Source organism: Mycobacterium sp. DHQP2018-32-09 (assembly GCF_058148405.1).
In genome coordinates, this window is sequence record NZ_JBYVYK010000002.1 from 113,105 (window position 1) to 169,911 (window position 56,807).

Annotated in this window: 53 protein-coding genes, 2 tRNA genes and 3 pseudogenes (2 of these 58 running past the window's edge); 19 read left to right on the forward strand and 39 right to left on the reverse strand. The window is 68.3% G+C overall.

Translation table 11 applies throughout. The features are described from left to right. From rne to AC30CM_RS02080, 6 genes are all read right to left on the reverse strand, one after another. A protein-coding gene (rne, locus tag AC30CM_RS02055) for a ribonuclease E (protein WP_490115158.1) crosses the window boundary here: on the reverse strand, nt 1-1,947 show its 5' portion. It extends 1,002 nt beyond the left edge of the window; 1,947 of the gene's 2,949 nt are visible here — the first part of the coding sequence; its start codon is at nt 1,945-1,947; its stop codon lies off the left edge, out of view. Between the two features lie 295 nt (nt 1,948-2,242). Beyond that, entirely contained in the window at nt 2,243-2,653 is a 411-nt protein-coding gene (gene ndk / locus AC30CM_RS02060; protein WP_490115159.1) for a nucleoside-diphosphate kinase, read from the reverse strand. Between the two features lie 17 nt (nt 2,654-2,670). Then, complete coding sequence (locus AC30CM_RS02065) at nt 2,671-3,090, reverse strand: DUF4233 domain-containing protein (RefSeq protein ID WP_490115160.1); 420 nt, start codon at nt 3,088-3,090, stop codon at nt 2,671-2,673. Next, complete coding sequence (gene folC, locus AC30CM_RS02070) at nt 3,087-4,541, reverse strand: bifunctional tetrahydrofolate synthase/dihydrofolate synthase (RefSeq protein WP_490115161.1); 1,455 nt, start codon at nt 4,539-4,541, stop codon at nt 3,087-3,089. Before folC ends, AC30CM_RS02065 begins: the two co-directional genes overlap by 4 nt. 1 nt (nt 4,542) lies before the next feature. Then, nucleotides 4,543-7,218, reverse strand: a complete 2,676-nt coding sequence (locus AC30CM_RS02075) for a valine--tRNA ligase (RefSeq protein WP_490115162.1) — start codon at nt 7,216-7,218, stop codon at nt 4,543-4,545. A 65-nt stretch (nt 7,219-7,283) separates the two neighbouring features. Then, entirely contained in the window at nt 7,284-8,540 is a 1,257-nt protein-coding gene (locus AC30CM_RS02080; RefSeq protein ID WP_490115163.1) for a saccharopine dehydrogenase family protein, read from the reverse strand. A 93-nt stretch (nt 8,541-8,633) separates the two neighbouring features. On the opposite strand from AC30CM_RS02080, the gene AC30CM_RS02085 reads away from it, so the two are divergent. Further along, nucleotides 8,634-9,818 carry an FAD-dependent oxidoreductase gene (locus AC30CM_RS02085; RefSeq protein WP_490115164.1) on the forward strand — a complete coding sequence of 395 codons (1,185 nt, stop codon included), beginning with the start codon at nt 8,634-8,636 and terminating at the stop codon, nt 9,816-9,818. Nucleotides 9,819-9,913: 95 nt separating this feature from the next. On the opposite strand, the gene AC30CM_RS02090 is transcribed toward AC30CM_RS02085, so the two are convergent. The 9 genes and pseudogenes from AC30CM_RS02090 to AC30CM_RS02130 form a co-directional block, all read right to left on the reverse strand. Beyond that, complete coding sequence (locus tag AC30CM_RS02090) at nt 9,914-10,411, reverse strand: transglycosylase family protein (RefSeq protein ID WP_490115165.1); 498 nt, start codon at nt 10,409-10,411, stop codon at nt 9,914-9,916. Nucleotides 10,412-10,630: 219 nt separating this feature from the next. Further along, nucleotides 10,631-10,864: pseudogene (locus AC30CM_RS02095) on the reverse strand (transglycosylase family protein); the annotation flags it as partial. A gap of 508 nt (nt 10,865-11,372) precedes the next feature. Then, nucleotides 11,373-11,531 (reverse strand): hypothetical protein, encoded by a 159-nt coding sequence (locus AC30CM_RS02100; RefSeq protein ID WP_490115166.1) that lies wholly within the window; start codon nt 11,529-11,531, stop codon nt 11,373-11,375. A gap of 463 nt (nt 11,532-11,994) precedes the next feature. Continuing rightward, nucleotides 11,995-12,579: a molybdenum cofactor guanylyltransferase gene (gene mobA / locus AC30CM_RS02105; protein ID WP_490115167.1), complete on the reverse strand. Its 585-nt coding sequence runs from the start codon at nt 12,577-12,579 to the stop codon at nt 11,995-11,997. Nucleotides 12,580-12,619: 40 nt separating this feature from the next. After that, a complete protein-coding gene (locus AC30CM_RS02110) occupies nt 12,620-13,246 on the reverse strand; it encodes a class I SAM-dependent methyltransferase (protein ID WP_490115168.1) in 627 nt (208 codons plus the stop codon). 14 nt (nt 13,247-13,260) lie between these two features. Next, nucleotides 13,261-14,361 carry a 2-oxoacid:ferredoxin oxidoreductase subunit beta gene (locus AC30CM_RS02115; protein ID WP_490115169.1) on the reverse strand — a complete coding sequence of 367 codons (1,101 nt, stop codon included), beginning with the start codon at nt 14,359-14,361 and terminating at the stop codon, nt 13,261-13,263. Further along, entirely contained in the window at nt 14,358-16,301 is a 1,944-nt protein-coding gene (locus AC30CM_RS02120) for a 2-oxoacid:acceptor oxidoreductase subunit alpha (RefSeq protein WP_490115170.1), read from the reverse strand. The genes AC30CM_RS02115 and AC30CM_RS02120 overlap by 4 nt, the downstream gene beginning before the upstream one ends. A 329-nt stretch (nt 16,302-16,630) precedes the next feature. After that, nucleotides 16,631-17,467, reverse strand: a complete 837-nt coding sequence (locus AC30CM_RS02125; RefSeq protein WP_490115240.1) for a PfkB family carbohydrate kinase — start codon at nt 17,465-17,467, stop codon at nt 16,631-16,633. A gap of 134 nt (nt 17,468-17,601) precedes the next feature. Next, nucleotides 17,602-18,606, reverse strand: a complete 1,005-nt coding sequence (locus tag AC30CM_RS02130; RefSeq protein WP_490115171.1) for a LacI family DNA-binding transcriptional regulator — start codon at nt 18,604-18,606, stop codon at nt 17,602-17,604. A gap of 157 nt (nt 18,607-18,763) precedes the next feature. On the opposite strand from AC30CM_RS02130, the gene AC30CM_RS02135 reads away from it, so the two are divergent. From AC30CM_RS02135 to AC30CM_RS02150, 4 genes are read left to right on the forward strand one after another with little or no spacing between them, the layout of a single operon-like run. Further along, nucleotides 18,764-19,921 carry a phytanoyl-CoA dioxygenase family protein gene (locus AC30CM_RS02135; protein ID WP_490115172.1) on the forward strand — a complete coding sequence of 386 codons (1,158 nt, stop codon included), beginning with the start codon at nt 18,764-18,766 and terminating at the stop codon, nt 19,919-19,921. Then, on the forward strand, nt 19,918-20,925 hold the full coding sequence (locus AC30CM_RS02140; RefSeq protein ID WP_490115173.1) for a Gfo/Idh/MocA family protein: 1,008 nt from the start codon (nt 19,918-19,920) through the stop codon (nt 20,923-20,925). Before AC30CM_RS02135 ends, AC30CM_RS02140 begins: the two co-directional genes overlap by 4 nt. 8 nt (nt 20,926-20,933) lie before the next feature. Continuing rightward, entirely contained in the window at nt 20,934-21,794 is an 861-nt protein-coding gene (locus AC30CM_RS02145; RefSeq protein WP_490115241.1) for a sugar phosphate isomerase/epimerase family protein, read from the forward strand. Continuing rightward, nucleotides 21,791-22,801 (forward strand): Gfo/Idh/MocA family protein, encoded by a 1,011-nt coding sequence (locus tag AC30CM_RS02150; protein ID WP_490115174.1) that lies wholly within the window; start codon nt 21,791-21,793, stop codon nt 22,799-22,801. The genes AC30CM_RS02145 and AC30CM_RS02150 overlap by 4 nt, the downstream gene beginning before the upstream one ends. Here the strand turns inward: AC30CM_RS02150 and AC30CM_RS02155 are convergent. The 5 genes from AC30CM_RS02155 to AC30CM_RS02175 form a co-directional block, all read right to left on the reverse strand. After that, the gene (locus AC30CM_RS02155) at nt 22,798-23,271 is read right to left on the reverse strand and encodes an SRPBCC family protein (protein WP_490115175.1); all 474 of its coding nucleotides are present in this window, start codon (nt 23,269-23,271) and stop codon (nt 22,798-22,800) included. The genes AC30CM_RS02150 and AC30CM_RS02155 overlap by 4 nt on opposite strands. Nucleotides 23,272-23,367: 96 nt before the next feature. Beyond that, nucleotides 23,368-24,192, reverse strand: a complete 825-nt coding sequence (locus AC30CM_RS02160) for an ATP-binding cassette domain-containing protein (protein ID WP_490115176.1) — start codon at nt 24,190-24,192, stop codon at nt 23,368-23,370. Nucleotides 24,193-24,196: 4 nt separating this feature from the next. After that, nucleotides 24,197-25,255: an ABC transporter permease gene (locus tag AC30CM_RS02165; RefSeq protein ID WP_490115177.1), complete on the reverse strand. Its 1,059-nt coding sequence runs from the start codon at nt 25,253-25,255 to the stop codon at nt 24,197-24,199. Between the two features lie 17 nt (nt 25,256-25,272). After that, nucleotides 25,273-26,292 carry a substrate-binding domain-containing protein gene (locus tag AC30CM_RS02170; protein WP_490115178.1) on the reverse strand — a complete coding sequence of 340 codons (1,020 nt, stop codon included), beginning with the start codon at nt 26,290-26,292 and terminating at the stop codon, nt 25,273-25,275. Nucleotides 26,293-26,548: 256 nt separating this feature from the next. Then, a complete protein-coding gene (locus AC30CM_RS02175; protein ID WP_490115179.1) occupies nt 26,549-27,292 on the reverse strand; it encodes a GntR family transcriptional regulator in 744 nt (247 codons plus the stop codon). Nucleotides 27,293-27,466: 174 nt separating this feature from the next. Here AC30CM_RS02175 and iolC point away from each other — a divergent pair, with 174 nt between their 5' ends. The 9 genes and pseudogenes from iolC to AC30CM_RS02220 all read left to right on the forward strand — a co-directional run bounded on the left by iolC (nt 27,467) and on the right by AC30CM_RS02220 (nt 37,351). Next, nucleotides 27,467-28,492 carry a 5-dehydro-2-deoxygluconokinase gene (gene iolC / locus AC30CM_RS02180; protein ID WP_490115180.1) on the forward strand — a complete coding sequence of 342 codons (1,026 nt, stop codon included), beginning with the start codon at nt 27,467-27,469 and terminating at the stop codon, nt 28,490-28,492. Further along, the gene (locus AC30CM_RS02185; RefSeq protein ID WP_490115181.1) at nt 28,485-29,360 is read left to right on the forward strand and encodes a Cgl0159 family (beta/alpha)8-fold protein; all 876 of its coding nucleotides are present in this window, start codon (nt 28,485-28,487) and stop codon (nt 29,358-29,360) included. The genes iolC and AC30CM_RS02185 overlap by 8 nt, the downstream gene beginning before the upstream one ends. A gap of 2 nt (nt 29,361-29,362) precedes the next feature. Beyond that, the gene (iolB, locus tag AC30CM_RS02190; protein WP_490115182.1) at nt 29,363-30,232 is read left to right on the forward strand and encodes a 5-deoxy-glucuronate isomerase; all 870 of its coding nucleotides are present in this window, start codon (nt 29,363-29,365) and stop codon (nt 30,230-30,232) included. Nucleotides 30,233-30,236: 4 nt separating this feature from the next. Next, nucleotides 30,237-32,198, forward strand: a complete 1,962-nt coding sequence (iolD, locus tag AC30CM_RS02195; protein ID WP_490115183.1) for a 3D-(3,5/4)-trihydroxycyclohexane-1,2-dione acylhydrolase (decyclizing) — start codon at nt 30,237-30,239, stop codon at nt 32,196-32,198. 2 nt (nt 32,199-32,200) lie between these two features. Continuing rightward, nucleotides 32,201-32,308 (forward strand): annotated as a pseudogene (locus tag AC30CM_RS02200) (2-keto-myo-inositol dehydratase); the annotation flags it as partial. Between the two features lie 28 nt (nt 32,309-32,336). After that, nucleotides 32,337-33,368 (forward strand): Gfo/Idh/MocA family protein, encoded by a 1,032-nt coding sequence (locus tag AC30CM_RS02205; RefSeq protein WP_490115184.1) that lies wholly within the window; start codon nt 32,337-32,339, stop codon nt 33,366-33,368. A 150-nt stretch (nt 33,369-33,518) separates the two neighbouring features. Beyond that, nucleotides 33,519-34,592, forward strand: coding sequence for a YncE family protein (locus tag AC30CM_RS02210; protein ID WP_490115185.1), 1,074 nt, complete (start codon nt 33,519-33,521; stop codon nt 34,590-34,592). A gap of 23 nt (nt 34,593-34,615) precedes the next feature. Continuing rightward, nucleotides 34,616-35,440 (forward strand): formate dehydrogenase accessory sulfurtransferase FdhD, encoded by an 825-nt coding sequence (gene fdhD, locus AC30CM_RS02215; RefSeq protein ID WP_490115186.1) that lies wholly within the window; start codon nt 34,616-34,618, stop codon nt 35,438-35,440. Nucleotides 35,441-35,479: 39 nt separating this feature from the next. Next, nucleotides 35,480-37,351: an FUSC family protein gene (locus AC30CM_RS02220; RefSeq protein ID WP_490115187.1), complete on the forward strand. Its 1,872-nt coding sequence runs from the start codon at nt 35,480-35,482 to the stop codon at nt 37,349-37,351. 18 nt (nt 37,352-37,369) lie between these two features. Here the strand turns inward: AC30CM_RS02220 and clpX are convergent, their stop codons facing one another. The 5 genes from clpX to AC30CM_RS02245 form a co-directional block, all read right to left on the reverse strand. Then, the gene (clpX, locus tag AC30CM_RS02225; protein WP_490115188.1) at nt 37,370-38,650 is read right to left on the reverse strand and encodes an ATP-dependent Clp protease ATP-binding subunit ClpX; all 1,281 of its coding nucleotides are present in this window, start codon (nt 38,648-38,650) and stop codon (nt 37,370-37,372) included. 322 nt (nt 38,651-38,972) lie between these two features. Beyond that, on the reverse strand, nt 38,973-39,632 hold the full coding sequence (gene clpP2, locus AC30CM_RS02230) for an ATP-dependent CLP protease proteolytic subunit ClpP2 (RefSeq protein ID WP_490115189.1): 660 nt from the start codon (nt 39,630-39,632) through the stop codon (nt 38,973-38,975). Then, complete coding sequence (locus AC30CM_RS02235) at nt 39,629-40,261, reverse strand: ATP-dependent Clp protease proteolytic subunit (RefSeq protein WP_490115190.1); 633 nt, start codon at nt 40,259-40,261, stop codon at nt 39,629-39,631. Before AC30CM_RS02235 ends, clpP2 begins: the two co-directional genes overlap by 4 nt. An 83-nt stretch (nt 40,262-40,344) precedes the next feature. Then, nucleotides 40,345-41,778 (reverse strand): trigger factor, encoded by a 1,434-nt coding sequence (tig, locus tag AC30CM_RS02240; protein WP_490115191.1) that lies wholly within the window; start codon nt 41,776-41,778, stop codon nt 40,345-40,347. A 54-nt stretch (nt 41,779-41,832) separates the two neighbouring features. Then, nucleotides 41,833-41,906 (reverse strand) — tRNA-Pro (locus AC30CM_RS02245). Nucleotides 41,907-42,002: 96 nt separating this feature from the next. On the opposite strand from AC30CM_RS02245, the gene AC30CM_RS02250 reads away from it, so the two are divergent. Together AC30CM_RS02250 and AC30CM_RS02255 are read left to right on the forward strand one after the other, a co-directional pair. Then, a tRNA-Gly gene (locus tag AC30CM_RS02250) sits at nt 42,003-42,076 on the forward strand. A gap of 334 nt (nt 42,077-42,410) precedes the next feature. Beyond that, complete coding sequence (locus AC30CM_RS02255) at nt 42,411-43,307, forward strand: DUF8370 family protein (protein ID WP_490115192.1); 897 nt, start codon at nt 42,411-42,413, stop codon at nt 43,305-43,307. Here AC30CM_RS02255 and AC30CM_RS02260 read toward each other — a convergent pair. From AC30CM_RS02260 to AC30CM_RS02315, 12 genes are all read right to left on the reverse strand, one after another. Next, nucleotides 43,304-44,734 carry a tyrosine-type recombinase/integrase gene (locus AC30CM_RS02260; protein WP_490115193.1) on the reverse strand — a complete coding sequence of 477 codons (1,431 nt, stop codon included), beginning with the start codon at nt 44,732-44,734 and terminating at the stop codon, nt 43,304-43,306. The two genes, AC30CM_RS02255 and AC30CM_RS02260, sit on opposite strands and share 4 nt — an antisense overlap. A gap of 3 nt (nt 44,735-44,737) precedes the next feature. Then, the gene (locus AC30CM_RS02265) at nt 44,738-45,052 is read right to left on the reverse strand and encodes a hypothetical protein (protein ID WP_490115194.1); all 315 of its coding nucleotides are present in this window, start codon (nt 45,050-45,052) and stop codon (nt 44,738-44,740) included. Nucleotide 45,053: 1 nt separating this feature from the next. Further along, nucleotides 45,054-45,371 carry a hypothetical protein gene (locus AC30CM_RS02270; RefSeq protein WP_490115195.1) on the reverse strand — a complete coding sequence of 106 codons (318 nt, stop codon included), beginning with the start codon at nt 45,369-45,371 and terminating at the stop codon, nt 45,054-45,056. Beyond that, entirely contained in the window at nt 45,368-45,709 is a 342-nt protein-coding gene (locus AC30CM_RS02275; RefSeq protein WP_490115196.1) for a GIY-YIG nuclease family protein, read from the reverse strand. The genes AC30CM_RS02270 and AC30CM_RS02275 overlap by 4 nt, the downstream gene beginning before the upstream one ends. Then, nucleotides 45,706-46,416, reverse strand: coding sequence for a recombinase family protein (locus tag AC30CM_RS02280; RefSeq protein ID WP_490115197.1), 711 nt, complete (start codon nt 46,414-46,416; stop codon nt 45,706-45,708). The genes AC30CM_RS02275 and AC30CM_RS02280 overlap by 4 nt, the downstream gene beginning before the upstream one ends. A gap of 128 nt (nt 46,417-46,544) precedes the next feature. Continuing rightward, nucleotides 46,545-47,195 (reverse strand): hypothetical protein, encoded by a 651-nt coding sequence (locus AC30CM_RS02285; protein ID WP_490115198.1) that lies wholly within the window; start codon nt 47,193-47,195, stop codon nt 46,545-46,547. Nucleotides 47,196-47,444: 249 nt separating this feature from the next. Continuing rightward, nucleotides 47,445-48,632 carry an AAA family ATPase gene (locus AC30CM_RS02290; protein ID WP_490115199.1) on the reverse strand — a complete coding sequence of 396 codons (1,188 nt, stop codon included), beginning with the start codon at nt 48,630-48,632 and terminating at the stop codon, nt 47,445-47,447. A 4-nt stretch (nt 48,633-48,636) separates the two neighbouring features. Then, on the reverse strand, nt 48,637-49,836 hold the full coding sequence (locus tag AC30CM_RS02295) for a bifunctional DNA primase/polymerase (protein WP_490115200.1): 1,200 nt from the start codon (nt 49,834-49,836) through the stop codon (nt 48,637-48,639). 64 nt (nt 49,837-49,900) lie between these two features. Then, on the reverse strand, nt 49,901-50,203 hold the full coding sequence (locus tag AC30CM_RS02300) for a hypothetical protein (RefSeq protein WP_490115201.1): 303 nt from the start codon (nt 50,201-50,203) through the stop codon (nt 49,901-49,903). A 448-nt stretch (nt 50,204-50,651) separates the two neighbouring features. Further along, complete coding sequence (locus AC30CM_RS02305) at nt 50,652-50,939, reverse strand: hypothetical protein (RefSeq protein WP_490115202.1); 288 nt, start codon at nt 50,937-50,939, stop codon at nt 50,652-50,654. 422 nt (nt 50,940-51,361) lie between these two features. Continuing rightward, nucleotides 51,362-51,889 (reverse strand): hypothetical protein, encoded by a 528-nt coding sequence (locus AC30CM_RS02310; RefSeq protein WP_490115203.1) that lies wholly within the window; start codon nt 51,887-51,889, stop codon nt 51,362-51,364. Next, nucleotides 51,886-52,098 carry a hypothetical protein gene (locus tag AC30CM_RS02315; protein WP_490115204.1) on the reverse strand — a complete coding sequence of 71 codons (213 nt, stop codon included), beginning with the start codon at nt 52,096-52,098 and terminating at the stop codon, nt 51,886-51,888. Before AC30CM_RS02315 ends, AC30CM_RS02310 begins: the two co-directional genes overlap by 4 nt. 251 nt (nt 52,099-52,349) lie before the next feature. On the opposite strand from AC30CM_RS02315, the gene AC30CM_RS02320 reads away from it, so the two are divergent. Beyond that, complete coding sequence (locus AC30CM_RS02320) at nt 52,350-53,525, forward strand: hypothetical protein (RefSeq protein WP_490115205.1); 1,176 nt, start codon at nt 52,350-52,352, stop codon at nt 53,523-53,525. Nucleotides 53,526-53,718: 193 nt separating this feature from the next. Here the strand turns inward: AC30CM_RS02320 and AC30CM_RS02325 are convergent, their stop codons facing one another. Continuing rightward, entirely contained in the window at nt 53,719-54,021 is a 303-nt protein-coding gene (locus AC30CM_RS02325) for a hypothetical protein (RefSeq protein WP_490115206.1), read from the reverse strand. Between the two features lie 845 nt (nt 54,022-54,866). On the opposite strand from AC30CM_RS02325, the pseudogene AC30CM_RS02330 reads away from it, so the two are divergent. Next, nucleotides 54,867-55,493 (forward strand): annotated as a pseudogene (locus AC30CM_RS02330) (cutinase family protein); the annotation flags it as partial. A 239-nt stretch (nt 55,494-55,732) separates the two neighbouring features. Then, nucleotides 55,733-56,602 carry a DUF1542 domain-containing protein gene (locus tag AC30CM_RS02335; protein ID WP_490115207.1) on the forward strand — a complete coding sequence of 290 codons (870 nt, stop codon included), beginning with the start codon at nt 55,733-55,735 and terminating at the stop codon, nt 56,600-56,602. Between the two features lie 19 nt (nt 56,603-56,621). Here AC30CM_RS02335 and AC30CM_RS02340 read toward each other — a convergent pair whose 3' ends face one another. Further along, a protein-coding gene (locus AC30CM_RS02340) for a cation:proton antiporter (RefSeq protein ID WP_490115208.1) crosses the window boundary here: on the reverse strand, nt 56,622-56,807 show its final stretch. It continues 1,503 nt past the right edge of the window; the window shows 186 of its 1,689 coding nt (coding positions 1,504-1,689); the start codon falls outside the window, past its right edge; it ends in the stop codon at nt 56,622-56,624.

Sequence of the window (56,807 nt, forward strand, 5' to 3'; positions counted from 1 at the left end):
CATGGCCTCGGTGCGATCGATGACGAGCGTGCCACCCGACGGCAACCACACCTTGCGGTCCAGCGCCTTGGTGAGCTGCTCGTCGATGCGGTGCACCGCGAACACGTCGGGGCGAGAGCCGCCCCCCTCGGTGGTGGTCTCGTACTTCGTCATACGCGGGAGCAGCTCGGGCGCAACGGCGTTGACGTAGTCGTCGATGGTCTTCCACGCGTCGTCACCGGAGACGATGAGGCGCGAGAAGTCCTCGTTGAACAGGTCGCGGATCACCTTGACCAGCACGTCGGGCTCTTCGTAGAGGGCGACGGCGGCGCCGGCCTTCTTGCCCGTGATCTCGGCAGCCTTGGCCTCGATCTGGTTCCACCGCTCCTGCAGCCGGTTGACGTCGGTGCGGATGTCGTCTTCCTTGACGCCCTCGGAGGCCGTCCGGATGATGACGCCCGCGTCGGAGGGCACCACCTCGCGCAGGATCTCCTTGAGCCGCTGCCGTTCGGTGTCGGGCAGCTTGCGGCTGATGCCGGTGGACGACGCGCCCGGCACGTACACCAGGTAGCGGCCGGCCAGTGAGACCTGGGTGGTCAGCCGGGCACCCTTGTGGCCGACGGGATCCTTGCTGACCTGGACCACGACGTAGTCGCCAGGCTTGAGCGCCTGTTCGATCTTGCGTTGTGCGCCGCCGAGGCCTGCGGCCTCCCAGTTGACCTCGCCGGCGTAGAGGACGCCGTTGCGGCCGCGGCCGATGTCGACGAACGCGGCCTCCATCGACGGCAGCACGTTCTGCACGATGCCCAGGTAGATGTTGCCCACCAGCGACGCCGACGCCGCCGACGTCACGAAGTGCTCGACGACGACGCCGTCTTCCAGCACGGCGATCTGGGTGTAGCGGGAACCCTCGTGCGGCGGTTCGGTGCGCACCTTGTCGCGCACCACCATGACGCGTTCGACGGCCTCGCGGCGTGCGAGGAACTCCGCCTCGGACAGGATCGGGGGCCTGCGGCGCCCCGCGTCGCGACCGTCCCGGCGGCGCTGCCGCTTGGCCTCGAGCCGTGTCGACCCGCTGATGCCCTGGATCTCGTCGGACTTGTCCGGCTTCTCGGCGCGCTCCCGCGGCGCCCGCTCGTGCACGACGGTGTTCGGCGGGTCGTCGGGTGAGGCGACGTCGTCGGAGTCGTTGGTGCCGGACTTGCGCCGACGACGGCGGCGGCGCCGGCGGCTGCCGCCCTCGCCACCGGCGGAGTCGTCGTCCCCGCCGTCATCGTCGGCGTCGTCGTCGGCCTCGGCGGTCTCGCCGGTGTCGTCGTCGCTGTCTCCGTCGCCGGCCTCGTCGGCGCTCTGCTCCCCACGACCGCGGCCACGGCCACGGCGGCCACGGCGGCGGCGCCGGTTGCTCGGCCGGTCAGAGGAGTCGTCGTCACCGTCGGACGAGGCATCCTCGTCGTCGGTGTCGTCGGTGTCGTCGTCGGTGTCGTCGTCCTCGTCGTCCTCGTCGTCGGGCCGGTAGGTGACGGGTTGGGGCGCAACGAACAGCGGCAGGTAGGCAGCGGCAGGCGCGGGTGCCGGTTCCGGGGTCTCGAGCATGAGCCGCGACTCCGGCTCGTCGCCCTCGACGAACTCGGCCCTGACGAACTCGGCGGACACCTCGAGTACGTCCACGACAGTGTCGAACTCGACGACCGCCTCGTCCGAGGTGTCGGACCCGGCCACCGCGTCGGCGTCGAACTCGGTGTCGTCACCGGGTTCGACCACGGCGATCGCATCCTCGGGCGCGTCGGTAGGCGCATCCTCGGCGTCGGCCACGGGTGCGGCGGGCGCCTCGTCGACCGTGTCGGCGGCGGCGCCGCCGACCTCCTGGCTCTCCCCCGTCAGCTGCTGGGCAGACTGATCAGGGTCGAGCTGGATGCCTTCCGGCTGGTCTTCTGACGTGTTGTCGTAGGGCGCATCCTGGGCCACGAATTCTCCTCGAGCCCCCGGGCGCGTCGTGTCGACGCGGCCACGCGAGGGCTTCCGCTATGGGCTCGAGGTGGACCCCCGAGCTTGTATGGTCTCGCTCCGACCGGCCGGTGAAGGCCCTCGGTGCCTGGCTGAATGATGGCTGGACGGTCGGCGCCGCACCGGTCTGGTGGTCGCGCACGTCTAAGTCTTCATCCGGGCGTCCGGTTCTGGTATGAATCCGGTCACCCGCGCCCAGTATCCCATACCCGCGGGGGAAATCCGACGAGGTGCCGTCGGAGGGGGGCTCGGGCAGCTAACCCTCGGGGAACCAGAGGGCGATTTCGCGGGCCGCCGACTCGGGCGAATCGGAGCCGTGCACCAGGTTGTCCTGCGTGACGAGGGCCAGGTCACCGCGGATGGTTCCGGGGACGGCCTTCTCCACCGGATCGGTGCCGCCGGCGATCTGACGGAAGGCGGCGATGGCGCGCGGGCCCTCGACGACGGCGGCCACGACGGGGCCCGAGGTGATGAACTCCAGCAGCGACCCGAAGAAGGGCTTGTCCGCATGCTCGGCGTAGTGCGCGCTGGCCAGCTCCTGGCTGACGTTCTTGAGTTCGAGGGCCGCGATGGTCAGCCCCTTGCGCTCGATTCTGCCGAGGATCTCGCCGACGAGCTGGCGCTTCACGCCGTCGGGCTTCACCAATACCAGGGTCCGTTCAGTCACGGCGGACAGCGTACCGGTCAGTCCTGAACGTCTTGCTGCCCCGGCAGCAATCCCCGCTCCTGCCGGCGCTTGACCTCGGCGCGCAGGTAGGCGATCAGCAACCACACCGCCCCGAAGATCAGGCCGATGAACCCCACGCCGAGGTTGATGACGGCGCCCGCGATCACCACGAGCTGCAACGCGAGGTTGGCCTTCAGCGCCCAGGGCCTGCCCTGTACGCCGGCCATCAGGACGAACACGACGGCCAACCCGACCAGGTAGCCGCCGGACCACACCGTGAGCCCGCCGGAGGCGAAGGACACCACCGGCAGCGCCAACAGCACCACGATGGCCTCCAGGATGAGCGTGCCCGCCATGACGCCGCGGAAGCTCTTCCACGGGTCGGGCGGCGCCTGGGGCGGCTCGTCGTCCCTGGCGGAGTTCATGGCGGCGTTCATCGAGGATCCCGTCCGAAGAGCGTGCGTGCGGCGCCCGCGGTGACGACGGAGCCGGTGATGACGATGCCCGAGCCGGAGAACCCCACCTCGTCGTCGTTGGCGCCCTCGGCCTCCGCGATCGCCGTGGCGGTCTCGATCGCGTCCGCGAGCGTCGCCGCGGTGACCACCCGGTCGCTGCCGAACCGCTCCTCGGCCCGCAGCGCCAGCGCCTCGACCTCGAGGGCACGGGGCGACCCGTTGTGCGTCACCACCAGCACGTCGAACGCCGGCTCCAGCGCGGCCAGGATGCCGTCGACGTCCTTGTCCGCCATCACCGACACCACGCCGACGAGGTGGCGGAAGTCGAACTCCGCGGCCAGCGTCGCGGCCAGCGCCTCGGCGCCCGCCGGGTTGTGCGCCGCGTCGATGAAGACGGTGGGTGCACTGCGCATCCGTTCGAACCGCCCCGGGTTGACCACCGACGCGAACCCCGCGCGGACGGCATCCACGTCGAGTTGGCGGGACGCACCGGCTCCGAAGAACGCCTCCACGGCCGCCAGGGCCACCGCGGCGTTGTGGGCCTGGTGCTCGCCGTGTAGCGGCAGGAAGACGTCGGGGTACACCCCGCCGAGACCCTGCAGCCGGAGCACCTGCCCGCCGATGGCGACGGTCCGCTCGAGCACTGCGAACTCGGAGTCCTCGCGGGCGACGGCGGCGTCGGCGCGCACCGTTTGCGCCAACAGCACCTCCATGGCTTCCGGCGCCTGCTTGCCGATGACGGCGACGGTGTCGACGGGAACCAGCGCATCGGGGGCGCGTTTGATGATTCCCGCCTTCTCCGAGGCGATTTCGGCGATGGTGTCACCCAGATAGTCGGTATGGTCCATGCCGATGGGGGTGATGACCGCAACCGGGGCGTCGACGACGTTGGTGGCGTCCCAGCGGCCCCCCATGCCCACCTCGACCACCGCCACGTCGACGGGGGCGTCGGCGAACGCGGCGAACGCCATGGCGGTCACCACCTCGAACTTGCTCATCTTGGGCCCGCCGGCGGCCTCGGACTGTGCGTCGACGAGTTCGACGAAAGGCTCGATCTCGCGGTAGGTCTCGACGTAGGTGGCCGGGCTCACGGGCTTGCCGTCGATCGCGATGCGCTCGACGGCCGACTGCAGGTGTGGGCTCGTGGTGCGGCCGGTGCGGCGGTGCAACGCGATCAACAACGCCTCGATCAGCCGTGTCACCGACGTCTTGCCGTTGGTACCCGCCACGTGAATGGTCGGATAGCTGCGCTGCGGTGAGCCCAGCAGTTCCATGAGGGCGCTGATGCGGGTGGTGCTGGGCTCGAGTTTCGTTTCCGGCCAACGCTGGTCGAGCAGGTGCTCGACTTGGAGCAGCGCGGCGATCTCGTCCGGCGTGGGCTGGGACGGCGTGGGCTCAGACGGTGTGGACGGAGACGGTGTGAGTTCGGACATGTCAGCCGTCGGACGGGAGTGCCGCGAGCCGGCTCGAGATGCGCTCCACCTCTTCGGCGGCCACCTGTTTGCGCACCCGGACCTTCTCGACGGCAGCCTCGGCCGCCTTGGCGAGGAAGGCCTCGTTCTCCAGCTTGGCCGTGGACTGCGCGAGTTCCTTCTGTGCTGCGGCGAGCCCCTTTTCCAGTCGACGCCGTTCGGCGGCGACGTCGATACTTCCCATGGTGTCGATCTCGACGAGTACGGTGCCGCGGGACAGCCGCACCTCCACCGAGGCCGAGGGCGTGAACTCCGCGGCGGGTTCGGTGAGCCACGCCAGGGCGGTGACCGCCGGAATCTGCGTGGCGATGTCGGCTTCGGCGACGCCTACCAGCCGTGCGGGCACTTTCTGTCGGTCGTTCAACCCTTGATCGCTGCGGAACCGGCGCACCTCGGTGACCAAGTTCTGCATGTCGGTGACGCGTTGGGCGGCAACGGGATCCAGGGTCACCCCAGAGGCGGCCGGCCACTGCGCGATCACCAGCGACTCGCCGCCGGTGAGGTTCTTCCACAACGTCTCGGTGACGAACGGCATGACCGGGTGCAGCAGCTTGAGCAGTGCGTCGAGCACGGTCGCCAGGACGGCGTTGGTGGGCCCGTCCGGCTGCTCGGCGAGTTGCACCTTGGCCAATTCCAGGTACCAGTCGCAGAACTCGTCCCAGGCGAAGTGGTAGAGCGCCTCGCACGCGCGATTGAACTCATAGGCGTCGAACGAGGAATCGACCTCGGCGCGCACCTCCTCGAGCCTGCCGAGGATCCAACGGTCGGCGTCGGTGAGGGCGGCCACGTCGGGCAGGGGCGCCGGCGCCGCACCGTTCATCAGTGCGAAGCGCGTGGCGTTGAACAGCTTCGTCGCGAAGTTGCGCGCCGCGCGGGCGTGGTCCTCGCCGATGGACAGGTCGCCTCCGGGGCTGGCACCCCTGGCCAGCGTGAACCGCAGCGCGTCGGCGCCGAACTGCTCGACCCAGTCGAGTGGGTCGATGCCGTTGCCCTTGGACTTGCTCATCTTGCGACCGAACTCGTCGCGGATCAGGCCGTGCAGGAACACGTTCTCGAACGGCACCTGCGGACCGCGGGCGCCACCGAGGGTGATCGCGTCGTCGTCGGCGACGAAGGTGCCGAACATCACCATTCGGGCCACCCAGAAGAAGATGATGTCGTACCCGGTGACGAGAACCGAAGTGGGATAGAACTTCTCGAGATCGGGCGTGCGTTCGGGCCACCCCATGGTGGAGAACGGCCACAGCGCCGACGAGAACCACGTGTCGAGCACGTCGGGGTCCTGCACCCAGCCCTCGGGTGGCGTCTCGTCGGGTCCGACGCACACCTTCTGGCCGTCGGGACCGTGCCAGATGGGGATGCGGTGACCCCACCACAGCTGCCGCGAGATGCACCAGTCGTGCATGTCGTCGACCCAGGCGAACCAGCGCGGTTCCAGGCTCTTCGGGTGGATGACGATGTCTCCGTTGCGGACCGCGTCGCCGGCGGCCTTGGCGAGCGTCTCCACCCGCACCCACCACTGCAGCGAGAGCATGGGCTCGATGGGCTCGCCGCTGCGCTCGGAGTGCCCGACACTGTGCAGGTACGGCCGCTTCTCCGCGACGATGCGGCCCTCGGCGGCCAGCGCCTCGCGCACCGCCAGCCTCGCGTCGAACCGGTCCATGCCGTCGAAGCGGGTGCCGGTGTTGGCGACGCGCCCCTTGGTGTCGAGCATCGACGGCATGGGCAGGCCGTGCCGCATGCCGATCTCGAAGTCGTTGGGATCGTGCGCGGGCGTCACCTTGACCGCGCCGGTGCCGAACTCGGGATCCACGTGCGCATCGGCGACGATCACGACGTCGCGGTCCAGGAAGGGGTGCGGCAGCGTGGTGCCGACCAGGGCGCGGTACCGCTCGTCGTCGGGGTGCACCGCGATGGCGGTGTCACCGAGCATGGTCTCCAGCCGCGTCGTGGCCACCACGATGTGCGGCTCGGCGTCGTCCATCGACCCGTAGCGGAACGAGACCAGCTCGCCTTCGACGTCGTCGTACTTGACCTCGAGGTCGGAGATCGCGGTCTCGAGCACCGGCGACCAGTTGACCAGTCGCTCGGCCTGATAGATCAGCCCGGCATCGTAGAGCCGCTTGAAGATGGTGCGGACGGCGCGGGACAGGCCGTCGTCCATCGTGAAACGGTCGCGGCTCCAGTCGACGCCGTCGCCGAGGCGGCGCATCTGGCCACCGATGGTGCCGCCGGACTCGCGCTTCCAATCCCACACCTTCTCGACGAACGCGTCCCGGCCAAAGTCCTCCTTGGACGCGCCGTCGGCCGCCAACTGCTTCTCGACCACCGACTGCGTGGCGATTCCGGCGTGGTCCATGCCGGGCAGCCACAGCACCTCGTAGCCCTGCATGCGCTTGCGACGCGTCAGGACGTCCATCAGCGTGTGATCGAGCGCGTGTCCCATGTGCAGACTGCCGGTCACGTTGGGGGGTGGCAGCACGATGGAGTAGGGGGGCTTGCCGCTGGTGGGATCGGCGGTGAAGTAGCCCGCGTCGACCCAACCCTGATACAGCTCGCCTTCTACCTCGCTGGGGTCCCACGACTTCGGCAGGGCGAGCGCCCCGGTGTTCTCGGCGGGTGTGGAGGTAGCAGTCACCACCACATTCTAGGAAGACGCCGCAGACCCCGTTCCAAGCGGTCGCCGCGGCCATCCCGGGCACGTCAAGACAGGCGGACGGTCTCCAGCGTGACCCCGGCGGCCGGGAACCGGGCCAGCAGCGCGTCGCCCATCGCCGCAGCCGGGGTGAGCACGCCCCGGAGGTCGGACAGCGCGTCCCGATCGAACGCGAGCGCCAGCCCACACTCGCCGAGCAGCACCGACGTGGCCTTGTAGCCGGGATCGCCCTGCTGGCTCATGGTGGCGCGGTAGCGGGCGCCCGATGCCGTCGTCGTGTACGTCTCGACGGTGTAATGCCCCTTCTCCCTCGTGCTTTCACTGGGTCCGGTGCCGGGGGCGGGCATGACGCGATCGACGACCGTGCGCGGCAGCTTGGCGAAGTACCGGCTCCCGAGGCCCAGGACGGCGGCACTTCCCGCAGTCATGACGGCCGAGAGCACCGGGGCCGCCACCGACTTGCCCATGCTCATGACCTCTGCGTAGCGGAACGTGCGGCCGTACGACCAGTCCAGCAACGCGTTGCTGCGCCGCACGATGCGCGAGTTGGGGGCACCCATCGCGAACGCCCCGGTCCAGATGCCGTCGAGTTCGGGAGCGATGTCGCGGCCGCGGCGCCACGGTGTATCCGACTGGGGCCCCAGGTCAGGCTCGGCGGCACGATCGGTGCTCAACGTGTAGGGATCGGCCATCTCCCGGCGCGCCACGGGATCCTTCGAGGACGTGTCGAGCACCTCCAGCATGGAGGCCAGCGTGCCGCCGGACACGCCACCGGCGAACCGTCGAACCACCAGCGTGGTGTCGCCGAGGGGCCCAGTGCCGTCGCGCTCGGCCTGGCGGTGCAGCGCGTACACCGTGAGATCCGAGGGGATGGAGTCGAACCCGCACGAGTGCACGATCCGCGCCCCGGTGTCCTGCGCCTCCTCGTGATGCCCGTCGATGCTGTCGCGGATGAACATCGTCTCGCCCGTCAGGTCCGCGTAATCGGTACCCGCCGCGGCGCACGCGGCCACCAGGGGCAGGCCGTACTTGGTGTAGGGCCCCACCGTGGTCACGACGACGCGGGTGCGGGCCGCCATGTCGTTGAGTTGCGAGGGCTGGCCCGCGTCGGCCTCCAGCAGGGGCCATTGCCTGGCCACCTCTGGCAGCCCGTCGCGCACGGCGCGCAGCTTGACGGTGGAGCGTCCAGCCAGGGCGATGCGGGCCTGCCCAGCGGCCCTGGCCAGGTACTCCGCGGTGAGCTTCCCGACGAACCCGGTGGCGCCGTACAGGACGATGTCGAATTCACGCTGCTCTGCGACCATGCCGCCAACCTACCGGTTGGGCGAGGTCGTGCGACATCACGGCGGGAACGGGCGCGGCCCTCGTCCGCCCGACGGCAGGGCTACCGTCGTGACGTGGGGCAGCGCATCCTCGTGGTGGGGGCAGGCATCGCCGGTCTGGCGACGGCGGTCGCCCTGCATCGGCGCGGGCACGACGTCACGATCGTGGAGGAGCGCATCGACGCGTCTTCGGGCACCGGAATCAGCATCTGGCCGAACGCCCTGGCCGCGCTCGACGTGCTGGGACTCGCGGACGAGGTCCGCGCGGCAGGCGGTGGGGTCACGGCCGGGGCGCTGCGATGGGCCGACGGCACCTGGCTGCGGCGGCCCGCACCGCAGCGCATGATCAAGGCACTCGGTGAGCCGCTGGTGGTGATCCGGCGCGCCGCGCTGACCGCGATCCTGGCCGACGCCCTTCCGGTCGGTGCCGTGCGAACCGGTTCGCGTGCAACGGCATTCGTCGACTCCGGCGACCACGTGCGGGTAACGCTCGCCGACGGCACGACCTTCGAGGCCGCCGCCGTGGTGGGCGCCGACGGTGTGGGTTCGGCGGTGGCCACGCACCTCAACGGGCCACTACGGCGGCGCTACGCCGGATACACCGCGTGGCGGGGCGTGGCGTCGTGCGCCATCGACGCCGACCTGGCGGGCGAGACCATGGGCAGCGGAGTCGAATTCGGGCACGTCCCCCTGGGGCGAGGGCATACGTACTGGTTCGGTACCGAGCGGCGACCCGAGGGCGCCAGGAACCCGGGGGGCGAGCTGGCCTACCTGCGCTCGCGGTACGGCCACTGGGCCGATCCCGTGCCCGCGATGCTCGCCACCACCGACGAGCGCGACGTGGTGCGCACCGACCTCTACGACCGGGAACCCGCGCGCTGCTGGGCGCTCGGCCCGATCGTGCTGGTCGGTGACGCCGCGCACCCGATGCGGCCCCACCTCGGCCAGGGCGGCTGCCAGGGACTGGAGGACGCCGTGACGCTCGCCCACTACGTGGGCACGGGAGACGATCTGATCGGCGCGTTCGCGCAGCACGCCGCGGTGCGCGGCCCCAGGACGCTCCGGTTGACGCGTGAGTCGCGGATGATCGGCGAGATCGTCAACGCGCGCCCCGCCGTGGTGGGCACCGGGCTGATGCGAGCGTCTGGACTCATACCGGAGTGGCTGCTGATGCGCCATCTCGCGACGATCGCGTCCCGGTCGGCCCTTTCCCTGCCGGACTGGGACGGCGGGCGCGGGTCATCGCCGCGGCGCCGCTGACCCCTGCACCATCGTCAGCGCTGCTGACCCCTGCACCATCGTCAGCGCTGCTGACCCCTGCACCATCGTCAGCGCTGCTGACCCCTGCACCATCGTCAGCGCTGCTGACCGGAAGCCGCCAGCGGAGCGAGGAACGTCGAGCAGACCTGCCGCAGGTCGATGATCCCGAGGATGCCGCCGGGCCGGATGGCGCCGCAGCCGGTGCCCCCTGCCGGGGCGCCAACGGCCGGCGCGGCCTGACGGCCCCACACCGCAGAGTCGATGCCCGCGCTGCCACACCTGGGCCATGCCCCGACGCCCTGGGTACGCAGGACGTTCTCGGCGACGCGGATCTGCTCTTCCCGGGAGGCCGTCAGCGGAGAGCCGAAGCCGCCGTTAGAGTTCCACGTCGCCTGCTTGAACTGCAGTCCGCCGAAGTGACCGTTGCCCGTGTTGGCGGCCCAGTTGCCTCCCGACTCGCACTGCGCCACGGCGTCCCAGTCGAGACTGTCGGCGTTGGCGGTGCCCGCGGACAGTCCGACCGCCGCGGCGACGGTGGCGACGAGGAAACCCAGCGTGGTGAGCAGTGCGCGCATGGCCCGTGAGACGTTCATCGTTGCGGTCCTTCCCCGACCGTGACCTTCGAGAACCGTGTCGACGACGCCCAACGCGGTCACCCCCTACGTCGTGTGACCATCGTCACGCGTTACACGAGTGGCGCAGATCAGTCACCGAGACGTGATGGACGCACGCGCCGCACGGGACCCCAGAGACGCACGAGGGTGGTGCCGGGCTCGTCGCCCAGCACCACCCCTCGTCTGCGTATCGCCGCGTCAGCCGCGCTTGCCGCACACCGGCCATGCACCGATGCCCTGCGAGTTCAACACGTTGTTCGCGACCCGGATCTGCTCTTCGCGGCTCGCCGTGTGAGGCGTACCGCTACCACCGTTGGACTTCCAGGTGCCCATGGTGAACTGCAGTCCGCCGTAGTAGCCGTTTCCGGTGTTGGTCGACCAGTTGCCACCCGACTCGCAGGCAGCGACCGCGTCCCAGTTCACCCCGTCCGCATTCGCGGTGCCGGCACCCAGCGCCAGCGGAGCCACTGCAAGGGCCCCGGCCAGCGTCGCCAGCCCGAACGTCGTGCGGATGTGCTTCAACATTGATCCTTTCGCCAAGCGCGCGCCACCCAGACGTCCGCGCACACGCGGACGCCAAGACCCGGTTGACCCGGGCAGGGGAAGAAGTGAGCCGCACCGTCTCTGTCGGGCACGGCAGCGCAGGCAGAGGGCCTCACCGGACACGTCGGGCCCGGTGGCCGCAGCGCGCCTACGGGGGATCGCCCCACCGCGCCGCAGCCCGCTCACACGCAGGTTCGTGGTTTGAAATTGTTTGCTCCGGTTACGAAGACATTGGGACCGTACAAACGAATCCACGCGAAGTCATGTCGCCTCCGCGGCGTGTCCACGCCGATAACGATTCGATTACGAGACGGCATACGGCTGGTATACGCAGGTCAGCCACCATGTTTAGTCGGACTGCCAATCTGCGCACCGGCCAACCCTTTCGTGATGCACATCACGGCATTTTTGTGACCCCGACTACAGTGAAACCACGTTCGAGCGCGTCACGCATCGGCCATTTGGGTTCTCCTCCAACCCTTTCCACCCCCAGCGTCGATGACGGCCGATTTCGTTCGCTGACATCGGTTTCAACGATGTCGGCGGTCTCGTGCACGACATCCATTCTCGAACAACGCAATACGTTCACAAACCGGCCATGCCACTTCGATGATCCATCTCCGATCATCAGGCGGCATCGCTCGAAACAGGCTGTATCACAACGACGTTCGCTCGTTCACGCGTCGTTTCAGTGGTGCCGACCACGGCGAGCATCGGTCACGACCTACCGGCACGCACGCGGGCCCGCTGCGGCGCTTGAATTTCCACGACACGACCCGCGCCATCGCGCGGGGACATCGCGCATTCATCTCCGCTACGGCGAGGCGACCGGCCGCAAAGACGTTGCCAGGCAACGAATTCGACGGGCCGTCCGTGCATCACGACGCGCGCCGACGTGCGGAAGCGTGCCGCATTGTGGCGCCAACCTCGTGGACATTCGGCGTCGAAAGACGCGAATTCCACCCGTCAGGAGAAATCGCCGCGAATTCACGTCAGAATGCGCAATTTGCTAGGCGCCCCTAGGACAAGTCGGCGGGCGTGTTGACGTTGGTGAGCGCCCGCTGCTCGAGAGGCAGCACGACGCGCTGGGTGTCGACGCTGTCCACCAGCGACCGCATGCGGCGCTCCCCCGCTGCGACCAGGGCATCCGCGCGGGCTGCGAGGTCACTGCGATAGACGCCGGCCAGGTAGTGGTCACGGCCGTCCCAGGGCAGCACCACGTCCACCCGCAGACGCTCCGCGAACCCCACCAGGTCGTCGATCAACCCGGGTTCGAGGTAGGGCATGTCCACGGCGCACACGAACGCGAACTCCCGACCCGCCTCCGCGGCGGCATGAAGACCCCGGGCCGTCGCCAGCAGCGGACCCACACCGCGCGCCTCGTCACGCAACACCGTCGCCTCGAGGGCGGGCAGGGGCTGGCCCGGCGCCGCCACCACGAACACGGGCGCGCAGCGCTGCCCCACGGCGGCGACGACGCGTTCGACCAGGGTCGTCGTGGTGCCATCAGGATCCGAGAACGGCAGCGTGGCCTTGTCGCGGCCCATCCGCCGGGAGGCTCCCCCCGCCAGGACGACCGCCGCCACCGGCGTGATGTACGTCACGTCGGCAACACTAGAGGACCCCTGCACGGTGGGTGCGGGATCAGTGCGGGCTCCGCGGCGTGCCGTCGCTCGCTGGGTCGTCCCGCCGGGCGATCACGAGCCATGATGCGCGCTCGGCGATCCTCGGTTCTGCCAGGTGCAGCACGGTGAACCCCGCACCCAGAGCGGCAAGCAACGTGTCGCCCTCGACCCGCCACCGGTTGCTGCGATCGTCGGCGCCGGCGGCGAGGGCCTCCCACGCGATCACGCCCCCCGGGGCCACCCACTCGCGGGCGCGGCCGAACACCACGGGATCCCAAAAGAGCCGACTCAGCACGATCGCGAAGGACGGCGCCGCAGGCGCCCATTGCGCCAGATCGGCATGCACCGCCGAGATGCGACCGGTCAGTCCGCGGCGCACCGCTTCGTCACCCAGCTCGCACAGGGCGACGTCCGACACGTCGACGGCCGTGACGTGACGGCCCAGTTCGGCCAGCGCCAACGCCGTGCCCGAGCGGCCCGCAGCAAGGTCGAGGACCTCTCCGTCGGCCGGAGCCACGCGCAGCACCTCGCCGAGCCACGGTGCCACCCCGAAACCCGTCGCGCCCGGGGCGCGCTGGGCATACCTGGCGTTCCAGCGCAGCCGATCGGGGTGATCGGCACGCGTCGTCAACGCGACGGGAGGCATCGCGGGCGACGGGGTCAGTCGACCGTCCAGGTGTCCTTGCCGCGCAGCAGCGCCTGCAGCGCCGCGGTGTCGTGCGGCTTGGCCGACATCGCCGAGTCGACCTGGTTGCGGGCCATCTCGTCGTACGTCGGGCGGTTGACCTGCCGGAAGATGCCCATGACCGTGTGCTCGAGGTTCTGCTCGGACAGCCGCGACAACGCGAAGGCGTAAGCCGGATCGTCGATCTCGGCGTCGTGCACCACGATGTCGGACGCGGCGACGTCGGAGGTCTTGGCGACCTCGAGCCCGTACCCCGACTTCACCACGCAGTACTGCCCCTCGGCGCCGAACGTGATGGGTTGACCGTGGCTGACGGAGATGAGCCGCTCCTCGGCGCCCTCCTTGCGCAGGGCGTCGAACGACCCGTCGTTGAAGATCGGGCAGTCCTGCATGATCTCGACGAGCGCGGCGCCGCGGTGGGACGCGGCGGCACGGAGCACCTCGGTGAGGCCCTTGCGGTCGGAGTCCAGCGCCCGGCCGACGAACGTCGCCTCGGCGCCCAGCGCCAAGGAGACGGGGTTGAACGGGTAGTCCAGCGAGCCCATCGGGGTGGACTTGGTGACCTTGCCGACCTCCGAGGTCGGCGAGTACTGCCCCTTGGTCAACCCGTAGATGCGGTTGTTGAACAGCAAGATCGTGATGTTGACGTTGCGGCGCAACGCGTGGATCAGGTGGTTGCCACCGATCGAGAGCGCGTCACCGTCACCGGTGACGACCCACACCGACAGATCCTCACGTGCCAACGCCAAGCCCGTCGCGATGGTCGGGGCGCGCCCGTGGATCGAGTGCAGACCGTAGGTCTCCAGGTAGTACGGGAAGCGACTCGAGCAGCCGATGCCGCTGACGAACACCATGTTCTCGCGCCGCAATCCCAACTCGGGGAGGAAGTTGCGGATGGTGTTGAGGATGACGTAGTCACCGCACCCGGGGCACCACCGGACCTCCTGGTCGCTGGTGAAGTCCTTGGCCTTCTGCGGGGCGTCGGCGGTCGGCACCGAGCTGACCTTCGTCAGCCCAAGGTCGGTCCCGATCAACTGTGCTGACGCGCGATCCGCTTCGCTTCTCGCCGTTGTCATGCTTCCACTCCCACGCCACTGTCGACGGTCGCGGCTGCCAACCGTGCGAACTTGGTCTTGTCACTTTCCTTCGTGCTCAAACTTCCGTCGAGCGCCGAGTCGATGATGCCCTCGACCTCGTCGGCCAGGAACGCCATGCCCTCGACCTTGGTCACCGACTGGATGTCGACGAGGTACTTCGCCCGCAGCACCGTCGCCAGCTGACCGAGGTTCATCTCGGGCGCCACGACCTGCGAGTACTTGCGCAGCACGTCGCCGAGGTTGGCGGGCAACGGGTTGAGGTGCCGGACGTGCGCGTGGGCGACCTTGATGCCCTTGCGGCGGGCCCGACGGCACGCTTCGCCGATGGGGCCGTACGAGCTGCCCCAACCCAGCAGCAGCAGGTCGGCGTCGCCGGTGGGGTCGTCGACCTCGACGTCGGGAACGGTGATCCCGTCGATCTTGGCCTGCCGCAACCGCACCATGAGGTCATGGTTCTTGGGCTCGTAGGAGATGTTGCCCGAGCCGTTGGCCTTCTCGAGACCACCGATGCGGTGCTCGAGACCGGGGGTGCCGGGCACCGCGAACTGGCGTGCCAGGGTCTCCGGGTCACGGGCATAGGGCTCGAACGGCTCGCCTGCGGCGGCGAAGGTGTGGTCGATGGGCGCGTATCCCGAGACGTCCGGGATGCGCCACGGCTCGGAGCCGTTGGCGATGGCACCGTCGGACAGCAGGATCACCGGGGTGCGGTAGGTGAGCGCGATGCGCGCGGCCTCCACGGCGATGTCGAAGCAGTCCGAAGGCGAGCGGGGCGCGAGCACCGCGACCGGCGACTCGCCGTTGCGGCCGTACAGCGCCTGCAGCAGATCGGCCTGCTCGGTCTTGGTGGGCAGACCCGTCGAGGGCCCGCCTCGCTGGACGTCGACGATGAGCAGCGGCAGCTCCATCATCACGCCGAGGCCGATGGCCTCGGCCTTGAGCGCGACGCCGGGACCCGACGTGCTCGTCACGCCGAGCGCGCCGCCGTAGGAGGCGCCCAGCGCGGCGCCGATGCCGGCGATCTCGTCCTCCGCCTGGAACGTCAGCACGTTGAAGTGCTTGTGCTTGGACAGCTCGTGGAGGATGTCCGAGGCGGGGGTGATCGGGTACGTCCCGAGGACCACCTGGGTGTCGGCGAGCTGGCCGGCGGCCACGATGCCGTACGCCAGCGCGGTGTTGCCCGAGATCTGGCGATACTCACCCGACGACAGCTTGGCGGGCGACACCTCGTAGGTGGTCGCGAACGCCTCGGTGGTCTCGCCGTAGTTCCAGCCGGCCTTGAGGGCCAGCACGTTGGCCTCGGCGACCTCGGGCTTGCGCGCGAACTTCTCCCGGATGAACGACTCGCTGTGCTCCAGCTCGCGGCCGTACATCCACGACAGCAGACCGAGCGCGAACATGTTCTTGGCGCGCTGCCCGTCCTTCTTGGTGGCGCCGATGGCCTCGACGGCTCCCAGCGTCAGGGTGGTCATGGCGACGGCCTGCACCACGTAGTCGGACAGCTCGTCGGTCTCGAGCGGGTTCGACTCGTACCCGACCTTGGCCAGGTTGCGCTTGGTGAACTCGTCGGAGTTGGCGATGATGAGCCCCCCGCGCGGGAGGTCGGCCACGTTGGCCTTCAGCGCTGCCGGGTTCATCGCCACCAGCACGTCGGGCCGGTCACCCGCGGTGAGGATGTCGTAGTCGGCGATCTGGATCTGGAACGACGACACCCCCGGTAGCGTGCCCTGTGGCGCGCGGATCTCGGCGGGGTAATTCGGTTGCGTCGCAAGGTCGTTGCCGAACAAAGCCGCCTCGGAGGTGAAGCGGTCGCCCGTCAGCTGCATGCCGTCGCCGGAGTCGCCGGCGAAGCGGATGACGACCTTCTCGAGCTTCTGCCGCGGGGCGGCACCGGTGCTGGTGCCGTTGCCGTTGACGCTCAACGCCCCCTGCCTTTCACGGGTGTGTCGGGACGAATCAGCCGGGTCGCGATCTGCGGCCTCGCCCAGAGGCCGGCATCACGAGATGCGCCGCCGGAAGACGTCCACGGTTTTCCTGTCACTAGCAGTCACGATTATTGCACCTCGCTAACTACGTCCGTGACGGGACGCGCCGGTTACCCGCAGGTAAAGGACGTTCAACTGCGCAGGTCAGGCCGCTGAACGCCGACACGGAGCCGAGGTTTTGTGGTCTTCGTCACCTCGCGAGAACGACGGTCTCGGAGCACCGGAGCACCACGCGCGGCCCAGCCGGGCGGTCGGGTGACCTGCGGTTACACTAGATCGGCCGAGCCGACGCGCAGTCGCTTGTCGAGTTCGCGGGCCACCAGTTCGCTGGCGCTCTCGGCCGACACCACGGGGTCGTCGCCGGCCGCCCGGTGCGCGACGTAGCAGGCCGTGAACATGTCCCCTGCGCCCGTCGTCTGCACGCCGTCCACGCGCCACGCTGCGGGGACCCGCACGCGGTCTCCGTCGGTGTAGATGTCGCACCCCTCGGAGCCGAAGGTCACGACGATCTCGGGGACGCCGAGGCGGCGGGCGCTCGCCTCGTCGAACTCGCCGTCGGCGACCACCACGGCCTCGTCCTCGGCCAGCTTCAGCATGCTGAGGTGTTCGAGCAGGTCGGGGCTGAAGTGGCGGTCTTCCACCAGCGGACCCACCTGGTCGGCACGCACCAGCCCCTGGCCGTCGTAGGCGACGCGGTGCCCGCGTGCGGCGAGCAGCGCCAGCGTGGCCGGCGGAAAGTCGGTGCGCAGCAGGGGCGCCAGGTGCACCCAGGTGGTGCGCGGATCCGCGGCGGCCACCTCGTCGGGTCCCCAGACCGGGCCGACGGCGTCGACCGACATGCGGCGGTGGTCGACGTCGACGTAGTCGAGCCGGAACCCGCTGGTCACCGCCGACGGCAGGATCTGCACGAGACGTCCGAAACGGGCCAGCAACCCGTCGAAGAGTGCGTGGTCCCCCGGCGCGCCGAGCGCGACGATGCGGCTGTGGCCGGCACCGGGCGTGCCGGCGGCCTCCAGCGCCACGCCGGCGAACGAGGCGCACCCGCCCGGGCTGGGCGCCGCACCGTCGATGACGTCGACGGCGAGGTTGCCCAGCACGGTCACGCCGTTCACGAGGCCTTGCTGCACCGGTGGTCTCCTGGTCCTTGCCCGCTTCCCCCGACACGTGCCGGGGTGCGGCGAAATGGTAGTCCGCGAAACTGGCATCGCGCGAAATCGCCGAGCTGCGACGCGGCCGATCACCCGGGCACGTTGTACGGCGTGACGACCTGAATCGGGCTCGGCCGGGCGGGTTCGACCGGCAATGCGCCATGCTGCTGCAGGATCTGACGAATGGCAAGCCGGGCGTCGGCGCGTAGGTCGTTGTGCAGCACCACCGAGACGCGACCGTCGCGCAGCAGCCGACGGTTGTCGGCGTCCAGGTCGTGCGCGACGAACACCCGGCAGGGGCGGCCCAACGCCTCGAACGCGGCCACCGTCGCGGTGTTGCCGCCCCCCACCGAGTACACCGCCTCCACCCCCGGATGCGCCTCCAGCGCGTCGAGGACCAGCCGCTCGTTGGCGGCGTCCATCCCGTCACTGTCGCTGACGTCGACGATGGCGCGTCCCGAACCGCGCAACCCGGCCCGAAAGCCCGCCTCGCGTTCACCTTCGCCGCGAAAGACCGTGCGGCTCAGGGTGATCAGCACGTCGGCCGAAGCCGAGCCGAGCCATTGGTCGGTGAGGTAGGCGGCCGTGACGCCGGCACCGTAGTTGTCGATCCCGACGTAGGCGCAGCGCGCGCTGCCCGGGACGTCGGTGGCATAGGTGACCACCGGGATGCCCGCGGCCACCAGCCCGTCCACCGCCTCGGTGACCTCGGGGACGTCCTGCGCCTTCAGGATCACCCCGTGGCTGCCGCGCAGGCGGGCCAGCGCCTCGAGCGTCGTGCCCGTCTCACCCGCCTCCCACAGCTGGAAGCGGGCCCGCACCAGGGCGGGCGCGAACGCCGGCAACTCGGCCTCGATGGCGGCGCGGAACTCGTCGGAGAACCGCCGCGGCGTCTGCATCACGACGTCGATCAGGAAGCGGCGCCCGTTGAGGCGCAGCTGGCTGCGTTGGGCGTCCAGATCGGCGATGGCCTGCATGACCTCGGCACGGGTGTTCTCCCGTACCCCGGCCCTGCCGTTGAGCACGCGGTCCACCGTCGCCTCGGACAGCCCGGATTGCTGGGCGATCTCGCGCACCTTGAACCGATGCGCCATGGCCCACCTCCATCCCGCGAGCAGACGCAAACGTGCGCCGGCTCCTGGCGCTTCGCGGACATTTGCGTCTGCTCGCGGGAGACGGTACGCGGCCTGAGGTGTTTTTGATGGTTTTCTGCTGTTGATCGTGGCGCCCGACACAGCAAGACTCGAGGCCATGAGCACCTCCCTCACCCCGCAGGCGTGGATCGACGACGCCGCCTGCGACCTGGCGGCGTTCCGCGCCCAGGTGCAGTGCGAGACGGTCCTCGGGGACTACCCCCACGCCACGGACGTGCGTCACGACGTGCTGGTGTACTCGGCGGAGACCCTGACGACGGCCCACCGCCAGTCGGTGCAGACCGAACTCATCCGCGCACTGGCCGACGGCCCCGGCGTCATCGTCGTCGAGGGCGCCGTCGACCAGGACGTCGTCGGGGCCGCGACGGCGGCGTTCACCGCGATCATCGACGAGCAGCGCGCGGCGGGCGGCGCCGCGGGCGACCACTTCGGCGCGGCGGGCGCCAACGACCGCATCTGGAACGCCGCCCAGAAGCTCGCCGTGCACTCCCCCCGCGTCTTCGCCGAGTACTACGCCGCCGACGCGCTCGCGGTCGTGTGTCAGGCGTGGCTGGGTCCGCGCTACCAGATGACGTCGCAGGTGAACGTCGTCAATCCCGGTGGCGCAGCCCAGGTTCCGCACCGCGACTATCACCTGGGCTTCGTCGACCCCGACCACCTGCGGGCCTACCCGGCGCACGTCCATCGGCTGTCGCCCACGCTGACCCTGCAGGGTGCGGTGGCCCACGGGGACATGCCGCTCGAGAGTGGCCCGACGATGCTGCTGCCGCACTCGCAACGCTTCACCGCGGGCTACGTGGCGTTCCATCGCCAGGAGTTCATCGACTACTTCGCACGACACCACGTCCAACTGCCGCTGCGCAGCGGCGACGCGGTGTTCTTCAACCCGGCGCTCTTCCACGGCGCGGGCACCAACTCGTCGGCCGACATTCGCCGCATGGCCAACCTGCTGCAGGTGTCGTCACCGTTCGGGCGGGCCATGGAATCGCTGGATCGCACGGCCATGGTCACCGCGGTGTACCCGCACCTGCTGGCGATGAAGGCCGAGGGCCGCCCCCACCGCGACCTCGCCAACGTCGTGAACGCCAGCGCGGAGGGCTACGCCTTTCCGACCAACCTCGACGCCGATCAACCCATCGGCAGCCTCGCGCCCCCGAGCCAGGTCGACACCGTGCTGGCCGCACTCGCACACGACCTCACCCCAGCCGAACTCGGCGAGGCACTCGCCGCACAGCAGGAACGGAGAATCCCATGACGACCCTCGGAGTGGTCGGACTCGGCCGCATCGGGGCGTTTCACACCGAAACGCTCTCGGGCCTCGACGGTCTCGACGGTCTGATCGTCACCGACGAGCGGGCCGACGTCGCCGCCGCAGTGGCGGCCAAACACGGCGTCACGGCCGTCGACACCGTCGACGACCTGCTGTCGGCGGGCATCGACGGTGTCGTCATCGCCGCGGCCACCCCGGCACACGCCGAGCTGACGCTGGCCGCCGTGCGTCGCGGCATCCCGACGTTCTGCGAGAAGCCCATCGCCTCGACGGCGGTCGAGAGCGCACGCGTGGCCGCCGAGATCGCGGCGACCGGCGTGCCGGTGCAGGTGGGTTACCAGCGCCGCTTCGACGGGGCCTTCGCCGCCGCCAAGCGGGCCGTCGACGGCGGCGGCCTCGGCAGGCTGCACACCGTGCGCAGCACGACCATGGATCCGGCGCCCCCGCCAATGGAGTACATCGCGGGCTCCGGCGGCATCTTCCGCGACTGCGCCGTGCACGACTTCGACGTCCTGCGGTGGATCACCGGCCAGAACGCCGTCGAGGTCTACGCCACCGGCACGGTCCAGGGCGACCCGGCGTTCGCCGAGTACGGCGACGTGGACACCGCGGCCGTCGTGGTCACCTTCGACGGCGGTGCGCTGGGCGTGGTCTCCAACGCCCGCTACAACGCCCGCGGGTACGACTGCCGGCTGGAGATCCACGGCTTCGACGACAGCGTGGTCGCCGGCTGGGACCAGGGTGCGCCCGTGCGCAACGTGGACGCCGGCACCACGTTCCCCGAAGGACCGGCCCACCACTTCTTCATGGACCGGTTCACCGAGGCGTTCCGCACGGAACTCGCCGCATTCGTCGCCGTCGCCAAGGGCGGCGACATCCAGGGCGCCACGGTGGCCGACGCGGTGGAAGTCGCGTGGCTGGCCGAGGCCGCCACCGAGTCACTGCGCCGCAAGGCGCCGGTGCGCATCGCGGAGGTACGGAACTCGTGACCACGACCATCAAGATCGCCGGGGCGCCCATCTCGTGGGGGGTCTGCGAAGTACCCGGCTGGGGACATCAGTTGAGCCCCGACCGCGTGCTCGGCGAGATGCGCGCCGCGGGGCTGAGCGCCACCGAACTGGGGCCCGAGGGTTTCCTGCCGACGGACCCCGCCGCGCTGGCCGAGACGCTGCGCCACCACCAGCTGTCGTGCGTCGGCGGCTTCGTGCCCGTCGTGCTGCACGACGCGGATCACGACCCCGAGACGGACCTGCTGGGGTCCCTGGCCGCCCTGAAGGCGGCCGGCGCCGGGGTGGCGGTGCTCGCGGCGGCGACGGGATCCGACGGGTACGACACCCGGCCGGAACTCGACGACGACCAGTGGGCGACGCTGCTGGCCAACCTCGACCGGTTGGCGGCCGTGGTCGCCGACGCCGGCCTGCTCGCGGTGCTGCACCCGCACGTGGGCACCATGGTCGAGACCCGCACCGACGTCGACCGGGTGCTGGCGGGATCGACCATCCCGCTGTGCCTGGACACCGGACATCTGATGATCGGCGGCACCGATCCGCTGGAGCTGGCCAAGGCCGTGCCCGGGCGCATCGCGCACACGCACCTCAAGGACGTCGACGCCGCCCTGGCCGCCCGCGTCCGCTCCGGCGAGCTGACCTACACCGACGCGGTGAAGGCGGGCATGTACACCCCGCTCGGCACCGGTGACGTGGACATCGCGGGTATCGTCTCGGTGTTGCAGGACAACGGTTTCGAAGGATGGTACGTGCTGGAGCAGGACACCATCCTGACCGCCGAACCCGCCGACGAGGGCCCGGTGCGCGACGTGCTGGCCAGCGTGGCGCACCTGCGCGCGGTGGTGTCATGACCGACGCACTGCGCATCGGCGTGCTGGGTGCCTCCCGCATCGCCGAGTCCGCCATCGTCGGCCCCGCGGCCGAACTCGGTCACCGGCTGGTGGCCGTGGCGGCGCGCGACCGTGGCCGCGCAGAGGCATTCGCCGAGGAACACGGCGTGGAAGGAGTCGTCGACGACTACCAGGCCGTCGTCGACCACCCCGACGTCGAGGTGATCTACAACCCGCTGGCCAATGCGCTGCACGCGCCCTGGAACCTGGCCGCCATCGCGGCAGGCAAGCCGGTGCTGAGTGAGAAACCGTTCGCGCGCAACGCATCCGAGGCCCAACGGGTGGCCGACGCCGCGACGACGGCGGGCGTGCCGGTGCTGGAGGGCTTCCACTATCTGTTCCATCCCGTCACTCAGCGGGCGTTCGGCCTCGCGGCCGACGGGTCGCTGGGCGACGTCACGCGGGTCGAAGTGCGCATGGGCATGCCGGCTCCGGGTGCCGACGATCCCCGCTGGTCCTTCGACATGGCAGGGGGTGCCCTGATGGACCTGGGATGCTATGGGCTGCACGTCATGCGCACGCTGGGGCGGATGGCGGCGCCGGGCATCGGCGGGGCCCCGGTCGTCGAGAGGGCCCGCGCCGAGGTGCGGGAACCCGACGTCGAGCCCCATGTCGACGCGCGATGCGACGTGGAGTTCTCCTTCCCCGGCGGCGCCACCGGGTTGTCGACGAATTCGATGCTGGACGAGGCGTTCTCGTTCACGATCGCGATCACGGGGACGGCGGGCGAGGTGCTGGTGCACGACTTCATCCGCCCTCACCTCGACGACCGCGTCACCGTCCGAACCGGCACCACGACCACCGTCGAGACGCAGGGCCGCCGTTCCAGCTATGCCCACCAACTGGAGGCGTTCGCGGCCCACGTGCGTCACGGCACACCGTTGCCGATCAACCTCGAGGACGCGGTGGCCAACATGGCGTTGATCGACGACGCGTATCGCGCGGCCGGGTTGCCGCCGCGGGGTTAACGCCCCTCGAAGCGGGCGGCGAGCGCGGTCAGCGTGTCCTCGATGCCTTCGGCGTTCTTGCGGGGCATGCCGAGCAGTTCGAGCACGAAGGGCACCTTGGCCGTGGAGTAGTCGAACGTCTCGGTGACCTTGGTGGTGCCGGCTCCGACCTCGGCGAGTTCCCAGCGCCACGTGTGCCCCATGGGGTGCCGCCATTCCACGACGCGGTCGTCCTCCACCCGTGTGGCCGTCGACGTGATCTTGTAGGGCACGCCGTACTGCGTCATCCCGACGGTGAACTCGTCCCCCACCTGCAGCCGGTGCGGACCCTTGACGTCGACGTCGCGCACCGTGCCGGACCCGTCGATCTCGGGGTGCCGGTGCGGGTCGACGATCAGCGCGAACACCTCGGCGATGGGCGCGGCGACCTGCACGCTGCGGCTCACGCTGCGCGGCCCCGCGTTCTCTGTCTTGAGCGTTGACGTGGTCATGTCGGCCAGATACCCGTCGGACCCGAGCGTCAACCTCGGGACCCGAGTGCGACGTCGGCGCGGTGGCCTTCGCCACCGCGCCGACGTCGAGGGACGCTACTTCGAGCCGCGCAGCTCGTGGGACAGGGCCTCCAACTCGTCGCCGCCGGCCATCTGCTGCGTGAGGTGCTCGAGCGTGATCTCGTCGTAGCTGCAGTCGAGCTTCTGGCGCCCGCGGTTCAGCAGCACGAAGTGATCACCCACCATGTGGGCGTGATGCGGATTGTGCGTGATGAAGACGACGCCGAACCCGGCTTCCTTGGCGGCGGTGATGTACTTCAGCACCACCCCCGACTGTTTGACGCCGAGCGCGGCCGTCGGCTCGTCGAGGATCAGCACGCGGGCGCCGAAGAACACCGCGCGGGCGATCGCCACGCACTGCCGCTGACCGCCGGACAGCGATCCGATGGGCGCGTCGACGTCGGGCAGATCGATGCCCATCTTCGACAGTTCGGTGAGCGTGGTGGCTCGCATCGCGTTGGCGTCGAGGGAGAACGGGAACGTCTTCCTGCGCAGCTCCTGGCCGAGGAAGAAGTTGCGCCACACCGGCATCAGCGGGACGACGGCCAGGTTCTGGTACACCGTGGCGATGCCCTTGCCGAGCGCGTCGGCGGGTGACGCGAACCGGGTGGGTTCGCCGTCGACGAGCAACTCGCCGTCGGTCTGCTGGTGCAGGCCGGCGATGATCTTGATCAGGGTCGACTTGCCCGCACCGTTGTCACCGAGGATCCCGGTGACCTCGCCGGCGTGCACCCGCAGACAGATGTCCTTCAGGGCGGTGATGTTGCCGTAGGTCTTGCCGACGTTCTTGAGTTCGACGAGCGGCACCTTGGTGCCGTCGGACGGGGCCTCGTGGGTTGCGTGATCGACGGTCGTGGTCATCGGGTCACCTCTTCGCGGCGTAGTTACGGAAGGCGTTGTTGGCGACCACCGCGAACAGCAGCATCGCGCCCAGGAAGAACTTGAACCAGTCGGGATCCCAGCCGGCGTAGACGATTCCCTGGTTGGTCATGCCGAAGATGAAGGCGCCGACGGCGGCCCCGATGGCGGTGCCGTAGCCGCCGGTGAGCAGGCAGCCACCGATGACGGCGGCGATGATGTAGAAGAACTCGTTGCCGATGCCCTGGCCGGACTGCACGGTGTCGAACGCGAACAGCAGGTGCATGCCCACGAACCAGCCGCAGAACCCGACGAACATGAACAGACCGATCTTGACCTTCGTCACCGGGACGCCGACGGCGCGGGCACTGTCGGCGTCGCCGCCGACGGCGAAGATCCAGTTGCCGATCTTGGTGCGGAACAGCACGTAGGTGGCGATGAGGGTGAACACGATCCACCACAGCACCGTCACGCGGATGCCCGCGCCGAAGACCGTGAAGGTCGACGAGAACACCTTCTGCGCCGAGGCCCAACCCTCCATGTTGCTCACGCTCTGCGTGGCCACCTGCCCGGCAAGGAGTTTGGTGACCGCGAGGTTGATGCCCGCGAGCATGAAGAACGTGCTCAACGTGATCAGGAAGCTGGGGATCTTGGTCTTCATCACCAGGAATCCGTTGAGGAATCCCACGCCGAGCGCCAGGACGAGCGCCAGCGCGGCACCGACCCAGAGGTTCAGGTGCAGGTTGTAGGCCAGCATGGAGGCCGCCAGCGAACTGAAGGTCACCGCGACGCCCGCGGACAGGTCGAACTCCCCGCCGATCATCAGCAGCGACACGCCGCACGCCATGATGCCGATGGTGGAGCTGGCGTAGAGGATCGTGGCGATCGACGACGCCTGCAGGAACGGGTCGGCCACGACCGAGAACAGCACGAAGATGCCGATGGCGCCGATGGTGGCGCCGATCTCGGGCCGAAGGATCAAGCGTTGCAGGCGATTGCGTTCCTTGACGCGTTCGTCACGCACCACCTCGTGCTTCGAGACGTCCAAGGCTTCCTGGGTAGTCATGAGTGGGCTCCTGGTCCCTAGCGGGTTCCGGCCTTGGCCAGATCTGCGATGGCGTCGATGTTGGACTGGTCGATGAACGACGGGCCGGTCAACGTGGCCTCGCCACCACCGATGAGGTTCTTGTTGTTCAGGTACAGCCACAGTCCGTCGATGGCGAGGTAGCCCTGCAGGTAGGGCTGCTGATCGACCGCCCACTGCACCTGGCCGCCCTTGATGGCGTCGACGAGGGCGGCGTTGGTGTCGAACGTGACGATCTTGGCACTGCTGCCCGCGTTACCCGCGGACTTGACGGCGGTGAGCGCGATCGGCGCACCCAGGGCGACCACGTGGTCGACGGTCGGGTCTTGCTGCAGCTTGGCGGTGATGGTCGCCTCGACCGAGGGCATGTCCTTGCTGTTGACGTTCAGGATCTCGGTCTGGCCCTTGAAGCCTTCCTTGACACCGGCACAGCGGGTTTCGAGCGCCACCTGACCCTGCTCCTGGATGACGCAGATGACCTTCTTGGCGCCGTCGGCGTTGAGCTTCTCACCGGCCGCGACCCCGGCCAGCTTCTCGTCCTGGCCGAAGTACTCCTGGACGCCCATGGCCTTCCAGTTGTCGTAGCCGGAGTTGAAGGCCACCACGGGGATGCCCTTGTCGAGGGCCGCCTTCACCGCGGGCGCCATGGCGTCGGGCTTGGCGAGCGTGACGGCGATGCCGTCGACGCCGCTGTCGATCGCGCTCTGCACCAGATTGGCCTGCGCGGGGGCCTCCGGGTCGTTGGAGTACCGCAGCTCGATGTTGTCCTTCTTGGCGGCCGCCTCGGCGCCCTTGCGGATGAGATCCCAGAAGGAGTCGCCGGGCACCTCGTGGGTGATCATCGCGACGGTCATGCGCGGGGTGTCGACGGTACCGCCGCCCCCACCGCCGGCGGACGTCTCGGGCTTGCCCCCGGTCGACGAGCACGACACCACGGCCACCGCCAGCACTCCCGCTCCGGCGAGCGCCGCGAGCCGCGTGAACCCCTTGCGCCGATCGTTCTTCGCGCACGTGCTCATAGAGTGTTTCTCCTTGTCCTCGGATCACCGTGGTGCGGAGCCGACCCCGTAGGCCGGTGCCGAGCATCACGCCTGTGTCCTGATGTAATACGGCTCACATCCGAAAGTCAAGACTTTGTTCGGACATTAGGACTGCATATCAAATACGGCGACGGCACGCGAGCCTCGACGAGGCCAGGAGACACCAGGCCAAACGACCTGCCGGACAACCACTTTCGGACAGACACCGGCGCGCAGCCGGCCCCCGGCCGCCGGCTCAGCGGTCGACGAGGGTGGTCTCGAAGTAGTAGCGCGAGGCCCGATAGCAGTGACTTCCGAACTCGACGGCCTTGCCCGAGTCGTCGAAGGCCGTGCGGGTCATGGTGAGCAACGGGGCGCCCACCTTCTCGTCGAGCAAGCCGGCCTCGGTCTTGTCGGCCGGCTTGGCCCCGATGCGCTGCCGGGCCAGCCGGATGTGCACGCCACGGGAGCGCAGGGCCTGGTACAGACCGCTGGCCTCCAGCTCCGCCGCGTCGGGAGCCAGCTCCGCAGGGAGGTGGTTGGTCATCACCGCCAGCGGTTCGCCGTTGGCGCACCGCAGCCGCTGGATGGTGACGATCTCCCGATCGGCGTTCAGATTCAGCTCGGCGGCGACGTCGTCGTCGGCGACGCCCGTCGAGTAGTCCAGCAGGCGCGTCGTGGGTTCCTGCCCGGCGCGCGCGAGATCGTCGAAGAGGCTCGTCAGCTCGACTCTGCGGTGCACGGGGTTCTGCACCACCTGGGTGCCGACGCCGCGCTTGCGCACCAGCAGACCCTTGTCGACCAGCTCCTGGATGGCGCGGCGCGTCGTCGGCCGCGACAGCGTCAGCCGGCTCGCGAGCGCGAGTTCGTTCTCGAATCGGTCACCGGGCGCCAGTTCGCCACTGCGGATGGCAGCCTCGATCGCCTGTGCCAGTTGGTAATACAGCGGCACCGGGCTCGACCTGTCGAGTTCGACCGTCAGGGGCACGTCGCCTCCCATCTGCAAGACCTGGTCAGGTGAGCCGAAGCCTAACATCGCTTGACCGAAAGTCAGAATGTCAGGACAAACTATTGACAGCACCGAGTGACGCGAGGCACAGTCGTCTTCGGACCTCCACACCATCGGCAACGGCAACGGGATCGGCAACGGCCCGACCATCTTCTGGGAGCCACCATGACCTACGACGACTCGTCACCCATCGACGATTCCGCAACCCATGACCGCGAGCAACCGTTCGACGTCGTCGCCATCGGACGCAGCGGCGTCGACGTCTACCCCTTGCAGACCGGGGTGGGACTCGAGGACGTCGAGACCTTCGGCAAGTTCCTCGGCGGCAGCGCGGCCAACGTGGCCGTCGCCGCGGCCCGGCTCGGCAACCGCACCGCGCTGATCTCCGGCGTGGGCAACGACCCGTTCGGCACCTACGTGCGCCACGAGCTGGCGCGCCTCGGCGTGGACAACCGGTTCGTCAGCACCCACGCCGAATACCCCACGCCCGTGACGTTTTGCGAGATCTTCCCGCCGGACCACTTCCCGCTGTACTTCTACCGCAAGCCGTCGGCACCCGACCTTCAGGTCACCGCCGACGACGTCGACCTCGACGCGGTCCGGTCCGCTCGGTTGTACTGGTCCACGGTCACCGGACTGTCCGAGGAGCCCAGCCGCAGCGCACACTTCGCCGCCTGGGAGGCTCGATCGGGCGCCACCGGCCGTACGCCCTTGACCGTGCTCGACCTCGACTACCGGCCGATGTTCTGGGCCACCCCGGCCGCGGCCACCGAGCAGATCCAGCGCGCCCTGCACCACGTCACGGTCGCCGTCGGCAACCGCGAGGAGTGCGAGATCGCGGTCGGAGAGACCAATCCGCACCGCGCCGCCGACGCGCTGCTGGACCTGGGCGTCGAACTGGCGATCGTCAAGCAGGGCCCGCGCGGGGTGCTGGGCAAGACCCGCCACAGCTCGGTCACCGTGCCGCCCAACGAGGTCGACGTGGTCAACGGGCTGGGCGCCGGAGATGCGTTCGGCGGCAGTCTGATCCACGGTCTACTGCACGGCTGGCCCCTGGAGAAGACGCTGCGGTACGCCAACGCCGCGGGTGCCATCGTGGCATCCCGGTTGGAGTGCTCGACGGCCATGCCGCACGCGGCCGAGGTCGCCGAACTCGCGGAGAAGACCGCCGAGGAGGCCGTCAATGTCTAGCATCACCGATTACGCGTCGCTGACCACGGTGCGCGCCACCGATCCCGGTGCCGTGGCCCGCGCCTGGGCCGAGCGCGCAGGCAGGCCCACCGTCCAGGGCGACGGACAGCTCATGATCGTCGCCGCCGACCATCCCGCCCGGGGCGCACTCGCGGTCGGCTCGCGCCCCACGGCGATGAACAGCCGCGCCGACCTGCTGGACCGGCTGCGCGCGGCGCTCGCCGACCCCGGCGTCGACGGCGTGCTGGCGACGGCCGACATCCTCGACGATCTGGTGCTACTGGGCGCTCTGGAGGACAAGGTGGTGTTCTCCTCGTTCAACCGTGGCGGCCTGGCCGGATCGGCGTTCGAGTTCGACGACCGGATGACGGGCGCCACCGCCGCGTCGACCGCCGCCGCCAAGATGAACGGCGGAAAGATGCTGTGCCGCATCGCACTCGACGACCCCGGCACCGTGGCGACCACGAGCGCGTGTGCGCAGGCCGTCGACGACCTCGCCGCCCACGGGCTCATCGCGATGGTCGAACCGTTCATGTCCCGGCGCGTCGACGGCAAGGTGCGCAACGACCTGTCCCCCGACGCGGTGATCAAGTCGATCCACATCGGCCAGGGCCTCGGCTCCACGTCTGCCTACACCTGGATGAAGCTGCCCGTCGTCGACGAGATGGACCGCGTGATGGAGGCGACGACGCTGCCGACGCTGCTGCTCGGCGGTGATCCCGCCGATCCCGACGAGGCCTTCGCCAGCTGGGAGAAGGCCCTGGCGCTGCCGGCCGTGCGCGGGTTGATCGTCGGGCGCACCCTGCTCTACCCACCCGACGACGACGTCGCCGGTGCCGTGTCCACTGCCGTCGCGATGGTGAGGTGAGCATGAACTCGACGTGGTACGTACCGGCGCGCAGCGCGACGCCGCCCTTGACCGTCGACGTCACGCCGGAGTCGGCGGGGTGGTCGGAATCCTCGCTGCGGGTCGTCGAACTCGGTGATTCCGGGTCGTTCGAGGCGACCACCGGGCCGACCGAGGTGATGATCCTGCCGCTGGCCGGGGGCGGCAGCGTCGCGTGCGGCGATCAGACCCTGGTCCTCGAGCCCAGGGGATCGGTGTTCGACGGCCCCTCGGACATGGTCTACCTCGGCATCGAGCAGGACTACGTGCTGTCCGGCCACGGCCGGTTCGCGATCTGCGGCGCGCGGGCCGCCAGTGCGTATCCCAACCGTCGGGTGGCCGCCGCCGACGTCCCGATCGAACTGCGCGGCGCGGGCAACTGCAGCCGGCAGGTGCACAACTTCGGCACGGCGACCGCCTTCGAGGCCGACTCACTGATCGCGTGCGAGGTGATCACCCCCGGCGGCAACTGGTCGAGCTACCCCGCGCACAAACACGACGAGAACAGCGACGTCGAGACCCAACTCGAGGAGATCTACTACTTCGAGATCGACGACGGCCCGACCGGCACACCGGGATTCGGCTACCACCGCGTCTACGGCACGCCGCAGCGCCCGATCGAGGTGCTCGAGGAGGTGCGCAGCGGCGACGTCGTGCTGGTGCCCCACGGCTACCACGGCCCCTCCATCGCCGCACCCGGCCACCACATGTACTACCTCAACGTCATGGCCGGTTCCGGACCCACGCGGGCCTGGCTGATCTGCGACGACCCCGACCACACGTGGCTGCGCGAGAGCTGGGAGCACCAGCAGATCGATCCGCGGCTGCCGCTGCACGAGACCCGAGGAGTCTGAAGCCATGGTGTCCACCGCGCCGAAGTCGACGGACAAGCTCGTCGACACCGAACCGACCGTCCGACTCACCGTCGCCCAGGCCACCGTCGCGTTCCTGGCCAAGCAGTACGTGGAGCACGACGGCGTGCGCACGAAGTTCTTCGCCGGGGCCCTCGGCATCTTCGGTCACGGCAACGTGGCGGGAATCGGTCAGGCGCTGCTGCAGGACGAGGTCGAATCCTTGCGCGCCGGAACCGAACCCGCCCTGAAGTACGTACTCGGCCGCAACGAACAGGCCATGGTGCACACCGCCGTCGCCTACGCCCGCCAACGGGACCGGCTGCAGACGTGGGCCGTCACCGCCAGCGTGGGGCCCGGATCCACCAACATGCTGACCGGCGCCGCGCTCGCGACCATCAACCGGTTGCCGGTGCTGCTGCTGCCGTCGGACACCTTCGCCACCCGCGTGTCATCGCCCGTACTCCAGGAACTCGAGCTGCCGTCATCGGGTGACGTGACGGTCAACGACGCGTTCAAGCCGCTGTCGCGCTACTTCGACCGCGTCTGGCGGCCCGAGCAACTGCCCGCGGCGCTACTCGGTGCCATGCGCGTGCTCACCGATCCGGTGGAGACCGGCGCGGCGACGGTGTCGATTCCGCAGGACGTGCAAGCCGAGGCGCACGACTGGCCGGAATCGCTGTTCGCCGAACGCACGTGGCACGTCGCGCGGCCCATGCCCGAACGCTCGATGATCGCCAAGGCCGCAAACGTGATCCGTGCGGCCCGGCGGCCGCTGATCGTCGCCGGCGGCGGGGTGCACTACGCGTTCGCCGAAGACGCCCTGGCGGCGTTCGCGGCGGCGACCGGGATTCCGGTCGCCGAGAGTCAGGCGGGCAAGGGCTCGTTGCGCTTCGATCACCCGCAGAGCGTCGGTGCCATCGGTTCCACCGGCACCACGGCCGCCAATGCGCTGGCGGCCGACGCCGACGTCGTCATCGGGATCGGCACGCGCTACAGCGACTTCACCTCCGCGTCGCGCACCGCGTTCAACGACCCCGACGTGCGTTTCGTCAACGTCAACGTGGCCTCGCTGGACTCGGTCAAGCAGGGCGGCATCAGCGTCGTCGCCGACGCCCGCGAGGCCGTCGAGGCGCTCGGTGCCGCACTGGGCGACTACGTCGTCGCCGACGAATACCGTTCTCGGGTGCGAGAACTCGCTACCGAGTGGGAGGACACCGTCTCGGCGGCGTACGCCACCGAGGACGGCGCGCAGCTCAACCAGAGCCAGGTCATCGGGCTGGTGAACACGCTCTCGGACCCCCGCGACGTCGTGGTGTGCGCGGCCGGCTCGATGCCGGGCGACCTGCACAAGCTGTGGCGCACCCGCGACCGCAAGGGGTATCACGTCGAGTACGGGTTCTCCTGCATGGGATACGAGATCGCCGGCGGCATCGGCGTCCGCATGGCCGCCCCCGACCGGGACGTGTTCGTCATGGTGGGCGACGGCTCCTACCTGATGATGGCCACCGAGATCGCGACCGCCGTCCAAGAGGGTGTCAAGATCATCCCGGTCCTGGTGCAGAATCACGGATTCGCCTCCATCGGTGGACTTTCCGAGTCGCTGGGGTCTCAACGCTTCGGCACCGCCTACCGGTATCGCAGCGACGACGGCCGGCTCGACGGCGCCACGCTGCCCGTGGATCTGGCCGCCAACGCGGCAAGCCTGGGCGCCGAGGTCATCAGGGTCGCCACCGCCGCCGAGTTCGCCGACGCGGTCAAGGTGGCCAAGGCCGCCGATCGCATCACCGTCATCCACGTGGAGACCGATCCGCTCGTCTACGCGCCGGACAGCCACTCCTGGTGGGACGTTCCGGTCAGCCAGGAGTCCACGCTGGAATCCACCCGGTCCGCGTATCAGCGCTACGCGGACTGGAAGAAGGTTCAGCGTGCCCTGCTCAAGCCCTCGGACCGGCCATCGGATCGCTAGCCGTCGAGCAGGACACGTACCCCTGCGCGGTCGACGCCCCCCTGCCCGTCGCCACGCGCACCCAGACATACCTGGGCGCGTGTGGCGTCCCCTCCGTTCGATTCACCTAGCGGCCACTTTTCCTTGGGAGAGAACGACATGACCGATCTCCGCGTCGCCGTCCTCGGCGTCGGCATCATGGGCGCCGACCACGTCGCCCGCCTGAACACCAAGATCTCCGGCGCCCAGGTGGCCGTCGTCAACGACTTCGTCACCGAGAAGGCCGAGCAGATCGCCGCCGGCATCGACGGGTGCCGGGCCGTCGTCGACCCGCTGGACGCCATCGCCGACCCGGGAGTCGACGCGGTGGTGCTGGCCACCCCCGGCCCGACACACGAGAAGCAGTTGCTGGCGTGCCTGGAGCACGGCAAGCCAGTGCTGTGCGAGAAGCCGCTCACCACCGACGCCACCACCTCGCTGCACGTGGTCAAGCGTGAGGCCGAATTGGGCAGACGCCTGATCCAGGTGGGCTTCATGCGCCGCTTCGACCACGAGTACACCCGGCTCAAGGCGCTGCTGGACTCCGGTGACCTCGGACGTGCCCTGGTGCTGCACTGCGCGCACCGCAACCCCGCCGTGCCACCGTCGTTCGACAGCGCCATGGTGGTGCGGGACTCGCTGGTCCACGAGGTCGACGTCACCCGGTTCCTGTTCGACGAGGAGATCACCTCCATCCAGATCATCAAGCCCGCAGCCAATCCCGGCGCCCCCGAGGGGCTGGTCGATCCGCAGATCGCGATCATGCGGACCGCGTCGGGCAAGCACGTCGACGTCGAGCTCTTCGTCACCACCGGCGTCGCCTACGAGGTGCGCACCGAGGTCGTCGCCGAGAAGGGCAGCGCCATGATCGGTCTGGACGTGGGCCTGATCCGCTCGTACGGCAACGGCGTGCGCGGCGGGCAGATCACGCCCGGCTTCCGGGAGCGCTTCGGGCAGGCCTACGACACCGAGTTCCAGCGCTGGGTGCACGCCGTCCGCGCCGGCGCCGCCACGGGTGACCACACCGACGGCCCGACGGCCTGGGACGGTTACGCCGCGGCTGCGGTGTGCGCGGCCGGCGTCGAGTCGCTCGACAGCGGCAGGCCGGTCGAGGTCACGATGGTCGAGCGAGCGTCCATCCCGGGAGCGTGACCATCACGTCGAGGTACGGCTCGTCACGTCGAAACCACGGTTGCTGACCCGTCTTCCGAGTCGAAACGTCACCAACCGCACGCTCGGCGGCGATGGTCGACCACGCGGCGGCTCTGGGGTCGACTCCGACCGAACGGGTACCCGGCGGGCATGTCGAAGCTCCTGTCCTGCCTGACGGTTGCGACCGTCCTGACCGCCTGCAGCGCGGCGCCCCCGGAGTCTGCTCCGCCACCGGCCGCCGCACCCGCCACCACGACCGGCCTGCTGCCACCCGGCGTCCCGACGGAAGGCACCCGCCCCCCGGCGGACGGCCTGCCGCCACCCGCCGAACCACGCCGCGCTCCTGCGCCTTCGGGGCCCGTCCCGGGTATGCAGATTCCGGTCGGCGACGCTCCCGAGGGCATCGTCGCCGACGAACGGACCCGGACGGTGGCCGTCGCCAAGCGCAATCCCGACGAACTGGTCCTCATCAACGCCGACACCGGCGTGATCACCGGCCGGACGCCGCTGCCGGGGGCGGTTCGCCATCTGCAGTTGGCCAAGCCGGGTGGCCCGGTCCTCGTCCCCGTGGAGAGCGCGAACGCGCTCGTCCGCGTCGACCTCCCACGGGGCTCCGCCGAACCGCGACTGATCACCGGGACCATCCCGCACGACGCCGCAGAGGCACCCAACGGGACGGTGTTCGTCGGCAACGAGCACGGCGGCACGGTCACCGTGGTCCGCGGCGACCAGATCGTCAAGGTGTTCACCGACAGCGTGCAACCCGCAGGCCTCGCCGCGACGGGCAACCGGATGGGACTGCTGGACGTCCGCAAGAACGACCTCACGATCTACGACACCGACGCGCTGACCATCCTCGGTTCGGTCCCCGCCGGAGACGGTCCGACCCACCTCGTCGCCGACCGCCACGGCAGGCTGATCGCCACCGACACCCGCGGCGACGCGATCCGCGTCTTCAGCACCGAACCGCGGGAACTGGCTCACGTGGCGCACGTCGGCGGCCCGTACGGCATCACCTACGACCCGACGCGCGACCTGCTCTGGGTGGCCTCGTCGGGAACCAACGAGGTGATCGGTTACGACATGGCGCAGGACACCCCCCGCGAGGTCAAGCGCGTGGCCACCGTGCAGAACCCCTACACGGTGGCGGTCGATCCGCTGACGGGGCGACTGTTCGTCGCCGGCGTCACCGCCGGGGTCGTCCAGGTCGTCGACCCCACCTGAGCGCCCGAACTAGGCTGGGCGTCATGGGTAGGGTCACCGCCCGCCGCAAGGCGAGCCACCTCACCGCGGACACCGCGTCGACACGCGCCGAGACGCTGGCCGTCGAGGAACCGTTGGAGATCCGCCTCAACGGCACCGCCATCACCGTCACGATGCGCACCCCCGGATCCGACGTGGAACTGGCCCAGGGGTTCCTGCTCACCGAGGGCGTGATCGGCAAGCGCGACGACATCGCCCGCGTCGCCTACTGCCGGGGCGCCACCGACGACGGCGTGAACACCTACAACGTGCTCGACGTGACGCTCGCTCCCGGCGTACCCATGCCCGACGTCGACGTCACCCGCAACTTCTACACCACGTCGTCGTGTGGCGTGTGCGGCAAGGCGTCGATCGACGCCGTCCGCACCGTCAGCAGACACTCCCCCGGCGACGACCCCGCCGTCGTCACCGCCGAGGCGCTCACCGCCATGCCGGACCGGCTGCGCGCCGCGCAGAAGGTCTTCGCCGCCACCGGGGGCCTGCACGGCGCCGCGCTGTTCGGCGTCGACGGCACGTTGGTGGCCGCGCGCGAGGACATCGGCAGGCACAACGCCGTGGACAAGGTCGTCGGGTGGGCCGTCGAGAACGAACGGGTGCCGCTGACCGGCACCGTGCTACTGGTCAGCGGCCGCGCCTCCTTCGAGCTGACGCAGAAGGCGGTGATGGCAGGCATCCCGATCCTGGCGGCCGTCTCGGCGCCGTCATCGCTGGCCGTGGACCTGGCCAGCCAGGCGGGCCTCACCCTCGTCGCGTTCCTCCGCGGCCGGTCCATGAACGTCTACACCAGAACCGATCGCGTGCGTCGCTGACGCTCGGCCGGGGACGCCGCCGGCGGCTAGGGTGACCCCGTGCCCGCCGACGCGACCGCCAAGACCACGGTCGGCGCGCGGGTGGTCGGCCTGTTCCGGATGCGGCCGTCGCCGCGGCGGTGGCCCAGCGGACTGCGCGCCGCGATCAGCACCGTGATCCCCATCCTCGTCGGCGGGGCGGCGGGGAACCTGGGTGCCGGCCTGATCGCGACGCTGGGCGCGTTCACGTGCCGCTTCGGAGGCGACCGGCCCTATCTGAACCGCGGTCTGCAACTCGCGATCATCGGTGCGGCCATGGCCGGGGCCGTCACCCTCGGCGCCTGGGTGGCACCGCTGCCCTGGCTGGCGGTGGTCACGGTATCGGCCATCGCGGTTGCCGCGGTGTGGCTCTGCTCGGCGTTGGCGGTCGGTCCGCCCGGGGCCTACATCTTCGTCATCGTCTGTGCGGCCGGGGTCGGGGTCTCGGCGTCTGGCCTGCCGCCGTGGCAGATCGGTCTGCTCGTGCTCGCCGGCGCCGCGCTGGCGTGGCTCACCCAGATGGCCGGCGCACTGGTCGATCCGCGAGGGCCGGAGAAGGCGGCCGTCCGGGTCGCTGGTGACGCGGTGGCCGCCGCGATCGAACGGCCCGACGACGTCGTGGCCCGCGGCCAAGCCGCTGCGGCGCTGTACCGCGGCTGGGACGTCCTGATCGGGTATCAACCGCTGGCGGCAGCGCCGGGCGGCACGCTCGATCGGCTGCGAGACGCCCAGCACGGGCTGCACGTGCTGTTCGCGACCGCGCTTCGGGCCGCGGCCGCCGGTCAGGCCGTGCCCTCCGACATCTCCGGGACCGCCGACATCTCCGGGACCTCCGACATCTCCGGGACCTCCGGGACCGCCGGGACCGCCGCCACCGCGCGAGCCCTCGGCCGACTCGCCGACGACCCCACGCGGATCGCGCACCGCGACCGCGACCGTGCCCCCCTGGGAGTGCCCACCGCCCGGGAACGGCTGCGCCACGCGGTGCGCGCGGGTGCACATACGCGGCGCGTCATGCTGCGCGTCGGCATCGCCGCACCCCTGGCCGGCGCCGCGGCCGCGCTGGCGGGGGCGGGCCACCTCTACTGGGCGATGGCGGCCGCCGTGCTGGTCCTGCACATGGGTGTCGACCGTGCCGCCACGCTGCGACGCGGCGCCGAGCGACTGGTGGGCACCTGGCTGGGGCTGGCCCTGGCCGCCGCCGTCCTGGTGCTGCACCCGCAGGGCTGGTGGCTCGCCCTGGTGGTGGGGGCATTGCAGTTCGTCATCGAGGTGCTGGTGACACGGAACTATGCGCTGGCCAGCGTCTTCATCACCTGCGCCGCGCTGACGGTGTCGACGGCCGCGCACCGCGTCGACGTCGGAGCCATCGTGATCGACCGCGCGCTGGACACCCTGATCGGCTGCGCCGTGGGCGTGGTGGTGTACCTGGCGTCGGCGTCGCGCCAGGAGGCGACGCGCGTGACGTCCGCCGTCGCCGACACGCTCGACCGCGTCGTCGCGGCGTCGCGGCACCTCGCCGACGGGCGGCCGGGCTCGTTGCCCGCCCGCGCGGCGCGCCGTGATCTGCAGCGAGCGGTCATCGAGTTGGCCGCCGCCCGCGATGCGGCGCGAAGCGGTTCACCGCGCCAACGCGCTGCCCTGGATGCGCTGGCCGCGACGGTGATCGCCACCGAACGCCTCGCCTATCTCGTCGTGTCCAGCTGCTGGGCCGCCGAGCACGGCGCACCCAACCTCCTCGCCGACGTCGACGCCGACGCGTACTGCGCGGCGCTGCAACGACTCTCGGATCGGGTTCGCGCCGGCGACCTCATCTCCGAGGATCTGGGCGCGCTCATTCCCACGATGAACCGAACGGGCCCCGGATCCTCAGATCCGGGGCCCGTTCGGTAGTCGATCGGAGGTGCGGCGTCAGGCGCTCTTGTCGCGCCGCTCGGACCGCGGCGACTTGCGCGGCACGATGGTCGGCAGCACGTTGTCCAGGACGGTCTCCTTGGTGACGACCACCTTGGCGACGTCGTCGCGGCTGGGGATGTCGAACATCACCGGATTGAGCACCTCTTCGAGGATCGCGCGCAGGCCGCGAGCACCGGTTCCCCGGTGGATGGCCTGATCGGCGACGGCCTCGAGGGCCTCCTCGGTGAACTCCAGCTCCACCCCGTCCATCTCGAAGAGTCGGGTGTACTGCTTGACCAAGGCGTTCTTGGGCTGCGACAGGATCTGCACCAGCGACTCGCGGTCCAGGTTCGTCACCGACGCCACGATCGGCAGACGCCCGATGAACTCGGGAATCAAGCCGAACTTGATCAGGTCCTCCGGCATCACGTCGGCGAAGTGGTCCTGCGTGTCGATCTCGGCCTTGGATCGCACCTCGGCGCCGAAGCCCAGACCCCGCTTGCCCACGCGGTCGGAGACGATCTTCTCCAGGCCGGCGAACGCACCCGCCACGATGAACAGCACGTTCGTGGTGTCGATCTGGATGAATTCCTGATGCGGGTGCTTGCGTCCACCCTGCGGGGGCACCGACGCCTGCGTGCCCTCGAGGATCTTCAGCAGCGCCTGCTGCACGCCCTCACCGGAGACGTCGCGCGTGATCGACGGGTTCTCGCTCTTGCGGGCGATCTTGTCGACCTCGTCGATGTAGATGATGCCGGTCTCGGCGCGCTTGACGTCGTAATCCGCCGCCTGGATCAGCTTGAGCAGAATGTTCTCGACGTCCTCGCCGACGTAACCCGCCTCGGTCAAGGCGGTGGCGTCGGCGATGGCGAACGGGACGTTGAGCATCTTGGCGAGCGTCTGCGCCAGGTAGGTCTTGCCACACCCGGTGGGGCCGAGCATCAGGATGTTCGACTTCGCCAGCTCGACGGGTTCGGCGCGCGAGTCGCGCGACTTCTCCCCGGCCTGGATGCGCTTGTAGTGGTTGTACACGGCGACGGCCAACGTGCGCTTGGCCGTGTCCTGGCCGATCACGTAGCCCTCGAGGAACTCCCGGATCTCCGCAGGCTTGGGCAGCTCGTCGAGCTTGACTTCGTCGGCGTCGGCGAGTTCTTCCTCGATGATCTCGTTGCAGAGGTCTATGCACTCGTCACAGATGTACACGCCGGGACCGGCAATGAGCTTCTTGACCTGCTTCTGGCTTTTCCCGCAGAACGAGCACTTCAGCAGATCACCGCCATCTCCAATGCGAGCCATAATCCTGCTGGCCTACTTTCTCGATCGCCGTCGATGTCTGTCGTCCGCGGATGGTGCCGGATGTGAAACCCGACGGTACCCGCTTGTTCGGTCGCCGTGCGACCGATAAAGCCGAATCGCCTCGGTGATATTCGGTCGCGTAGGAGGAGAACATATCCTCTGTCGCCCGCCCCGGCCGGTGGGACGCGCCACCGTGTCTCTGGCGTGTCGTGACCGTGGCCCGAATGGGCCCACCACCGCGGGGCGATCGGTACGCCGGAGCGCGCGCAGCGCTCCGGCTACCAACGTACCGTCCTGCCGGCGGATCGACCGGCGGGCAGGCTCACGCCTTCTGCGCGGAAAGCTTCCGGTACTCCAGCACGGTGTCGATGATCCCGTAGTCCTTGGCCTGCTCGGCGGTCAGGATCTTGTCGCGATCGGTGTCCTTGCGGACCGTCTCGGCATCCTTGCCGGTGTGCCGTGCCAGCGTCGTCTCCATCAGCGTGCGCATCCGCTCGATCTCCGCGGCCTGGATCTCCAGGTCGGAGAACTGCCCCTGAATGACGCCACCGAGCGACGGCTGGTGGATCAGCACACGGGCGTTCGGCAGCGCCAGGCGCTTGCCGGGCGTGCCCGCGGCCAACAGCACCGCGGCCGCCGACGCGGCCTGTCCGAGGCACACCGTCTGGATGTCGGCACGCACGTACTGCATGGTGTCGTAGATCGCCATCAGCGACGTGAACGACCCGCCCGGAGAGTTGATGTACATCGTGATGTCGCGGTCCGGGTCGAGCGATTCCAGCACCAGCAGCTGCGCCATGATGTCGTTCGCCGACGCGTCGTCCACCTGCACGCCGAGGAAGATGATGCGCTCCTCGAACAGCTTGTTGTACGGGTTGGACTCCTTGACGCCGAAGCTCGAGTGCTCGATGAACGACGGCAGGATGTACCGGGCCTGCGGCTGGACGCGAGCGTCCAGGGCCGGGTGGATCTGGTCGGTCATGGCTTCACTCCGTTGATGTTGGCGCTGGTGATGATGTGGTCCACGAAGCCGTACTCCAACGCCTCCTGCGCGGTGAACCAGCGGTCGCGGTCCGAATCGGCTTCGATGCGCTCGATGCTCTGGCCGGTGAACTCCGCGTTCAGCCGGAACATCTCCTTCTTGATCACCGCGAACTGCTCGGCCTGGATCGCGATGTCCGCGGCGCTACCGGTGACGCCGCCGAGCGGCTGGTGCATGAGGATGCGGGCGTGCGGAAGGGCGTGGCGCTTGCCCTTGGTGCCCGCGGCGAGCAGGAACTCGCCCATCGATGCGGCCATGCCCATGGCGTACGTCGCGACGTCGCACGGGGCGAGCACCATCGTGTCGTAGATCGCCATGCCCGCGCTGATCGAACCACCGGGCGAGTTGATGTAGAGGTTGATGTCCTTGGTGGGATCCTCCGCCGACAGCAGCAGGATCTGCGCGCACAGCCGGTTGGCGATGTCGTCGTCGACCTGCGACCCCAGGAAGATGATGCGCTCGGAGAGCAACCGCTCATAGACCGAGTCGACGAGGTTGAGCCCCGACGAGCTCGAACGCATGTCAGTCACGACTGGATACCTGCTTTCTCGAGTATTCGTACTCGCCATTCACGTCCACCGACACTAACCAACGCGCGCCGGATGGGAGTCCCCGAAGTGCCGCCGTTCGCTCACAGCGTCACCTCGCCGGCTCACTTCGCGTCGTCGGCCGTCTCGGCGTCGGTGGTCTCGTCGCCCGCGTCGTCGGCCGTCTCGTCGGCCGTCTCGTCGGTGCTGGCCAGCGCCGCGTCGGCGCCGGGCTGCCCCGACGGTCCGAAGAACTCCGCGGTGTCGATGTCGTTGCCGTCCGTGTCGGTGACCGTGGCGCCGTGGACCACGGCGGCGATGGTCAGACCGCGGCGGACGTCGGCGAACATCGCCGGCAGCTGATTGTTCTGCTGCAGCACCTGCAGCAGCTGCTGCGGCTCGATGCCGTACTGCCGCGACATCAGCACCAGCCGCTCGGTGAGGTCGTTCTGGCCGACCTCGATCTTCAACTCGTCGGCGACGGCGTCCATGAGCAGCTGCGTCTTGACGGCCTTCTCCGCGTTGCTGCGGTTGTCGGCGTCGAACTCCTCGCGGCTGCTGCCTTCCTTCTTCAGGGTCTCCTCGAAGGCGGCCTCGTCGTGGTCGAGCCCGTGGATGGCGTTGTGCAGGGTGTCGTCGACCTGCTGCTGCACGATGGCCTCGGGCAGGGGCACCTCGGTCTGGTCGAGCAGGGCCTCGAGGGCCTTGTCCCGGATCTGCTCGGCCTGGTGGATGCGCTTGACGCGCTGCACCTGCTCGACGAGGTTGGCCTTCAGCTCGTCGATGGTGTCGTATTCGCTTGCCAGCTGGGCGAACTCGTCGTCCGGCTCGGGCAGCTCGCGCTCCTTGACGGAGTTCACCTTGACGGTGACCTCGGCGTCCTCGCCGGCGTGCTCACCGGCGACGAGCTTGGTGGTGAAGGTCTTGGACTCGCCGGCCGCGAGGCCCTTGATGGCGTCGTCGAGACCGTCGATCAGGTTGCCGGAGCCGATCTGGTGGGACAGGCCCTCCGTCTTGGCATCGGCGACCTCTTCGCCGTTGACCGTGGCGGACAGGTCGATGGAGACGAAGTCGTCGTCACCGGCGGCGCGCTCGACGGCCTTGAGCGTGCCGAAGCGGGCGCGCAGGTTCTGCAGCTCGGTGTCGACCTCGTCGTCGGAGACCTCGATCGGGTCCACCTCGATCTTGAGGGCGGACAGGTCCGGCAGCGAGATCTCGGGGCGGACGTCGACCTCGGCGGTGAAGACCAGGTCCTGGCCGTACTCCTTGTTGGTGATGTCGATCTCGGGCTGCCCGAGGGGCTGCACCTCGGAGGTGGTGACGGCCTCGCTGTACCGGCCCGGCATGACCTCGCCGACCACCTGGTCGAACATGGCCTGCTTGTCGACGCGCTGCTCGAGCAGCTTCACGGGCACCTTGCCGGGACGGAAGCCGGGCAGTCGAACCGACTTGGCCATCTCCTTGTAGGCACGGGTGAAGTCGGGCTCCAGCTCAGTGAAGGGCACCTCCACGTTGATGCGAACCCGGGTCGGGCTCAACTTCTCGACGGTGCTCTTCACTGCTGTACTCCTTGCATGGTTGTCCGTTGCATGTACGTCCGATGTCGCGGTCTGTCGGGGTGACAGGATTTGAACCTGCGGCCTTCCGCTCCCAAAGCGGATGCGCTACCAAGCTGCGCTACACCCCGGTCTGTCGTGCCGACGAGATACTACGGCCTGGACACGCGACGCATTCAATTGGATTTGACTACGTCGTCGCCGGTACAGTCTGCGGTGCAGTGCACGCGGGCGTAGCTCAATGGTAGAGCCCTAGTCTTCCAAACTAGCTACGCGGGTTCGATTCCCGTCGCCCGCTCCACAGGTACCAGCGCAGAGGCCGTCAACCACCGGGTTGGCGGCCTCTCCCGTACCCCCGCCCTACCCCCGTAGCGGTATCGAACGCACGGTCACCATCGCTCACCACCAGACCTTCTGGCACCACTCACAGCCGAGCTGTCATGGCAATTCGAAGAGAATTCTCTGGCAGGACGAATAGAAAAAATGTGGCTAGCGTTGCCAAAGTGGCTAAAGATGCTGGTGAGGCGATTTTCACTCACGCATTGGAGTCAAGTCGGCGGCGACGTGGCAAATGACTTACATCGGTGTCATTAATAGCTGGCATAATCGGTTGCAAGGAAAGGCAGGTCAACGTCATGGCAACAGTAACCGAGCACTACGGCATCAGCGGGGACGTGCCGTTTCTCAATGTGCACGTCGACCGCGACAACCTCATTTTCCTCGACCCGAGCGCCATCAGAAACGACGCTTCATCGCGAGGTCGGGCCGCTTACCGGCAGTTGCGCTCGCTCTTTAGCCAAGTCGTGGCAGCTGCTCGGAGTGACGATCCCGTAGAACACGACCGGGGCCGCCAGCTTCTCCGCCACCTGCACGAGCCGAACGAGACGCGATTGGGCATGTCGCGCGGTGGTGCCCACGGCAAGGGGTTCGGCGACGAACTCTCCGACAGCTTCTGGGACGAGCTGCGGGCGAACCCCGCCTGTCAGAGCGCCGTCTTGGAACGTCTAGAGGACACACGCATCTTCTTGGGGCACGTTGGCGATGACCGGATCTCGGACATGACGACCCGCATCATCTTCAATGTTCTCGCCGAGTTCACGCAGGAGATGATGGGAATTTATCCCGCATTGCAGGCCGGGGCAACCACTAAGTCGAGCGACGTCTGGGTGGAGGGCACTGGTTGGCAGTCTCAGAACTTCACCCTCCCGCACTGCGCCGGAAAGCAACTGTTATTGGTTCCTCGCGAGTGGGTGTACTGGCGGACGCTGATGGAGCCCGTGCAGTTCTACAACCGCTTCGCCACCCAGGTCGTGCAAGACGAAACCGCGACCGTCGACAAGAAGGGCAAGCGGACGGCACGCTCAAAGCAGAGCATCAAGAAGGACAACCCTGCCGTGCGGCCACTCAACAACGCCAAGGCTGTCGAGTACAAAACCGAGCACGATCGTGATCTGTGCCGAGAGTATCGCGGCTTCGTCGACTCGAATTTTGAGCCGATGACCGCGGAAGAGGCCGCTCGACGCATGCGTTAGCCCCTTAACTGAATTACATTCCCCGCGTGAGCTTCTGACGCTGCAGTAGCCATGTGGTCGAGGGCGTCCATCGCATCAGCGTGATCGTCCTCCAACAGGTGCGCGTAGACCGACTCTGTCGTGCTGGGCTTGGAGTGGCCCATGAACCGGCTCACCTCAAACATCGGTCGCCCCGCCGCGATGCACAGCGACGCGTATGTGTGGCGTAGAGGGTGGAACTTCAGCCCCGGCGGGAGCAGCACGTTCGACCCGCTCGCAGCGGCGACGCGGTTCGCTCGCAACACTGCTGGACGGTACACCGCCTTGTAGAACGTCGCGTGGCGCAGCGGCGAGTTCCAGTCGAGGACCAACCGCGCCTCGGCGTCCTCCACCGATAGCCCCGCCAGGGCGTGTGCCTGCCGCGCGGCGACGCCCTTTGCGTCCTCGGTGTGACCGTCGTCGCCTGTGAAGGTCGCCCGCACACCCGCGGGACGGTCAACCAGCAAGGCCATCCCGGGGAACAACGGCGCACCCAGTTCTGCGCGACGCGGGTGGGTGGCCAGATAGTCGCGGAGGATCTTGCGGGTGTGCGCCGGGAGCGGCACCCGACGACGACTCCCCCGGGTCTTCGGGGCGACGTACCTCAGCTCACCGCCAAGCGTCGCCACCGTGCGCTGCACATTCACGTAACCGCCCCGGGCCGGGGCGTTCGGGTTGGCGGAGACCTTCGGCAGCGCGACGTCTCCCACCTGCAACCCTGCCAGCTCAGCAGCCCGCAGCCCCGACCACGCGGCCAGGTGGACCAGAACGTTGTACGGCCAAGGCGTAGCGGCAACGAGCGCCGAAACCTGAGCCGCGGTGAGGAACTGATCGGGGTCGTCCACGGTCACGTTGCGGCCGGTGTTGTGGTCGGTGGGCAACTTGATGTGCTTCTTCTCGACTGGGTTAGCGGGGATTCGCCCCTCCACGTACGCGAACGTCAACACCTGATGCACCAGGAAGTACGCGTTGCGCACAGTGGAGGGTTTCTTACCCGCCGCGATCATTCGGTTCACCCACCCCTGCACGTCGGCGCGGGTGATTGAGTTCAGCGGACACGACCCGAACACCGGGTCAATCCGCAGATGCGCGAGAGGCTTGTGCCGTTTGGACGTGGCGTCGGTCGTCGGGGCCAGGGCGTCTCGGTACGCCGCCAGCGTGGTCGGCTTGAGATCGGCGCGGCTCGCGAGCCACTCCTCCGCGGTCGCGCGGAACGTTGCCTGTCCTGCGCTCGGGTCCACTGCAACCCCGCGACGAACCTTCGGGTCGACCTCGGTGGCGACATAGTCGCGGGCGGCGCGCATCGTCGCGAAGCCACCCTTGGAACGATCGGTGCCGTTCGGCTCTCGCCACTTCACGATGTAGTTGGGTGCGCCCTTGGCGGTTACGCGCTTCTGGATGCGGGCCATCGTCTACCAGTCCTGGAGTTCGTCGTCGGTGAAGTGGACGGGCGGCAGCATCATCGTCCCGCCGAGGGAGTCGGTCGGCAGCAGGTCCGGGGCGGGCTCGTGGTCTCGGACCTCTCCCTCGCTCGCGGCCTCGCGGAGGGGCCTGCCGTTCTTGGGCCGCAGTAGGGGCCGGTCCAGGTCTCGCGTGGTCGCCTCGAAGATGCGGTTCTCTAGCGAGCGCTGTAATTGGTGGCGGCGGTCGAGTTCAGCGTCGAGCGCCTTGGCTTCGGGGTCGTGGGTGGAGTCGCGGAAGCGGGAGTTGGCGGCGTGGTCGGGCACGTCACACCACCCGCCGCAGCGGGACGGTCCGCGCGTCGGCCTCGCTGGGACGAGGGCGAGTTGCCGGTGTGGGGGTGTGCGCGGGGAGCGGGGACGCGATCAACGCCGCGTACGTCGCCAGCGAGGCGTCCGCCCGAGCGGCTAACGCGGCGCGCGTCTGGGCCCGCCGGTGCAATCCGTAGCCCACGCATCCCAGGACGACCAATGGCCATCCCATTGCCGGGTACACGCCCAACACCGCCAAGGCGAGCGTGAACGCCGGCAGTCCGCCAAACACCAACGCGAAGGCCTGCGGCCAGGTGAGGTCTGGGAGGTTCATGCCGAGACCTCGGCTTCCCGAGCCCAAGCCCGGAGCACGTCGGGGTCAGGACGCTCCACGTTGTACCGCGGGTTCTCCTCGAGAATCGCCTCCGCCTCTGCGATCATCGAAGACCAGTAGCCTTCGCTCTCCTCGTAGGTCACCATCGCGGAGTTCCAGTGCCACACGAACCATGGCTTGGACTTCCAGTGATCCTTGATACGGCCTTTCAGACTCCTGCAGGTCTGGCCGACGTAAAGGAGCTCTCGCGTCACGGGGTCATAGACGCGGTAGACGCAGCAGACCGGATCATGTCTATGACCTTCGTAGGGGTTCCAGGTCCAAAGCTGGCCCTTCATGATGAGATCCCGTCAGAAATGTTCGTGCGCTTCAGGATACGAGCCACTGTAGGACTGGACCATTGGCCGCCACGCTTGGTCGGGTAGCCCTCAGCCGTCAAACGCCAGGCAATGGCGCGGGTACTCGCGCCGGTAGCCGCCAAGGTGTGCATCCGCAGCAATGCGGCCTGTTCCTCGGGGACCTCGACCAGCGCCCCTTCCACCGACCGATACCCGAACGGCAGGGCTCCGTGGGCATGTCCGCCAGCGGCTGCCTTAGCCTTCCTTGCGGCGGTGAGCCTGTCGGTGATCATCTCGCGGTCATACTCGCTGATCGCGCCAAGTATCGTGCGGACCAGCTTGCGCGACGGGTCCTTGGACTCGCCAACCAGCATCTCATTCTCGCTGGCGCGAGTCGACATCACGACACCGCCGAACTCAGACAACCTGCGTAGCAACACTTCCTGCACCATCAGGTCGCGCGCGAGCCGGTCTAGCCGTGCCACGACGATGCCGTCTGCGTTGCCGCGCTTCACCAGTGCCGAGGCGCTGCGCCAGCCCTCACGGCTCGCCAGCTCCGACGCGCCCGAGATTGTGTCCGTGTGCCATTCCAGAATCTTGTGGCCGCTGGCCTTGGCCCAATCGCGGATCGCTGCGCGTTGGATGTCCAACCCGTAGCCGTCCGTCTGGCCCTTCGTACTCACCCGCAGGTATGCCGCCAGCCTCACTGCGCCTCCTCAAATCGTCTGACCAGGAGCGCCGCGCAATTCGTAAACTCGGCGGCGCTGAGACGAAACGTACGCCAGCCGCCCAGCACGCACTACACGCGAATCCTGCACTCCACCTTCGCGATTCGTCAGTATCCGTTGATGTCGCGGATGCGGGTGCTGTGCAGGTTGGCGGCGCGGTTGCGCCGGGCGAGTTCGGCGTTGGCGTCCTCGATGGTCATCAGCCTGTTGCCGGGTTCCGCTGGTCGGCTGGGTGCGTCGGGCCGCGCAGATGCGTCCTCTGCCCAGCTGGGCCGTCCTGCGGGGCCGTCCGAGACGATCTCAGCGTCGACCACGTCCGAGTCGTCGGCGGGGCGTTGTTGCAGACGCCGGGGTGGGGTGTCGTCGGGGATTCCGCGGGCCGCTCGCGACTCCGCCCGGGTCATCGTCGACAAGCCGCCAAGCTCCCCCAGCATCTCCTCGTAGGGCTTCTGCACGCCGACGTTCACGTCTACGGCGGTCTTCGCCGACAGGCCCGCGCGGTCTAGCGCATCGCGGATGGCGGCGAGCTTCACCGCATCGCTCACGTTGCCGTCCGTCGCCATCTTCAACAGCTCCCGCGCCATGCGGTCGGCAGCTTCGGCGAGACGCTGTTGGGCCTTGGCGCGGACTTGGGGAGCCTTACCGCCGTGTGCATCGCAGACCGTGGCGCCCCGGCGCGCTTGCCGCTTGCACCGGTCTCCGTTCTTCCGATGCGCGACGCAGCGCGTTGCGGCGTTGCCCTTCCAACCATCGCCCATAGGTCCTGCCTCCGATAGGTCACTCATACCAATCTCCGCTGTTTCGAATAATCCTGGCTGCACATGAGAAATTGGCGCGGGAATGTGGTTCCGCCGGGCGTGGTTCCCGGAACCACTCAACGGTCGGTAAGTTTGGTTGTAGTAGTGGTTCCCTAACTAGGGAAGGGAACCACTCACTACTTCGGTTCCGGAACCACTGAGGAACTACTCGGAACCACGGAACCGTCTCAGCTGCAACGAATACGGTCACTAGTCGGTCTCCGCAGCGTCTTCACCCAGCCGCAACGCGAAGGTCTGGAAGTCCTTCGGCGACGACGACCCCGGTTTGTGCAAGACCGCGTTGCCCTTGCCGGATTCAGTGTCGATCCATCCGCGCCGGAGCGCCTCCCGATACCAGACCATCGGGTTCTTGGCTGCGCTGCCTTTGTCCTTCCACCCGAGCTGGCTGAACAGTTCGGACTTGTTCGGCTTGCGGCCGTTCTTGTCCGCGAGCAGAACCGCCTCCCACGCACGCTGAGCCTGGAGATTCGTCTCGGCGTTGTGGCGGTTGCCGCCACCGGTCGCAGTGAGGGTGCGTGAGGCGGCGTCGTAGTCCAACTCGAACTCCGGTATGTCCACGTCGCGTCCGTACGCAGCCAGATACCGCTTACCGTCCTCGGGACGGCCCCCGTGGTTACCGTTGTGGCGGTAGCTCATGTTCACGTCGGGGTTGTCCATCATCGCGCTCGCGCCCCGCGCCCTGTCAGCCGTGTCCTCGCCGAAGCCGGTGTGATGGGCGATGATCACACCGCGCAGCTCGGCCCGACGCACCACATCCTCGAGTACCTTCCACCATTGCGTGTAGGCGGCGTTGGGATCGTTGCCCCACCGAGCCGGGTTGTATAGCTTGCTCAGCGGATCAGCCACCAACACCCGTATCTCGCTTTCGCGCAACCACGCCACCAACCACTCAACCGCCAGCGGGTTGCTGAAGTCGAGTACGGCGAAGCCGTCGTCCCTGGCGTGGTACGGCTCAATTCGTTTGTAGGCGTGGTCGTCTAGAGCCATGTCGGCCCACCATCGCAACATCTGGCCCCGGCTGAGTTCCATGTTCAGGTAGCCGACGCGATCTTCCGATCCGACGTTCACGGCGAACCGTCCGAGGAACGGCTCTCCTGTTGCCAACGACCGCACGTAGTTCATCAATAAGGTGGTCTTGCCGGCCTTGTATTGGGCGTTGATCTGCACGATGCCCGCCGGAACCAGCCCCTCCACGATCCAGTCCGTCTCGGGGACGCCGACAGCCAGCTGGTCCGCGAGGGAACCCGGCCGGGCAGGAGGTGTCCACGACTGCGTGGCGATCATCTGCCGCGCACGATCCCGTGCAACAAGCCCACGAAGCTCGGGCTCAAGCCACTCGTCGAGGAAGTTTGGGTCTTCCTCGAATCCAAAACTCACGCAGTCAGCCGACATTGCGCATGCCTCCTGTACGGCGTAGAGGTCGCCGAGGTCTGGCGGGTTGCCGCGGGCCCCAAGGACCTCGATGCACAGTTGGAAACCTCGGTCTGGCGTCAGCGGCCCATCCCCCGCCCGGCGCTAGCGCTATCTCGTGCAACAACCGGATCTCCTCGTCTTCGCAGAAGCACCGCGCCGCCCCGTAACCCGGGTGGGTGTCGTGGTCGGCCTTGGCCTTGCGGAGACCGTTCACGTACGAGCGGAACAGTTCCCCGCGCAACTCGCTGAGGCTGCGCTTGCCCCGACGGGCGACTGTGTCGCGGGTGACGGCTCGGTCAATCCGCGCCTTGGCGGTGTGGAGACCGGTGTGTCCCTTGTCCGCTAGACAGATCAGCTCCCAGTGGGCGCCGGTGATCTTGTCGTGCGAGGACTCCTCGTCGACGATGCGCTGCTTCCACCGGCGCACCGCACGGCGCATCGTGCGGCACGGCTGCCCGGAGTAGTCGTAGAACTCACCCTCAGCCCACGCCGCCAGCTCGTCGGGTGTTGATTCCAGATCCGCGGGTCTGCCGTCATCTCGGGTTTGTCCATTAGTGCCGAAATCGACCCAGGCGTCCGGCAGCCGGGGCAATCCCGACACGGCTGGAATCTCATCGGCCGCGTTCTGACCGTCGGGGGACGCGCCGCCCAGGTACCACCGGTAGACGCCCCCGTCAGGGTGAACCGACGGCCACACCACCGCATACCGATGGCATTTCTGGATGACGTCGATGCCGGCGTCGAGCTTGCTGCGCCAGGCCAGGCCCGCGGGGACGAGAAAGAAGCGGATACCCGACACCCCGTCACCCCGAGCGGAACTGACAGCGGTCGGCGGGAGATCACCGAGATCCCCTTCGAGCTGTTTGAGCTGTGCGCCGCCGCTCTTGGCGCCGTAGTCATCAACGTCAATCCCAATGACTTCCAACGCTTCAGCACCATCAGCGAGCACGACCGCGCCGAGATGCAACCCCAGATTGGCCTGGCGCAAACCGGGCTCCTGGCTCCACGCCGCCACCTGTTCGTCGTCAGCATAGGGCGCATTGCGCCCCGTGAATCCTGTCGGTGGCGGGTACTTCCTATTGGTCGGGAGCGGCAGTGTGCCGAGCCACCCGCGATCTCGATACGACCGCGCCGCCGCCGCGAAGGTGGCCCCGACCGGTAGAGTCATCGTCGGCATCTCTTCTCTGCTCGGCCCCGGGTCCTGTACGCCAGCGCAGGCCCGGGGCTGACTGCTATTCGGCGTCACGCTTCGCGGCACGGATCGCCTCCGACTGCAGCGCGCGGTGCCGCTCGCTGTTCCCGTAACGGCTCGCGATCCAGCCGATCAGGTCGCGCTCCGCGTAAACGACGCTCTGCCCGAACACCGTTGCGGTGATCTCTCCGCGCCGTCGCGCCTTGGTCAAGCTGGAAACGGTGACGTCGGGGATTTGGAAACGCTCGCGGAGAAACGCGACCGCGTCGCCGGTCTTGTACATCTTGCCTAGTGTCATCACGTCACCCAGATCAGCGTCACGGACGCTTCCGAGTTCTGCCATCGTTGCATCCTTTGTCTTGTACGAATCTGTCTGCTGGACAATGCCTTAACGTCACTTAACGTACGCCACCGCACACGTGTCGGAGTTTGCTCTAAGAGTCAAGTGCATTGCACTGCAATTGAAAATGGGCGAACTGGCGGCGTGCTCACACCACGTCGCCAGCCGCTAAACCGTTCGCTAATCGTCGGTCAAGACGCAAGCAAGTCCGGTATCGGGAACGCGCGTTGCTCAGACCACAGCCCAAATGAGCTGTAGATCAACGTCCCCGTACGTCAGCGCAGGATCTACTACAAGCCGATCGCGCTGGGCTGTGATTGCCCATCGCGCGTCACAGTGTTCGAAGTCCGAAAACTGAAGGCTCAACGGCTCGCCCTCCGGGAATCCGTCCTCATCGGCTCGGTAGAACCCTGCGGAAGTGTCCTCTGCCTAGCGGCTTTTCGGCTGCACCCTACAAGTAGTGGCCGCCGCCGCGAAGGCTACGGATGGCGATGCCGGTTCTTGGCATGCCGGCTTCTGGACCGAGGCGCCAGACCCCCGAACCATCGATTAGCTCGATCACTTCGCGAATGGCGGCCGTACGCGACCCGGCGACCGCAAACAACTCTCCGTCACAGCGGATCTGCCAGACTGCCTTTCCGGCTTCGTCGTCAGGAAAGGGTGCCTGCGTGACGACGTATTCGCCTTCCGAGACCGCGTCGAACCATACGACCAGATCGTCGGGCATGGACTCGTTCATTTGTGTCGCTCCTTCGGGTTGCGATCTGTTCCCGAGAAGCAAAGGGGCGCGCATCGAGGAACCAGATCAGTTGAGTTACTGATGTGATTCCGATGCACGCCCATGAACTAGCGACCTTGTAACGCATCGGTAGGGTCCCAAGCGCGCGTCTCGCGTCTTTAAGGCCCGTCGTCGCGGTTATCTCTCCGCTTGGTGCCGATATTAGCGAATTGGAGCCGCCCGCGCCATCGCGAACCTGCGCCCATCGGCGTGTTGGGCGTGTCGCGGGTACCGTTCGCGGTCGGACGGCTCGGTGTAGCGAGCGACCGCCCAGGGCGATGTGCCTTGGAGCGCCCACAGCCAGCGCGATGTGTCTGGCGACAAAGGGAACGCGAGTCCGCCACGACCCGCACCGAGCCGTCCGATCTACGCCCCGGGGTGCGTCAGAGGTGGTTGCGGGAGCCACCGGCGAGCAGGTAGCCCTCGCACGCGAAGCAGGTCGGTACGGCGATGATGAATTGGCCGGACGAGAACGTCAGGGCGGACCGCGTGTACTCCACGCAGTCCGACCCGTTCCACTGGCAGTAGCTCGTGGCCGATGTCGCCTCCTGCAGCCACGCGTCGGGCGTGTAGTTCGGCCCGAGGACGTGCACCCGACGTTCGTTGCCAGCCACCAACCCGAACAGACCGACCGCCCAGCGGTCTGCGTCCAGATTGTCGAAGCGCGGCAGAGCCGGGCCGTTAACGCCCTCGACGAACGTCTGCAACCCTCCAAAGTCGTTGCCTGGGATCGTGACGTGATGGGCGAGCATGACGGACTGGATACGCGTGTAGACCTCGGGCACCCACTTCAGGATGAAGTACCTATCGGAGCGACGGCAGTCATACCGTTCAGCTTCACGCATGGCGGCTTCGATCTGTTCCGCGAGCGCTTCGGCGGCGGCGGCGGTCAGCGTGTCGCGGCTCCTCATCTGACGACCGCCTTCTGCGTAGAGGCGACGAACTCCCACAGCGCCGCGGAGCTGTAGTAACGCATGCCGCTGATGATCGAGTAGCGAATGCGTCCTTCGTTCGACTTCGCGCGGACGTAGCGCTCGGTGACCGTGATGCCAAGGTTCGCCGCGATCCACTCCACCGCACCACTCGCCATCCGAATGTTCGGAACGGACGAGAGCTTCACTTCTGCTGGAGGATCCGCGATCGGAATCCTCGTCGACGCTCTGACCATGAGAACTGCCTTTCTGCAATGCTTTACGATCACACCGAGCAGTGCGATACGTAGAGCTACGGTAGCCCAATACCGGCCAGCGACGATCTTAATTCGTCCCCGACGGATCCAAAAAGCGTTGTTGCAAAACGTCTTACCAGCCTCATGCCGCACTTAAGGCGTATCGTTGGCTCTCGGAAGGGACCTACCCCAGGAGTGTCACCGTGCCCCAGAATCCCACCAGCTCACACTTTCTCGAACTCGTCAGCGTCATCGGCGTATCGGGCCGCGACAACCGAGGCGGATACAACACACAAGGAGACGTGCTGGTCTCGCACAGCGCGGATGGCGTTGCGCTCAACGCCATCTGGGATCAGATCGGCCAAGCGATGGAGATCTGGAACTCCGAGCGCTCGGCTCTGACCCGGTTGATCAGCTACCCGACCACCAACGTCGCCGACGTGATTCCCCAGGGCTTGTCGTCGTATTCCTTCGAGGAGGCGACCGAGTTCGGCGTGCCGGTGGCCGCCCGAGAACCCGCCACCGCCCTGCCGCTCGGCTACGACTTCCGCGACTGGGACGGACGCACCGCCTTCACCTGGAAGTTCCTCCGGGACAGCACTTCCGAACAGATCATCGCCCAGGCGAACCGCATCATCGAGGGCGACAACAAGCTGTGCACGGGACGGATTCTGCGGCGATTGTTCGACCCGACCGAGGGAGCGAACGAACACGGGCACCGCGTGCTGGGGCTGTGGAACAACGACAACATCGTCCCGCCCCCGTACATGGGCCAGGAGTTCACAGCGCCACACACCCACTACTTCACCACCGAGGCAACAACCCTCGACTCGGAGATCGTCGAAGACGCGATCCGACACATCACCCACCACGGCTACGGGCTCACCCAGAACTCCCAACTGCTGATCCTCGCCAACCCTGCGGACGGCGAGGCCATCGAAGCGTGGCGGGCTGGGGAGGAGTCGGTACCTGGCGGGCCCAAGGCCAAGTACGACTTCGTCCGCAGTGGGACCGCCCCCGCCTACCTCACCGACGAGACCATCATCGGCCGGCAGGCCCCCGGCAGCTTCCACAACTTGCCCGTCAGCGGCTCCTATGGACCGGCCTGGCTCATCCAGCACGCCTACGTCCCGGTTGGGTACGTGGCGGTGGTCGCCAGCGGTGGACCCGACGCCCAAGACAACCCCGTCGCCTTCCGCCAGCACCCCAACACGGCCTACCAAGGCCTGCGCTGGATTCCGGGTCCGGGCCGCTACCCGCTCATCGACAGCTTCGCCCAGAGGAGCTTCGGCGTCGGCATCCGCCACCGCGGCGCAGCCGCCTGCATCCAGATCACCGCCAGCTCGGTCTACACCGCGCCAACCACGATCCAGATCTAGACCCGTGAACAAGTACAGCCGGTACGGAGAGACCCCCGGCGAATCAGAGTTCTGCCACGGCCCCGGCCTGGAGCCGAAACAGTACGAAGGCAAGACGCCCCTGCACGGCGGACGCTACCGGGGCACTACCCCACCGATCGACGCGCAAGGCCGTGAGCAGCCCACCTAGCCCCGCGCGACCACTAGCAGTGTCCTAGCAGGATGCCGTTTCGCCAGCTAGCACCTTGATCCGAACGTCATCGACTTCGACCGGCTCCGGCCACCCCGGCGTTGAAAACCCGAGGTCGTGTGCCACACTTCGGACCAAGCCCACGATTTTCGGAGGCACCTGCTCTATCGCTTCCGCGCACTCGACGGACATCGCCAGGGCAAGCTGGCCAACTTTAGGGCTGAACGTGTACGTGAAATCGCCGTCATGCCGTTCGGACACGAGACGGGTCAGCTTCTCGACACCAGAGCGATCGATTGGATGATCTCCCGACACCTGCAGGGTCATTTCAACCCAGTATGTAGGCGTCATTTCAATCTCCTAGACATGTCATGCGTTCCAGCAACTTAACGGTGTCGTTCAAAGTAGAGGGCATTCTGGGCCACAATACAATGCTACCCATGTGCCCGTCGCCGCAACCGCAGGAGACTGACAGGTTCTCTCCAATGCGGGCTTCAGGCGTCCACCCTTCCTTTTCCAGGCGTTTTAGCACCGCCATCGCACCCCCTGAGCAAGAAATACCGTCAGTCCACCCCGCCACGTCGCAACGGTAGCGAACTCGACTCGATTGTCCTCCGTTATCGCCCGGCGAGCCGCCAGCACATATTTGCGTCCGTGAAGATTCTTTGTTCGCCGCCTAGAGGTCTCGTGCAATGCATTCGACGTACCCCGGGCGTACCCCCAATCGTGTCGTAACTCCCGACCAGGCCGGAGACGCGAACCGGCACTATTCGCGCGATCCGCGCTGATCGGCGCGGTTCTCTGGCCCAGCTAGACGCGGCATGGGGGTTGCTGAGTCGTCCGAGTAATAGGCTTCCAAACTAGCTACGCGGGTTCGATTCCCGTCGCCCGCTCCGATCAGGCCCGTCCCCCATGGGGCGGGCCTGCTGCATTGCCGGGGTGCGCCTGTTCCCCGTCATCCGCTCGGCGAGTGTGCGTCTGGTGACGGATCGACGGCGTGTCGCGTGCCGCGACGCACACTCGCCGACCCGGTGATCACGCCTCGGTCACGATCTCTGCGACTTCTGCGACGCCAGGGATAATTGGGTACGCCAGTGACGGATGAGATCAGCAGAGCAGGTCGAGGAGAGGCCGTGAACGTCGACGCGTCGCCGACGGTGAAGGACGCGCGCATGCCCAAGCTCGCGCTGGTCGCGGTCTTGGCCGCCGCCCTGCTGATCGCCGCTCCCCCGCCGCGCGCCCTGGCCGCCGACTGCCCCGACGTCGAGGTCATCTTCGCCCGCGGCACCGACGAGGCACCGGGCATCGGCAAGGTGGGCCAGGCCCTCGTCGACGCGTTGAAGCCGATGGTCAAGGGCAAGAGCGTCGAGGCCTACGCCGTCCAGTACCCCGCCTCCTGGGACTTCACGGGGGTCGCCGTGGGCGCCAACGACGCCAGCATCCGCGCCCAGCGTCTCGCCACCGACTGTCCGGACACCAAGATCGTGCTCGGCGGTTACTCGCAGGGCGCCGCCGTCATCGACGTCGTCGCCACCTCGCCGGTCGCCGGACTCGGATACCGCTACCCGATGCCACCGGCGATGGCCACCCGCGTCAGTGCCGTCACGGTCTTCGGCAACCCGTCGGCCCGCCTCGGCCAACCCCTCACCACGATGAGCCCCCTCTACGGCGCGAAGACCGCAGACCTGTGCAACACCAACGACCCGATCTGCTCGCTCGGCCGAAACTGGCCGTCGCACACCAGCTATCCCGAATCGGGTCTGGTGAAGCTCGCCGCGGAGTGGGTCGCCAAGCACGTGACGGCGACACCGCAGGCGACGTCGGCCGAGGTCACCCAGAAGCCCGAGGCCACCCAGAAGCCCGAGGCCACCCAGAAGCCCAAGCCGACCCAGCCCCCGAAGTCGACGTCGGCCAAGCCCACCCCGACGCCCACCCCGACGAAGCCCGCCTGACCGGCCGTCGCGGTTTCCCTGAGAGCGTACTCAGCGAGGCGGTTCGCACCGTGGGGCTGGGCGTTTGCCGTCGGTAGGCTGAGTGCATGGAAGCCTTCCTGCTGGTGCTCATCGTCTTGGTCGTCGCCGTCATCGGCGTCGCCATGTTCAGCGCCAAGAAGTCGACGGGTGCGCGCGCGGCGGACTCACTCGCCGACGCCAAGGCCGACGCCCGCCGTCTCATCGAGCGTCTCGGCGGCCAGGTGCTCAACCTGACCGGCACCGACGACGCGTCCAAGCAGGCCCTCGCCGACGCCGCCGAGCGGTACACCGCCGCGGCGTCACAGATCGATCAGGCCACCACCGTCAAGCAGGCGGCGCTGGCCAAGGAGAGCGCCAAGGAGGGCCTCTACTACGTGCGCGCGGCCCGCACCGCGATGGGCATGGACCCGGGACCGGAACTCGAGGGGCTGGACGGCCAGCGGTCGGCGGGCACCGTCACCGAGAACCGCAGCATCGAATTCGAGGGCCGTCAGATCGAGGCCTCCCCCAACCCATCGGCGAGCACGCCGAACTACTACCCCGGCGGTCGCGTCGCCGGGCGCCCCGTACCCGCGGGCTGGTACTCCGAGCCGTGGTGGAAGCCCGCGCTGGTCGCCGGCGCCTGGGGCCTGGGGTCGGCGCTGCTGTTCAGCACGATGTTCTCCGGCATGTCCGGCGTCGGCTACGACGCGCAGGCGTTCGAGAACGGGTACGGCGACGGCTTCCAGGACGGCCTGGACCAGGGTCAGCTCGAGGGCGCCGGGCAGGACGGCGGCGACGTCGGTGGCGGCGACTTCGGTGGCGGCGACGGCGGCTGGGGTGGTGATTCCGGCGGCTGGGGCGGCGACTCGGGCGGGTGGGGTGGAGACTCCGGCGGCTGGGGCGGCGGCGACTTCGGTGGCGGGGACTTCGGTGGCGGGGACTTCGGCTTCTAGCCGACCCTGACGCGTCGGGTCAGAATCGGCTCTCCAACCGCGCGGACACGCCCGCCTCCTGCAAGTCCAGCCGTTCGAGCATCGCGCGCACGGCCTCGTCCTCGATGCGGCCCTCGTCGCGCTCGACGATCAGCGCTTCCCGCTGCGCGGCCAGCACGTCGCGATAGAGCTGAGAGAACACCTCCGCACGCTTGGTGTGCGCGTC

Bases quoted from the DNA above. Each gene is read 5' to 3' on its own strand.
- AC30CM_RS02065 (WP_490115160.1), bottom strand. From the start codon at position 3,090: ATGAACGCCGCCATGAACTCCGCCAGGGACGACGAGCCGCCCCAGGCG.
- folC (WP_490115161.1), bottom strand. From the start codon at position 4,541: ATGTCCGAACTCACACCGTCTCCGTCCACACCGTCTGAGCCCACGCCG.
- AC30CM_RS02080 (WP_490115163.1), bottom strand. From the start codon at position 8,540: ATGGTCGCAGAGCAGCGTGAATTCGACATCGTCCTGTACGGCGCCACC.
- AC30CM_RS02090 (WP_490115165.1), bottom strand. From the start codon at position 10,411: ATGAACGTCTCACGGGCCATGCGCGCACTGCTCACCACGCTGGGTTTC.
- AC30CM_RS02110 (WP_490115168.1), bottom strand. From the start codon at position 13,246: ATGCCTCCCGTCGCGTTGACGACGCGTGCCGATCACCCCGATCGGCTG.
- AC30CM_RS02115 (WP_490115169.1), bottom strand. From the start codon at position 14,361: ATGACAACGGCGAGAAGCGAAGCGGATCGCGCGTCAGCACAGTTGATC.
- AC30CM_RS02130 (WP_490115171.1), bottom strand. From the start codon at position 18,606: ATGGCGCATCGGTTCAAGGTGCGCGAGATCGCCCAGCAATCCGGGCTG.
- AC30CM_RS02135 (WP_490115172.1), top strand. From the start codon at position 18,764: ATGAGCACCTCCCTCACCCCGCAGGCGTGGATCGACGACGCCGCCTGC.
- AC30CM_RS02140 (WP_490115173.1), top strand. From the start codon at position 19,918: ATGACGACCCTCGGAGTGGTCGGACTCGGCCGCATCGGGGCGTTTCAC.
- AC30CM_RS02150 (WP_490115174.1), top strand. From the start codon at position 21,791: ATGACCGACGCACTGCGCATCGGCGTGCTGGGTGCCTCCCGCATCGCC.
- AC30CM_RS02155 (WP_490115175.1), bottom strand. From the start codon at position 23,271: ATGACCACGTCAACGCTCAAGACAGAGAACGCGGGGCCGCGCAGCGTG.
- AC30CM_RS02160 (WP_490115176.1), bottom strand. From the start codon at position 24,192: ATGACCACGACCGTCGATCACGCAACCCACGAGGCCCCGTCCGACGGC.
- AC30CM_RS02165 (WP_490115177.1), bottom strand. From the start codon at position 25,255: ATGACTACCCAGGAAGCCTTGGACGTCTCGAAGCACGAGGTGGTGCGT.
- AC30CM_RS02170 (WP_490115178.1), bottom strand. From the start codon at position 26,292: ATGAGCACGTGCGCGAAGAACGATCGGCGCAAGGGGTTCACGCGGCTC.
- AC30CM_RS02175 (WP_490115179.1), bottom strand. From the start codon at position 27,292: ATGGGAGGCGACGTGCCCCTGACGGTCGAACTCGACAGGTCGAGCCCG.
- iolC (WP_490115180.1), top strand. From the start codon at position 27,467: ATGACCTACGACGACTCGTCACCCATCGACGATTCCGCAACCCATGAC.
- AC30CM_RS02185 (WP_490115181.1), top strand. From the start codon at position 28,485: ATGTCTAGCATCACCGATTACGCGTCGCTGACCACGGTGCGCGCCACC.
- iolB (WP_490115182.1), top strand. From the start codon at position 29,363: ATGAACTCGACGTGGTACGTACCGGCGCGCAGCGCGACGCCGCCCTTG.
- iolD (WP_490115183.1), top strand. From the start codon at position 30,237: ATGGTGTCCACCGCGCCGAAGTCGACGGACAAGCTCGTCGACACCGAA.
- AC30CM_RS02205 (WP_490115184.1), top strand. From the start codon at position 32,337: ATGACCGATCTCCGCGTCGCCGTCCTCGGCGTCGGCATCATGGGCGCC.
- AC30CM_RS02210 (WP_490115185.1), top strand. From the start codon at position 33,519: ATGTCGAAGCTCCTGTCCTGCCTGACGGTTGCGACCGTCCTGACCGCC.
- fdhD (WP_490115186.1), top strand. From the start codon at position 34,616: ATGGGTAGGGTCACCGCCCGCCGCAAGGCGAGCCACCTCACCGCGGAC.
- clpX (WP_490115188.1), bottom strand. From the start codon at position 38,650: ATGGCTCGCATTGGAGATGGCGGTGATCTGCTGAAGTGCTCGTTCTGC.
- clpP2 (WP_490115189.1), bottom strand. From the start codon at position 39,632: ATGACCGACCAGATCCACCCGGCCCTGGACGCTCGCGTCCAGCCGCAG.
- AC30CM_RS02235 (WP_490115190.1), bottom strand. From the start codon at position 40,261: ATGGCGAGTACGAATACTCGAGAAAGCAGGTATCCAGTCGTGACTGAC.
- AC30CM_RS02255 (WP_490115192.1), top strand. From the start codon at position 42,411: ATGGCAACAGTAACCGAGCACTACGGCATCAGCGGGGACGTGCCGTTT.
- AC30CM_RS02260 (WP_490115193.1), bottom strand. From the start codon at position 44,734: ATGGCCCGCATCCAGAAGCGCGTAACCGCCAAGGGCGCACCCAACTAC.
- AC30CM_RS02270 (WP_490115195.1), bottom strand. From the start codon at position 45,371: ATGAACCTCCCAGACCTCACCTGGCCGCAGGCCTTCGCGTTGGTGTTT.
- AC30CM_RS02275 (WP_490115196.1), bottom strand. From the start codon at position 45,709: ATGAAGGGCCAGCTTTGGACCTGGAACCCCTACGAAGGTCATAGACAT.
- AC30CM_RS02285 (WP_490115198.1), bottom strand. From the start codon at position 47,195: ATGGGCGATGGTTGGAAGGGCAACGCCGCAACGCGCTGCGTCGCGCAT.
- AC30CM_RS02295 (WP_490115200.1), bottom strand. From the start codon at position 49,836: ATGACTCTACCGGTCGGGGCCACCTTCGCGGCGGCGGCGCGGTCGTAT.
- AC30CM_RS02300 (WP_490115201.1), bottom strand. From the start codon at position 50,203: ATGGCAGAACTCGGAAGCGTCCGTGACGCTGATCTGGGTGACGTGATG.
- AC30CM_RS02305 (WP_490115202.1), bottom strand. From the start codon at position 50,939: ATGAACGAGTCCATGCCCGACGATCTGGTCGTATGGTTCGACGCGGTC.
- AC30CM_RS02310 (WP_490115203.1), bottom strand. From the start codon at position 51,889: ATGAGGAGCCGCGACACGCTGACCGCCGCCGCCGCCGAAGCGCTCGCG.
- AC30CM_RS02325 (WP_490115206.1), bottom strand. From the start codon at position 54,021: ATGACCCTGCAGGTGTCGGGAGATCATCCAATCGATCGCTCTGGTGTC.
- AC30CM_RS02335 (WP_490115207.1), top strand. From the start codon at position 55,733: ATGGAAGCCTTCCTGCTGGTGCTCATCGTCTTGGTCGTCGCCGTCATC.